The organism is Kitasatospora sp. NPDC059973 (assembly GCF_042737525.1).
In the GTDB taxonomy this organism is placed as follows: Bacteria; Actinomycetota; Actinomycetes; order Streptomycetales; family Streptomycetaceae; genus Kitasatospora.
This window is the reverse complement of sequence record NZ_JBHWUI010000068.1, coordinates 1-42,349: the sequence shown is the minus strand read 5'-3', so window position 1 is coordinate 42,349 and position 42,349 is coordinate 1. Positions and strand designations below refer to the sequence as shown.

Sequence of the window (42,349 nt, the reverse complement as noted above, 5' to 3'; positions counted from 1 at the left end):
GAGGAATCCGCGCGCGCCTGCCCGGGAGCACCCTCTACGATCGTCGGATCCGCCGGCCGGTACGCCATGGGTCCGGGGGCCGCCGGACCGTGGTCGAGGCAGAACGGGGGTGCCTTGGTGAGGTGGCGACGACGCACGAGGACCGGCCCGGGCCCCGAGCCCGTGGCGACGGCCGAGGCCGTCCCGCTCCCCGAGGAGCGTCCCGCGGCGGTGGCGGCACATCAGTGGAGCCATCGCTGGGGGCCCTGGGCCGAGCAGTGGGAGGACTGGCTGCGCCGCTCCCCCGTCGGGGTGGACCTGCTGGTGTGGTGGCGGGACGAGGGGGGCGACCTGCTCGCCCTCGTCGGGCCGCAGCGCTACCTCCAGCGGCTGGCCGAGCTGCTGTCCCGCGCCTCACCGCGGGACGTGGCGGCCTTGGGGATCGGGTGCACCCGCCGCATCGACCGGCCGTGCCGCGATCCGGGGACGTGCGGCCAGGACCGGGCCGGCGACGACCCGACCGCCGCACCCCGGCACCGCACGGGTCCGGTTCCGGGCGCCTGCAGCGGGTTCAAGGACTGCTGGAGCGCGTACGGGATCGGCGTCGAGTTCACCGCCGACGACCGGCACCGCGCCGTGCACCTCCAGGACCCCTCGGACCACTCCAGGACGGACGTCTGGGTGGACGGCGTCCGGGTGGCGGACGGGATCACGCTGGACAGCTCGGGCTACTGGGTGGACGGACGGTACTACGTGGTGCAGGCCGAGGGCCCGCAGGACCACCCCGAGCAGAGCCACACGATGGGGCACCTCTGCTGCACCGTCCTGTCGCTGGTCGTCCACGACGCCGAGCTGGCCACCACGCGGATCCTCGTGCCCGGGGCCACCGAGGCGTGGACCGATCCCGAACTGGGCCGGGACGGCGACGCCTTGTACGTCTACCCGAGCCGCGGGGCCCGTGCGGCCGGGCGAGCGGACCGCGTCCTGCCCGTCGAGCCGCTGCCGCCCTCGCCGTCGCGCTGACCGTGGCGGAGGGGGCCGGCCGGACCGCGGGTGCCCGTCACAGCATGACGAGCAGCTTGGTGCCCGTCACCAACTTGCGGTTCACCGAGGTCGACTGGACGAACACGGTGTACGACGGGTTGTCACCCGGCTTCACCGTGGCCTCCGCCGACGGCAGGCCCAGGAGCCGGCGGGCCGCCGGACCGGAGAACACCCTGCCCGTCATCCGGCCGGTGGCCGGGTCCTTCTCGGCCACCGCGAGCTGCTTCGAGCCCTGGATCTTCTCCCGCTTGGACAACTCGTAGTAGGCGCAGCCGGTCTTGTAGGGGTGCCCGGCGCCGGTGACGAAGTCGCGGATCGGCATCGCCTCGTCGACCGGGACCAGGATGTACTCGCCGGCGTCCAGGGCATCGAGATTGGCCGTCACGTCGGCGGTGCTCAAGTCCTGGCCCATCGCGAACAGGTTCCTGGTGCCGCGCACACCCTGCTCGCGGCCCCGCAGGAAGCTCGTGGCGGCCGACTTGACCGTGCCGATCGCCTCCTCGACGCCCTTGCTGGAGTCCGCGTCCCAGATCGCGATGTTGCCCGCGGGGAAGCCGTACTCCTGAGCGGTGCGCTTGGCCAGCGAGTTCGGGACCAGGATCGCCGACGTCCAGTGGTCGGGGAGGTCGTCCATGGCCTTCTGGATGCGGCTCAGCCACGTGCTCAGCACCGTGCTGCCCCGGCCGCCGTTCATCTGGGTGTGCATCCGGCCGTTCTGCGAGAACCCGGAGGCGTTCTCCTCACCGTCGGTGACGACGACCTGGAGGAAGGAGTGCTCCCCGTACCCCTCCCAGATGTTCTTCAGGTCGTCGACGGACTTCACGGCCGCCTCGATCAGCGCCGTCGCACCGCCGTTGACCTTGTAGAGACCGCGCAGCGACGGCAGGTGCTTGACGTCCATGTCCCACACCAGGTTCTCCACCTCGTGGTCGAACGCGTAGAGGCTGATGCGGGTCTCGTGACCGAGCCGGTCGGACTCCTCCTGAAGGCCCTTCACGAATTCGTCCACCACGCGAACAAGCTGCGCCGCGTGCTGGCGCATCGAGCCGGAATTGTCGACCACCAGGGAAACGTGGTTGACCTTGTGCTTGATCCTGTTCGCAGACATTCTTCTACCCCTTGTCCCAACGCGCTCGCGACGCCTTCCGGCGCCCCCTCCAACGTTGGTTCCACCCTACGGTGAGGCACTGACAATCCGCCCTGACCTGGGGTTTCACCGCCCACTGACGCCCCGTCGGATTCGCCTGCCCGAGGACGGGAAACCGGAATGCGGCGGCGGGCCTGGGTCGGACGAATCAGCGCTCGCCGCCCGGCGTTCACCCGAATTCGGAATACCGCACCCGCCACCGTCCGGCGCGGATCTCCTCGCCGTCGACCTCGCCCCGCCCCCGAACGCGGACCGCGACCCGGTCCAGCGGTCACCCGCCCGAATCCGGACGTGCAGAACGCCCGCCGGGACCAGGCCCGCCGGACGCTGCTGGAGGGGCGCCGGGCCCTCAGACGAGGGCGACGACCAGGAGGAGGAACGCGGTCACGATGACGGCCACCCGCAGGTAGTGGAGGCGGTCCCAGCGGCCGAGCTGCTCCCGCCAGTCCGCCGGGGCGTTCTCCGGTGTCCACTGCGCCGCCCGGGAGTTGATCGGCACGAGCAGGGCGACCGACATCACCACACTGAGGACGAGCAGCCCGGCGGCCGTGGCGACCAGCCCCGCCCCGGCGTCCCCCCAGGTCACGGCGGACCACGCCACGCCGAGCACCACCGACCCGATGTACCAGAACGGCATCACCCGCCCCAGCAGCCGGGCCCCCTCGCTGCGGGCGGCGAGTCCGCCGTTGTGCGGCAGCCCGTCGACGATCGGGTTGACGAAGACCGCCACCGCGAACTCCACACCCACCAGCAGGCCGACGACCACGACCGTGACGACGGCCAGTGCGTTCTGCATGTTCCCTCCCCAAGTTCGGACCTGGCGCCTTCTAGCGCTGCTAGGTCATGGGGCAATGCTAGAGGTACCGACGCTCGAATGTCTAGCGCCGCTAGCACCGGGGCGGCACGGGCCCGGGTACGAGCTCCGGCAGCGGCGCCCGTACCCGGGCGGGCACGGGGGCCTCGTAGGCGCGGCGGATCGTCCCGGCCGCCTTCTCCCCGGTACGTCGCCCCGACGTCCCCGGGGCTCCCGGTCCGGCGCGGGTGGCGCCGGACCGCTGCCACGACGTCCTCAGCCGCCCGCCGGACCGCCCCCGGCCGCCGCGACCACGTACCAGTGGGCCGGGAGCGCGACCCGGGAGCCGTCCGGGTGGTGTTCGCTCATCGCGAGGTCCGTCCCGCCCTCGTCGAGGATCTCCAACCCGGCGCCGCGCAGCAGCCCGGGGATCTCCCCCGGCGTGACCTCGGCCGGGCGCAGGTCGTGCTTGCGGACCTGGCGGAGCTTCTCCGGCGGGCCACCCGGCCGTTCGGCGACCTGCTGGAGCACCGTCTTCGCGGCGGCGGTCGGCTCGACCACGAAGCCCCGGCCGCGCCGGCCGAGCAGCAGGGCGACGGCGGCCGCGACCGGTGGCCGGTCCGCCGGTTCGCTCTGGTGGAGCACCGCCCGCAGGTAGACGTTGGCGTCGCCGAGCCGGTCACCGAGGCGCCGCACCCCCACCAGGTCGGTGAGGTCGAGCTGCTCGAACTCGGCCACCGCGTCGCGGTCCGCCCGACGGGCGTGTACCACGGCCGAGGCGGACAGGTCGACGCCCACCGCCCGGGGGAACCGGCCGGCCAGATAGCGGGTCTGGGTGCCGTTGCCGCACCCGAGGTCGACGATCGGCAGCGTGCGGTCGGCGTGACTCGCGAACAGGGCGGTGTGCGGGGCCGCCGTCAGCGCCGGATCCGCGTCCCAGAACGGCTCGCCCGGCTCACCCGTGCTCTCCGCCCAGAACCCCTCCCACGCGCGTACGTAGCGCTCCGAATCACTCATCAGCTGGTCTCTCCCTGGGTCGTGGCAGCGGTGACAGCCTCCATACCGGCCCCTGCGGCGGCGGAAACCGGCCGACCGAAACCTTCACCCCCCGTTCGACCCCGTACCGGCGAAACCACCCGATCGGTGACTCCCGGCCGGGCGAAGGCGCCGGACGAAGACGGCGGCCGACGGGGCCGCCGCGTGCGGGACGTCCGTGCTCACCGCCGCGGAACCGAACACCGACCGCCCCGCTGTCGTCCACGGGCGTGGACGACAGCGGGGCGGAAGCCGGACCCCGGGGCGGATCAGCCGACGTCGATGCCGGTGACCGCCGGGGTGCCCATGCCCACCGCGTCCGTCTCGTACCCGGCGGCCGCGAAGGCCCGCCTGGTGAGGTCCAGGGCCGCCTCACCGGCGGCCGTGCGGTCGGCCGCCTCGACCTCCAGGCGCAGCACGAACGTCCCCTCCGGCTCGTCCAGGGTCAGCACATCGAGGTCGGGGACCTCCTCCGTACCGACCTCCTCGGGATCGGCGCCGCGCACGACGGCCAGCAGGGTACGGCGAGCGGAGTCGTCGACCGGTCGCTGGACTGTTCCGGGAATGGTGATCACATAGCTGCCCATGCCCTACGTGTCACCCGAGCCCGGCGTCGCAAACCTCGGCGGGGCCGTGCGCCCCCCGGATGTCCCCTACCCGACGTTTCCTCCCAGCTCAGAGGCATGATCATCCACCCAGGTCGGCAGTCGTCAGGACTCCCGGCGGTTCCGACCAGGCGGCTACGCAGGCCGTCGTGCCCCGGGCTCCGGGCGCGCGTCGGGCAGCCGGGTGCGGAACGTGGTGGTGTCCGGCGTGTCGAGGACGGTGAGGGTGCCGCCGTGGACGGTGGCGATGTCGCGTGCGATGGACAGGCCGAGGCCGGAGCCGCCGTCGTCGCGGCTGCGGGCGTCGTCGAGGCGGGTGAACCGCTCGAAGATCCGCTCCCGGTCGGCGGGGTCGATCCGGGGGCCGTCGTTGCTCACGTCCAGAACGGCGTACCCGGTGGCGCTGTCCTCGAACAGGCGCACGGTGACGCGGTGTCGGGCGTGGCGCCGGGCGTTGTCGAGGAGGTTGGTCAGCAGGCGTCCGAGCCACAGGGCGTTGCCCGTGACGGTGATCTCGTCCGGGGCGTCGAGGAGGACCGGGTGGGGCTCGGGTCCGTAGGCCCGCGCGGTGGTGCGGACGAGTTCGGTGAGGCGGACCGGCTCGTCGGGGTGGTGGTGGCCGCCGGCGTCGAGACGGGCCAGGAGCAGGAGGTCGGTGGCGAGCGACTGGAGCCGTTCGGTGTCCTGGAGCGCGCCGGCCACCAGGTCGGCGCGCACCTCGGCGTCGGGGTGGGTGAGCGCCACCTCCAGCTGGGTCCGCAGCACGGCGAGGGGGCTGCGGAGCTCGTGGGAGGCGTCGGCGATGAAGCGGCGCTGTCGGGTGCCGGCCGCCTCCAGGCGTTCGAGCATGGCGTTCATGGTGTCGGCGAGGCGGGCGATCTCGTCGTCACTGCGCGGGTCGGGAACGCGCCGGTCGAGGTCGCGGTCGCCGATGGCGGCCACCTCGGCGCGGATCGCCTCGACCGGCCGCAGGGCGCGGCCGGTCGCACGCCAGGTGAGGGCGCCGACGGTGAGCAGCAGGACGGTGCTCAGGGCGGCGAGGGCGCCCGTGGTGAGGTCTTCGGCGGCGTCCGCGGTGCGCAGGGAGGCCCCGACATGGACGGTGGCGGGCCCGGTGGGGGTGGCGGCGGTGACCGTGGTGACGCGCTGGTGGTGCTCGTCGCCCAGGGCGCCGAGGTTGAAGGTGTCATGGCCCTCCCGGTGGCCGGCGGGGGTGAGGGGCGGGTGGCCGGCCAGGTTCTGGCTGGCGGCGACCACCGTGCCGTTCGCGTCGACGACCTGGATGAAGTCGGTGCCGTGGTCGAGCGGCAGGGGGTTGCCGAGGTGCCCGTCGGTGGCGAGCCGGGCGACGGCCTGGGCCTGTTCGCGGGCGCCGGTCTCCACGGTGCGTTCCAGGTTGACGCGCAGCAGGAGGATGACCGCGGCCGAGGCGACGGCGAGGACGACGGCGACGCTGAGGCAGGCGGCGGCGGTGGTCCGGGTGCGGACCGAGCGCGGGGCCAGGCGGTCCAGGAGGGCCACCGTGCGGGGGTGGCCGAGGAGCCTGCCGAGGGCGGTGCGTGCCCGGCGGTAGGCGGCGGGCCGGCGGGGTGCGGGGCCGGTGGTCGGGTCAGCCACCGTCGGCCGCCAGGCGGTAGCCGGTGCCGCGGACCGTCTGCACCGAGGCCCTGCCGTAGGGGGTGTCGATCTTGCGGCGCAGCGCGCTGACGTGCACCTCGACGGTGTTGGGGTCGCTGTCGAGGGCGCTGTCCCAGACGGCGTCGAGGATCTCGCGCTTGGAGACGGCCTCGCCGGCCCGGCGGGCGAGGTGGTCCAGGACGGCGAACTCGCGGGGTGTGAGCGCGATGGCGGTGCCGGCCCGGGTGCAGGTGCGGGCGGCGGAGTCGACCACGAGGTCGCCCAGGACGGTGCGCCGGGGTGCGCGGCTGCCGATCCGGCGGGCGAGGGCCTTGAGGCGGGCGACGAGGACGACGAAGGAGAACGGCTTGGACAGGTAGTCGTCGGCTCCGGTGTCCAGGGCTTCGGCCTCGTCCCACTCGCCGTCCTTGGCGGTCAGCATCAGGATGCCGGCGTCGCTGCCGGCGGCCCGCAGCCGCGCGCACACCCGGTACCCGTTGAGACCGGGCAGCATGATGTCGAGCACGATCACGTCGTAGGCCTGGTCCATGGCCTTGGCCAGGCCCGAGAGGCCGTCGTGGGTGATGTCGACGGTGAACCCCTCGGCGGTCAGCCCGTGCTGCAGCGCCAGGGCCAGTCGGCGCTCGTCCTCCACCACCAGTACTCGCATGCCCCCAGGGTGGCAGGTCCGCCGGCCGGGCGGCTGAAGGAGCCTTCAGGTCTTCAGCTGTCCTTCAGCAACGCCCGGTCATGCTGGCCGTACCGTCCGGGCGCAGGTCCCGGGCCTTGTCACAGGATCGGGGTGGGCGCAGTGAGCGAGCCCAGAGGCGGGACGCGGTCGCCGCAGGAGCCGGGCGGCGGGAGCGTCGGTGGGGCGCGGGGCCGGTGGCCGTGGCCGGGTGGCCGTCGGGCACGGTGGGCCGTGGCGGGTGCGGCGGCCGTCGTGGTGGTCGGCGGCGGGGCGGCCGCGGTGGCGGTCCACCACGACGGCGAACGACGCGACGGGCACTCGGCGACGGCCGCGCAGGGCGGCGGGCGCCACCACGGTCCCGAGGGCCGGGACGGTGTGCGCAAGGACCACCGCGGTGCGCAGGGCGCACCGGCGCCGCTGCCGTCACTGGACGCGGCCGACGCGGTGGTCAAGGCCACCTCCGGGGTCGCGGGCGGCAAGGCCGAGTCGCTGACCGCGGTCACCGAGCAGGGCGGCGGCCGGGGCTGGCAGGCCGTGGTCCTCGGCCCGGACGGTGTCCGGCACCTGGTGACCGTCGACGGGGCCACCGGCACGGTCACCGGCAACGCGGTCCTGGGCGGCTGATCCACCCGGTCGGCACGGCCGGGCCGCGCGCGGAGACACCGGAACCGCGCTCCGGCCGCGGCCGCCCCGAACGGCTCGAACAGCTCCCTCTGGAAAGGCGCAACCCCGTGATGCTCTCCTCATCCGCCCTGCTGGCCGTCAATCCGCTGGACGCGAGTTCCCTTCTCGGCGCGTTCGGCGCCCTGGGCATCGCCGTGGTCCTCTTCGCGGAGACCGGTCTGCTGATCGGCTTCTTCCTGCCGGGTGACTCCCTGCTGTTCACCGCGGGCCTGCTGTGCACCACCGGCTCGCACAGCGGACCGCACCTCGACCTGGCCCAGGTCCTGAGCGCGTCCGCCGTCGGGGCCCTCGCGGGTGCCCAGGTCGGCTACGTCATCGGGCGGCGCGGTGGCAGCGCGCTGCTCGCCCGCTCCCGCAACAGACGGCTGCACGAGGGAGCCCTGCGGGCCGAGGAACTCCTCACCCGCTACGGCCACGGCAGGGCCGTGGTCCTCGCCCGGTTCGTCCCCGTGGTCCGCACCGTGCTCAACCCGTTGGCCGGAGCCCTGGGGGTCGACGTCCGCACCTTCACGATCTGGCAGACCGTGGGTGGCCTCGTCTGGACCCTCGGTCTCGTCCTGGCGGGCTACGCGCTCGGCTCGTCGGTGCCCGATGTCGACCACTACCTCCTGCCGATCGTCGGCGTCGTCATCGCGGTCTCCCTGCTGCCCCTCGTGCTCGAAGTCCTCCGCTCGCGCCGCCGCCGGGAAGCCCGATGACGGCCGCCGCCACCGCGCTCGCCCTCGACGGCCGCCCGATCGACGCCGGCCTGTACCTGCGCGCCGACCACTGGGCCCAGCACCTTCCCGCTCCCGCCCGGGAGGTGATCACCGCGTTCTCCGCCTACGGGCTGGGACTCCTGGCCGTCCTGATGCTCTGGGCCTGGTGGCGCGCCCGCGCCGACGACGGCGCCGCCATGGCCCGGGCTCTCGGCGCGCCGCTGGTGGTCACCGCCGTGTTCGCCGCCGACACCGTCCTCAAAAGCCTGCTGCACGAGCCACGGCCGTGCCAGGTCCTCGACGCCGGCACCACGCTGGAGGCGTGCCCCGGCACCGGGGACTGGTCGCTGCCGAGCAACCACACCGTCATCGTGTTCGCCGGCGCCGCCGTACTGTGGCAGGTCAGCCGCCGCATCGGCGCGCTCGCGCTGCTCCTGGCCGTCGCGATGGGCGCCTCCCGGGTGCTGGTCGGCGTCCACTACCCGCACGATGTCGCGCTGGGCGCGCTGGTGGGCGTCTGCGCCGGATACGGGCTCGGCCTCCTGGCCGGGCGGGGCGGGGGCGTGGTGGACCGGGCCCGGTCGGGCGGCGCGCACCGATGGCTCGCCGCGTGACCGGCCGCCGACGGCCCGCCGTCCTCGCCGGGAGCTGGGCGGCGTTCGCCGTGCTGGCGGCCGTACTCGCCGCGCACGACTGGGCACCCTTCCCGTTCGAACGGACCGCCGTCGACTGGAGCGTCGCGCACCGCCCGCCCGTCGCCGAGACGGTGGCCCTCGCCGTCACCTCGCTCGGCACGGGCGTCGCGCCCTACCTCCTGGTGCTGGCCGCGGGCCTCGTCACCCTGCGCGCCTCCCCCGCCCCACGGTCCCGCCGTGCGACCGCCGGGACCGTGCTCGCCCCCGTGCTCTGCCTGGCCGCGGGCCAGTTGCTGCGCCAGGGCCTGATGCACGCCTTCGGCCGCCCCCGGCCGCCGCGAACCGACTGGGCGTTCACCGCCTCCGGATTCGCCTTCCCGTCCGGACACGCCTTCACCTCCGCGCTCTGCGCGGGCCTGCTCGCCCTCGCCGTCGCCCGCGCCCACCCCCGGGCGGCCCGGGCCGCCGTCGTGACCGCGGCCCTGTTCGCGGGCTCGATCGGCCTCAGCCGTATCTACCTCGGGGTGCACTGGCCCCTGGACGTCCTCGGCGCCTGGTTCCTCGCCGCCGGCTGCCTGGCCGCCGCCTCGATCGTCCCGCGTCCCCCGACGCGACCGAGGGCTCCCGTGCCCGAAGTCCCGTAGGGGCCAGCCCAGCCTGCGCACGGCTCGACGGGAAACCCGGCCGTGCCGCGGTCGCACAGCCCAGCCGCACCGCTCGGACGGTGGCCGCCCCCGGCCCGGCCGGGTCGCCCGGTCCGGGCTCCTGATCCACCGAGGTCCCGCGCTTCCCCCGGAGCGCGGGGCCTCGGTCGCACCCGCGGGGAGCCGGTTTCCGGTTCCCCGCCTCGGTCGGCCACGGACGCGCACCTGGTCCGGCCCGGCCGACCGACGGCCGTTCGGGCCCCGGAGGCCGAACGGGGATCCAACGACGCGGACGCTCCGGGAACGGCGGTGGCCCGACCCCGGGAGGTCGGGCCACCGCCGTACTGTGCTGCTGGACGGCAGGTCAGTGCTGCCAGACCCGCACGTAGTCGACCTGCATGTCGGCCGGGGTCGCCGACGGACCGCCGCCGGACCAGACGGCGTTGTTCAGGATCAGGTACTGCGGCGACGAGCTGATGCCGGTGGTGATCTGTCCGACCTGCTTGCCGTCGTAGAAGTAGGTCACCGAACCCGGCTTCCACTCGGCGCCGTAGGTGTGCCAGCCGCTGTAGTTGCCCGTAGCGCAGCCGCCGGGGCCGCCGGACGGCGAGTGGTAGTGGTAGCAGGCCTGGCCGCCCAGGCCCTCCATGACGTCCATCTCGCCGTCGGCCGGCCAGTTGTGACCGTCCGTCCAGAACGCCGGCCAGTTGGCGATCTGCGAGCCGGCGGCGGGCAGGTAGATCCGTGCCTCGAAGGCGCCGTAGGTGAACTCCGCCTTGCCGTTGGAGGAGAGCATGCCGGAGCGGTACGGGTAGGTCTTGCCGTTGACCACGGTCGGCTGCTGGGCGATGTTCAGGTGCAGCGAGCCGCCGCTGACGGTGGACTGCGACGGGGCGTAGGCCGCCAGCTCGATGTCGGGGTTGACCGGCTGCGTGGTGCAGGTCTGGCAGCCGAACCAGTTGGGCGTCCACGTGGCGCTGTCGACGGTGCTGCCGTTGAACTCGTCCGCGAACACCGGGCGCCAGCTGCCCGCGATGCCCAGCGGACCGCCGGTGGGGGTCGGGGTGGGGGTCGGCGTCGGCGTCGGGGTCGGCGTGGGGGTCGGCGTGGGGGTCGGCGTGGGGGTGGGCGTCGGCGTCGGCGTCGGCGTCGGCGTCGGCGTCACGGTGCCGCCGCTCGACGTGAAGCTGTGGACCGGCGTCAGGTTGTGCCAGCCGTCCGAGGCCTGGTAGGCGACGAAATAGGTGTACGAGCCGCTGGGGAAGGTCCGGCTCTTCGGCGTGACGGTGGTCTGCCGGGTGCCCAGCGTGGTGGCGACTGCCCCGGGGAAGTCGTAGTTGGCGCCGCTCGCCGAGCGCACCGCGATGGTCAGGCTCTGCAGTTTGAGCCGCTTGTTCGCGTGCACCTTGGCGGTGGCGGTGACGGGCGAGTCCGGCGCGGGCGAGGTCGGCGTGATGCCGAGCGAGTCGACGGTGACCGGGCTGGTGGCCGCCTCGGACTGCACCGCCCAGGTCGCGGTGCCGGCGGTCACGGCCGCGGCCGCGAGTCCGGCGACGGTCAGCCGCTTCCACGCCGTCGGCGCGCCGCGGCGGTGTCGGGCGTTGTTTCGCAGGGTTCTCATGCTGTGGCAGTACCTTTCCTGCCCCCCTGGAGAGCCGCGGGCCCCGTCCGCGGCAGGAGCGGAGGAGAGCCCGTCGAGGGTGGAGCTTGTGCGAACGGACGCGTCCTTCGCAAGCCGCGGACCACCGGCCCACCCCGTCCAGGCACCTGGGGCGTCGGCCTGCCCACGGGCGAACCAGCAGGTCAGAGCGGGCATGAGGGCCGCCTTCGGGAACACCTGTGAGGTGCGGCACAGGTGACCGGGGCCACACGGGGCGTCCGCCCGGCCGGACCGCGCCGTCCGCTCGGCGGACCCCGTCCGGCCCGCCCGGCCGACCCGGTCACGCGGTCGGCCCGGCGGGCGACGGGCATGGGCGCCAGCAACGGCCGACGGGCGCCCGTGGTCAGGACTTGCGCCAGAGCGCCCAGCCCTGCGCCCGGTTCTCCTTCGCGACGTACCACTCGGCGGGGTGCTCCGGCCAGTACCCGTCGGTGGCCTTGCCCTCCGGGGCCGCCGGGGTGACCAGGACGGTCGCCTCCGCGGGGACCGGCTGCCAGCGCGGGTCGCGGTACCAGACCCGGCCCCGGTAGACCTCGAAGGCCTGGGCGTTGCGCAGGCCCCCGTCGAGGTCCCAGGCGAGGACCACGTTGTCCGTGGGCTTGAGCCCGGAGGCCTTGGTGAAGCCGGTCGCCAGCGGCTTGCGGTAGTTCGCGTGCGGGTAGCTGACCTGTTCGGTGATGGTGGCGGTGGCGAAGCCGGCGAACAGCGCGAGCGAGAGTCCGATCGCCCAGAGCACCCGGCGCCCGCCCGCGGCCAGGAACAGGACCACCGCGCCCAGGACGACGAAGGCGGCGACGGACGAGCGCATGACGTTCAGCCGCATCCAGTCGGTGGCCAGGAAGGTGACGTCCGGCAGGGCCCAGCCGATGAACAGCTTGGTGGTCAGCGCCGAGCCCGCGGACCAGACGACCAGCTTGCCGAGGAGCACCGTGAGGCCGACCGTGGCGGCCGCCGTGACGGCGAGCCGGCGGCGGCCGAGCCTGGAGAGGACGGCGGCGCCGACGACGAACGCCGCCGGGACCAGGAACGAGAGGTAGCGGGCGTAGACCCAGTCGTCGACCCGCCCGTCGTCCGGCAGAGCGGCGGCGGAGGCGAGCGCGGTGCCGACCAGTAGGGCCGCCAGCACGCCGCCGGCGATCCGGTCCGGGCGCGGGAAGCGGCCACTGAAGAGCGCGAACAGGCAGACCACGACCGCCAGGCCGCCGATGCCCCAGGTGGAGACGATGAAGTACCAGAGCTGCCCGGCCACCCGGGTCAGCGTCATCCCGGTCTTGTCGGGGTCGGTGAGGCCCTTCCAGAGGTATCCGCCGACGTCGCTCGGCTCGACGGTGAACTGGCGGTCGAGCCACCAGGACAGCGCCTTGACCCCCACCACGCCGACGCCCAGGGAGCCGAGGCCGACCAGCGTGGTGCGCCACGGGGCCCAGCGCAGCGCCAGGACGCCGACGAGGACCACCCCGGTGAGCGCCACCACCACGCCGCCGCGGTCGTGCACGGCCATCGAGTACGCGGCGGCCGCGGCGGTGCCGGCCGCGTACCAGGAGCGGTGCTTGACCGGGCCCTCGCTCAGCCAGCCGTGCAGGCAGAGCAGCCAGGCCAGGATCAGCACCGGCAGCACGGTGTCCGACATGACGAACTCGGAGTAGAAGATCACCGGCGGCAGCAGCGCGGTGGCCCCGGCGAAGACGTACGCCAGCAGCCGGCGCAGGCCCAGCCGGCGCAGCGCCAGGTAGGCCAGCGGGAAGACCAGCGCGTTCAGCAGCGCGTTGATCCCCATGATCAGGTGATAGGCGGTGACCGGGTCGTCGGCGATCCGGAACGCCGAGGAGATCAGCAGCGGGTAGCCGCCCGGGATCACCACACCGACCGGCATCTCGGTGGTCGGCCGGCCCGCCAGCACGCGGGCGAGGACCAGGTAGGAGTCCTCGTCAGGGTGCACCGAGGGGTAGCTCAGGTGCCGGACGAGCACCAGGCGGAAGAGGACCTCGACCGCGTATCCGGCCAGCAGGACCACCGGCCAGAACCAGCGCCGGCCGCGGGCCACCTCGAACCGCAGCGCCACCAGGCCCAACAGGCCTGACAGGCCGTCGGCGGGACGGGCGGGCCCGGCGGTCTCCGTGGCACCGGCCCGGCCCTCGTCGGGGACGGCGGGCCGCGGCAGGGTCTGCGGCTGCGTGGAGCGTTGTGTCATGCAGCTACATATATAGGCTACCGACATATAATGTCCAGAAGAGCAACCCGCCGCGACGGCGGACCCCGGAGCACCGCACGCCGACGGGGCGTTCGGGTGCGCACCGACGGTCCGGGCGCTCCGGCACGGGTCGGCGGAGCACCCGAGGACACCAGGAAGAACGAAACGGAGCCGTACTCCGGTTCAGCTCCGGCCCTTCGCAAGGCGGCGGCGAGACGCCCCACCTGGGTGGCCCCCGCCACCGTCGGGGCCCGGGCGCCCGGACCCCGGCGACGGGCAGCCCCCCGTCAGCCCTTGGTGGCCGCGTAGGCGGTCTCGGTGGCGAAACCCCAACCCGGGGCGGCGTCCCACGGGATGTCCAGCTCGTCGTCGGTGGCGTAGACGTAGCCGGCGCCGCGGGTGAAGGCCGTGTCCAGGGTGGCGCGCATGGCGGTCGCGTCCGGGGTGTCGTACACCAGGTGCCAGAACGCCGTGCCGCTGGGATCGAGGGTCGCGCCGGAGTAGTAGCCGGCGGCGGCGTTGAAGACGTTGCCGCCCAGCCAGCCGTCGGCGTAGTCGGCACCGCTGCCCTCGAAGGTCACGAAGACGTCGGCCGTACGGTGGCCGGGCTCCAGGTAGCAGTCCGCGACCGCGGTGCCGGGGTTGTCCACCACCAGGTCCCGGGCCTGCGGCGCCACCGCGTAGACGGTCTCCTGGACGTAGGCGCGCAGCTCCGCGTAGTAGTCCCGGTCGGCGTTGCCGGCTCCGCAGTCCCGCTGCGACTGGTCGAAGAAGATGCCGTCGACGTGCAGCCGGTGGTCGGCGGTCCTGACGTAGTTGTCCACGGTGGCCCGGACCACGGCCTGCGGCAGCGTGCCGTGGGCCGTGTCGACGTAGCCCAGGACCCGGGTGCGGCCGCCGTGCGCGGTGGGGGCGGCGCGCAGGCTGTCGGCGCGCGCCTGCCAGGTGGCGTCGAACGGGGCGTAGCCGTTGTAGGGGTTGAGGATGACGATCGACGGCGCCGGGTGGGTGGTCGGCAGACCGGCGAGCATGGGGTCGCCGGGCAGGACGTAGGCCGGGACGGCGACCTCCAGACCCCGCGGTCTGTCGGCGGCCACCGGACCGGCCCCCTCGGGTGACACCGTCGCGGCGGGCGCGACGGCGGCGGTGGTGGTGGCGGTCAGTGCCGCGACGGCGAGCAGGGCGGGCAGGGTCTTGGTGAACGAACGCATCGCGCCTCTTTGATCGGTGAGCCGGGAGTCGGAGTGACGGCGGTCGAGGGGTGACACCCCCGCCGCACCCGGGTGCGGCCGGCTCCGTGCCCCGCGCCCCTCCGCCCGACCCGGCCGGGCCGAGCGCCCCCATTCCTACCGGGCCGATCCCACTCGGGCGGCCAACTTCGAAAGAACACAGGGAAGTTAGTGGACGCCTCCGGAGCTCCTCCGAAGGCCGGCGCCGGCCAGGCGGCGCGCCGCCGTTCCCCGGCTCCCCCGCGACGCCGAGTCGATCATGGTTGAATGCGCTGCGTCGCGGCACTCGGGGGGCTTGTGCCGCGCGCCCGCGCACTCCTCTCGGCGGTGTGACGCGGGTCACTTCGGCCCCGTGTCACGAACGGGAGGGCAGCTCGCGTCTGGTGGTTGTCCGCACGGCGGGAACGACCGACACGAAGGCGACGACGACGATGACGAACACGACAGCAACACGGCAGCACGAGGTCCTGGTCCTGGGCGCCGGCTACGCCGGACTCTCCGCGGCGATCCAGCTCGCGGCCCGCACCCGCAAGCGCGCGGATCTGCGGGTGACGCTGGTCAACCCCGACGAGCACTTCACCGAGCGGCTCCGGCTGCACATGACCGCCACCGGCCAGCAGACGGCCGCGATGAGCATCCCGGAGCTGCTGGACGGCACCGGTGCGACCTTCGTCCGCGGCTGGGTCACCGCCGTGGACGCCGGGGCCAAGACCGTCCGGATCGACGACGACCGGGTCCTGCGCTACGACACCCTGGTCTACGGCCTGGGCAGCGTCGCCGACACCGACGCCGTCCCCGGCGTGGACGACCACGCCCACACCCTCGACAGCCCGCAGGACGCAGCGCTCCTCGCCGACCGGCTGGCCCGGCTCGGCTGCGGGACCGTCGTGGTCGGCGGCAGCGGCCTCACCGGAGTGGAGGCCGCGGCGGAGATCGCCGAGCGGTACCCGCAGCTCCGGGTGGAGCTGCTGGGCCGTCAGGAGCCGGGCGCGACCATGCACCCGAAGGCCAAGGCCCACCTGGACGCGGCGCTCGCCCGGCTCGGTGTGCGGGCGCGCGCCGGCGTCGAGGTGGCCAAGGTCCTGCCGGACGCCGTCGAACTCGCGGACGGCACCGTCCTGCCCGCGGACGCGGTGCTGTGGACCAGCGGCACCCGCGTCTCCCCGCTGGCCGCCGCCGCCGGCCTGACCGTCGACGAGCGCGGCCGTGTGGTCACCGACCCGGCCCTGCGCTCGGTCTCCCACCCGGACGTCTACGCCGTGGGCGACGCGGCGGCGGTCCGCCAGGGCTACGGCGTGATGCACGGGACCTGCCAGAGCGGCATGCCCACCGGCGTGCACGCGGCCCTCTCGATCCTGCGGGTCCTGGCCGGCAAGGAGCCCAAGCCCTTCCGCTTCGGCTACTACCACACACCCGTCAGCCTGGGCCGGCACGACGCCGTCGTCCAGTTCACCCACCCCGACGACACCCCGCGCCGGCTCGTGCTGACCGGCAAGCGGGCCGCGAAGTACAAGGAGACGGTCAGCGCCGCGCCGTGGCCGACCTTCGCCCGCATGAAGAAGATGCCCGCCTCGGGCGCGTTCTGGCCGCACGGCGGCCGCTACACCAGGATCCGGAGCGCCAAGTGACCCAGCCCCGACAGGACGACGCCGACCAGCTCGTCTTCCAGCAGTACCGCACCCTGCTCTTCTCCGTCGCCTACCGCCTCCTCGGCACCGCCGCCGATGCCGAGGACGTGGTCCAGGACGCCTGGCTCAAGTGGTCGGCGGCCGACCGCTCCCAGGTCGCCGACCCCAAGGCCTACCTGGCCCGGATCGTCTCCAACCTGGCGATGGAGCGGCTCCGGTCGACCCGCCACCAGCGCGAGACCTACGTCGGCCCGTGGCTCCCCGAACCGATCCTCACCCTCCCGGACACCGCCGAGGACATCGCCGCGGCCGACTCGGTCTCGATGGCCCTGCTGGTCGTCCTGGAGACGCTGAGCCCGCTGGAGCGCGCCGTGTTCGTCCTGAAGGAGGTCTTCGCCTTCAGCTACGCGGAAATCGCCGAGGCGGTCGAGCGCTCGGAGCCGGCCGTGCGCCAGGCGGGGCACCGCGCCCGCGAGCACGTCCAGGCCCGCCGGCCCCGCTTCACGGCGGACGCCGCCCGCCGACGCGACGTCACCGAGCGGTTCTTCGCGGCGACGTCGGGCGGCGACATCAACACCCTCATGGAGCTGCTCTCCCCGGACGTGACGCTGTGGACCGACGGCGGCGGCAAGGTCCGCCAGGCCCTCAAGCCGGTCGTCGGCCTGGAGACGGTGGCCCGCTGGTTCGCCGCGCTCGGCAGCGTGACCTACCAGGGCATCGAGCCCGGGCAGATGCGGGCGGAGCTCACCTCGATCAACGGCGGCCCGGGCCTGGTCTTCCGCGGCCCGGACCGCGTGGTCGCCACGCTGACCTTCGAGTTCGACCCCGAAGGGCGCATCTCGACGATCCACAACGTGGCCAACCCGGACAAGCTCCGCGCCGTCGGCGACGGCACCCGCCACGACCTGCGCTGAGCCGCCGTGGGTCGCCGGCGCTCTCCGGGCCCCGCGTGCCCGGTCTGCGACCCCGCTGTCACGGGGGCGGTACCGGGCGGGTGCGCGAGCGGCCGCCGGGCCGGTGCCCACGTCGTGGACGCCGCCCCTGACGGCCGACGAGGCCGCGGACTACCAGCCGCCGGAGGTGGTGTGGAAGCCGCGGGAGGTGGTGGCCGTGTCGGCGGTGCGGGTCGACGGGAGGTCGGAGCCGGAGGTGCTGATCCGGGCGCCGCCCCGGCCCGGGGCCTCCTGGCGGCCGGCCGACTCGGTACCGGCCCACCGGGGCGCTGGGGCGGACGCGGGGGCCGCCGGTGGGCGCGGGTCCTCCCGGTCGATCCGCAGGACGAGGCTGCGGCCGCCGGGGTAGCCGCTCCGGTCGCGGTCGGTGCACCGAACCACCTGGCTGTGGGTGCCGCCACGCTCCTCCCAGCGGCCCACGACGGCGCGGATGCTGGGCCCCCAGGCGCCGTCGTGCTCGTGCTCGACGGAGAGCTCCCAGTCCGCGGCATCGATCAGCTCGCTGGCACCGACGACGCCCGGCACCACGACGGTGCCGCCGCCCCGGACGGTCGCCACGGCCCGTTGCGGCCGGTCGGCCTGCACGCCGGTCACCGTGATCCGGTGGGCGCCTCGGTACTTCGGCATCTGTCACTCCCGCGGGCTGGTTCGACTGTTCCGTACTCCTCCTCCCTTGAACGGCCGGCGACCGGGCCAGGGTTCGCCGCCGGGCCGATGCCGGGCCGGTTCCCGGCGCGGGGCACGGGTGAGGAGCAGGGGTGAGGAGCAGGGAGCGGGCCGGGGAGAGGAGGCGCGGCCGGGCGGAAGTGGGCTGCGCCGCAGCGGAGTTCCGTCGCCGCTGGTCGCCCCGACCGCGGCGACGCGCGTTCGCCGGGCGCCCACCGCACCGCGATCCGGCCGGTCGGTGGGGGCAGGCCGGGCCCGCCCCCACCGGAGGCCGGGGTCAGTAGACCAGGATGTCCCAGTGGTTGCCCTCGTTGCAGTAGAGGTTGCCCGACGCGGCCTTCCACTGCGGGTAGCCGTCACCCCGGTAGCCGATGTAGGTGAAGGAGTTCTGGACGTAGGCGTCGATGCAGGAGTTGCGGGAGATGTCGACCTTGTAGCCGTTGTAGTGGCTGTACGTTCCGGAGGCGTGGCCCACCTCGGTGCCGCCCGTGATGTTGATGGCGCAGCCGCTGGACTGCTTCAGGGTGATGATCGTGCTCACCGTGCCGGAGTTGATCTGCTCGAACGACGTGCAGGTGGAGTTGGACCGGGTGGTACAGCCGCCACTGGAACTCCACGTGATACCGGCGCTCCTGAACTGACCGGCGGCGGTCGACTGCGAGACCTTGGTGCCACTGGCGCCGGCCGTGGGCGCCGTGACGGCGAGCCCGGCCAGGGCCAGGGCGATGACGGTGGCTGCGGTGCGGGGCTTCATCTGCGTCTCCCGGTGAGGGCGCTGAACCTCGGACCGGGCCAGGATGGCCCCGGCGCCCTCTATGCGAGTAGACCCCGTGCTGTGAATTTCCCGTGACGGCGGCGTGACCGGGTCGCCCCGAGCGCCGCCGCCGTACCCGCCGGCGTCCCCCACCTCACCGCCCCGCCCGGATCACGCCTGGGCGAGCAGCGGGTCGTAGGCCGTGGAGCGCTGACGGCCCGCCATGAAGGCGAGGAAGTCCTTGATGAACGCGGCCCGCGTGTACGTCCCGTTCGAGTCGAGCAGTTCGCGGTGGAAGCCGGTGCGGAAGAGCGCGCGGTACTCGTCCGCGTCGATGCTCTGGTTGCCGTCGGCATCGGTCACGTCGAACAGCACCTCGGCGACCCGGATCAGGGCGGGGCCGGCGAGGGAGGGGACCGCCTCCGCGTACTCCTGTCGGCTGACCCGGCCGTCGCCGTCCGTGTCGAGCGCCGACTGGAGCTCACGCCACCAGGCGGCATAGGCGTCGTAGAGCCTGGTCTCCTCCGGCTCGTCCAGGTCGAGGCGGCCGGACAGCTCCCGTGCCATGGCCGCCAGGTCGGGCCAGTCCAGGTAGCCGTTCCCGGTCTGGTCCAGCACGGTGTCGAAGAACTCCTCCGCGCCGCGCCGCCCGGCACCCGCCCGTGCCGACCGCCCCGACGGCCTCCCGGCACCGGGCCGCTCGGGCTCGTCCGGGAGCGGGGTGACCAGTCGCAGCAGGGCACCGAACCGCTTCATCCCGTCGCCCACGGCGGCCAGCGCCCTGGCCCGGGGGTCGTCGCTGTCGGGTGACAGCGAGATCAGGTCGAGGAGGTTGTCGGCGGTGACCCAGCCGTCCGGCAACAGGCGCGCCGAACCGAGGGCCAGGTAGGCGGCCTGGCTCAGGGCCTGGGCGCCGGGGACCTCGGTCAGTCCGGCCCGCCTGCGGAACGTCTCCGGCAGGGAGGCCACCGTGACCACCCCGATCGCCGGCCCGGCGAGGGCCCGGCCGGCCGCCCAGAGCGTCGGCACGCCCTCCAGCAGGGGAGGCGCCGGAAGGTGGTCGAAGAGGTGGTACAGGATGGTGCGCAGCGCCTCGGTGTTCTCCAGCTCCTCCTCGACCACCCGGTCGTAGTACGGCCAGAAGTCCCGCAGGGAGGCGGGGAGTTGGCCGGAGGAGTCGCCCAGCAGCGTCTGGAAGGCCACGAACTGCGCGTACAGCTCCTCCATCGCGGCCTGGTCGAGCGGCCGCCCGCTCCAGCGGAACATGGTGACGGCGCTCTCGAACATCGTGGCGACCACCCACGCGCGGGCCGCCGGGTCCATCGCGTCGTAGGGCCGGTTCGCCGCGTCGGTGCCGCTCATCCGCGCGTGCATCCGGTTGAGCCGGGCCACCTCCCGGTCCCGGGCCGCCTCGTCCGCACCGGTCACGCGCTGCAGGCTGCGCAGGGTGTTGGTCATCCGGCGCCAGGGGTGGGTGAGGAAGGTCGAGCTGTCGACCAGGGCCGCACCGATCTGCGGGTAGGCGGCTTCCAGCACCGTCGCCCGGATCATGGCCGCGGCCCAGCACGGGTCGTCGAAGAGGCGGTGGAACCGCGTGCCCGGGCCGAACAGCGGTCCGGGCCGCGCGGCGGACCCGGGTGTGGGGGTGGCTCCGGCTCCGGCGGTCGACTCGGGTGTGGGGGTGGCTCCGCCTCCGGGGGCGGGGTGCTCGCCGTCCGGGTGGTCGTCGGTCGTCCGGGTCACGATCCGGCCTCTCCATTCGTGTCGGCCGCCACCCCGCCGAAGCGGCGGTGGCGTCGCTGATAGGTGTTCAGGCACTCCAGGAAGTGCGTCGCCCGGAAGTCGGGCCAGAGCACCGGCGGGAAGATCCACTCGGCGTAGGCGACCTGCCAGAGCATGAAGTTCGAGATGCGCTGCTCCCCGGAGGTCCGGATGACCAGGTCCACGTCGGGGGTGTCAGGGAACGGCAGGTGGGCCGCGAAGCCCTCCTCGTCGAGGGTCTCGGCCGCCGCACCGCTGCGGATCAGCGAGCGCGCGGCCTCGACGATGTCCCGGCGCCCGCCGTGGTCGAACGCCACGGTCAGGGTCATGCCCCGGTTGCGGCTGGTCAGCGTCGTCAGGTCCGCGAAGTCGCGGGCCAGTGCGGCCGGGATCCGAGGATCCGCGCCGCCGAGGAAGCGGCAGCGGATCCCGCGCGCGTGCAACAGCGGAGCGTGCTTGCGCACGACCCGGCGCACCAGGTGCAGGAGGTAGTCGACCTCCTCGCCGGGGCGGCTCCAGTTCTCGGTGGAGAACGCGTACAGGCTGAGCCACCGGACGCCGGACGCCCGGGCCGCCTCGATGACGTCGATCACCGTCGCCTCGGCCGCGCGGTGACCGGAGGTGCGGGGCAGATCGCGCCGCGCCGCCCAGCGGCCGTTCCCGTCCATCACACAGGCGACATGACGTGGCACCGGGGCCGAGCGCTCCCCTGCGGCCGGCCGGGGCACGGCCGCTCCCCCGGGCGGCGCGAGACCTCCGAAGACCTGCTCCACCACCACTGCCGCCCCTCCGCTCGCCACCGGCCCGCGATCTCCGCGAGGCCGTCATGAGCGTGCCGGGGCCCGGGCCGTACTGTCCGGCGATCGGGCGATCTTCACCCGATCCGGTGACGGCGGGGCCCGCCGCCACCACGCCCTACCGGTAGCCGAAGGACGGTCCGGACCTCAGAGGTCCGGACCGGACTCCAGTTGCCGGATCGGTCGCCCGCCGCCCGGCAGCGCACGCCGGGCGGCCCTGGACGGACCGGCCTACGCCGGACTGCGAGGTGATGACCGGACGGGCCGTCATTTCGCCTGGATCGAGGCCCACGGCGCCCCGGTGGGCGAACCGGCGGAGCCGGCGTACTTCCAGCCGGTGACGACGGTCGCACCGGTGAGCCCGGGCGGCGCGGACCGCGAAGCGGGGCGGTGGAGGACGACGGCGCGCGCCGGCGCCCGGGCCGGGCCGTCGACAGCCCGCGCGGCCGTCACCCCGTCAGGATCCCGGCCAGTCGGGCCGATTCCGCCCGGACGCGCGCCGGCGCCCCCGCGGCGCTCAGGGCGTCGAGGGCCGGGAGCGCCTCACGGATGCCCTCGGCCACCGCGCACTCGGCGGCGAGGACCAGCGCGTCGGCCAGTCCTCGCCGGCCGGGCTCGGTGGCGAGCTCGGTGATCACGGCCGTGAGCACGGCCCAGGTCGTCCGGCCCGCACCGGCGCGCGCGGCTTCGGCCAGGACGGGCAGGACCCGGTTCGGCTTGGCCGCGGACAGCCTCCAGAGTGCCGCGATCCATCCGCCCAGCACCTCCGGCCGGAGCCGGCCCTGGGCGCCCGCCGCCAGCAGGAAGTCCAGCGCGGCGGTGCGGTTCTCCGCCCGGGAGGCGGTCAGCCCGTAGGCCAGCAGGAGGTGGCTCACCGGTCCGAACTCGCCCGGCATCTCCGCGAGCCGGGGCAGCAGGGGGTTCGGCTCCCGGGGACCGGGCGCGTCCACCCGGAACACCGCGGCCGGGACGCCGTGCGCCGCGACGGTCTCCGGGTGCCATGGCGCCACCCAGGCGAACTGGACGAGGTCGGTGGCCGGCGTCGACGGCAGGTCCACGAACCGGGCGTACTCGGTGGGGTCGGGGACGGCGTGGAGGAGACCGGTGATGCCTTCGGGTGCCGGCGCGGCCTCGGGGGCACACGGTGCGATGCGCACGACCGGAGCAGGGGCCCGGCCGACGCCGTCGAGCCGCTCGGGCATGTTCGCGGTCTGGGTGTGGAACCGGCGGGGTGCGGGCGGCGCGACGTCCGGCGGCAGCTCCCAGCCGAGCCCGGCGGCCGCGGCGCGGACGGCCGGCAGCGCGGGCGGGGCCACCCGCAGCAACGCCTGGGCCAGGTCGGCGGGTGAGGGGCGGGCACCGGCGGTCCGGTAGGCGGCGAGCCGGTCGAGCAGCACGGCCGGGTCGATCGTGCCGTCGCCGGCCGTGGGCGTGGCGAGCAGCAGCGGCACCGGCGCCTCCACGGCCGAACACGCCGCCTCGTGCACGCGCACCGCGGTGACCACGCCGAGGGTGCGCATGAAGGCGGGCATGCCCAGCAGCACGGCCAGGCTCGCCCGGGGCGCCTGCGCCTGGCCGGTCAGAGCGTCGAGCAGGACACCGAGCGCTCCGTCGACCTGACGGATGAACGGGAACCGGTCCGGGTTCGCGGCGCGCCGTGCGGCGAGCGGGGCCAGCGCGGCCCGGAGCGCGGCGGCGTCACGGTGGTGCTCCGCCACCAGGGCGGCGAGCACCAGCTCGAACTCACCCGGGTCGGGCACCCGGTCGGCCATCAGGGCGCTCAGCCGCTCGGCCGTGTCGAGCGGCCCCGCGGGTGCGGCCGGCAGTTCGGCACACGCCACGCGTACCGTCGCGACCCGCGCGTCCGCCTGGGGCTCCGCGGGCGGGGCGGGGATCTCCAGCAGGCGGTGGGCGTCGGGCCGCAGGGCTGGTCCGAGATCGGCGGCCGCGGCGCGCACGGCCTCGGCGACGGCGGGTGCGGCGTGCGACAGGTGGCGGGCGACGAGGCGCAGGGCCTGCTCCTGGACCGCGGGGAGCGGATGGGTGAAAGCCACGGCGACGGCGGGCAGCAGGCCGTCGGCCCCGGCCGGGTCGCGGCGCAGCGCGGCGTCGACCCGGCCCAGCTGGACGGTGGCGAGGCCCTTCTCCGGGCGGGCCAGGACGGCGGCCGTGAGTTCGACGAACAGCTCGGCCGGCAGCCGCTCCGCCACGAGGACCAGCGCCGCCTGGGCGGCCTTGGCGGCGCCCGGCGCGCCGTCGGCGGCCAGCCGGACGTGGTCCCCGGCCCGGGCGAGGATCTCGTCGGCGTCGAGGGCCAGCACCGCGTACAGCCGCAGAAAACCGCGCAGGTTGCCGGGTCGGTCGCCGCGCAGCAGTCGGCCCAGGCAGAGGTCGGTCAGTTCGGCGCGGTCGAGCAGCCCCTCGGCCGCCACGGCGGCGAGCGACTCGGCCCAGCCGCAGGTCGACGGCGCCTCGATGAACTCGGCCCCGGCGTCCGGGACTTCGAACACCCGGCGGGTCAACTCGGCGAGCCGGGGCTGCGCCCGCAGCCAGGAGAGCAGCGAGTGGTGGTGCGGCACCGGTTCGCGCAGGCCCTGGTCGGCGAGCCATTCGCCGATCTCCCGGTGGGGGGATCTCATCCGGCTGCCCTCGCGGAGCCACCCGATCACGTAGCCGTCGGTGGTGGGGGGTTCGGCGCCGGACCAGAGGGCGAGGCCGTGGGTGATCAGCCACCGGGCGGCGTCGCCCCGCGCGGGCAGCCATGCGGCGAGCCGGCCCGCGAGTTCGCGGTGGAAGGCCGCATCGCGGTGCGGCGCGAGCAGGGTCAGCAGGACGGTGTGGTGGTCGGGGCTGCTGGAGCCGCCGCCAGGCCGCGGCCAGGTGACGTCGAGGAGGCGGCGGGAGGTGAGCCACTCCAGGGCCTCGGCCGGGGTGGCGGCGGCGAGGATCCCGGCCAACTGCAGTGCGGCGAGCTGGTCGTACGCGGGGGAGTACCGGCCCCGGTCGCCCGACGAGAGTTCGCGCACCAGTTCGGTGCGGAGCTTGCGCAACGGGGTCCGCAGATGGCGCAGCTCAGCGGCGGGCACCGGCCGGAGCCGGTCGATCACCCCCTGCGGGATCCGCGCGGCGATGAGCGCGCGCGTCTCCTCCCAGCTGATCGTCTCGCTCGTGCGGTCGGTCACGACGTCCCCCATCCGGTCCGGCTGATGATCGTCAACCTAACCCGGCACACCGACAACGCCGCAGGTGCGGCGGCCACCGGGCCCCGGCGGCCACCCCCTCGGCGAGCAGCACCCGCGCCCCGGCGCACCGTTCGCCCGGACGGCTGCGGGGCACCGCCGGGTGACACGGCCCGTCCCGGCCACTCCGACGACCGGGCTCGTCCGACCGGCGTGGGCACGACTCGGTCCACCACCGCCCGTTCCGTGCCGGAAGGGGGTGTGCCGGTCGGGCCCGTCGATCCGCCCGCACCGGGCCTGTCAGTGTCCCGGAGTAGGTTGCGACGCATGAGCCCAGTGAACTCCGAGGCCGCCCGTCAGCCGGCCGGCACCCGTCCCCGTTGTCCCTCCGTCGGCCCGGGGCGCGGCGCCGACGGGCACCGGCGCGACGCCCGTGCCACCGTCGAGGTCCTTCCGTTGTGGGCCGCCCCCTGGTCCCTCACCGCGCGGGCCCCGGCGGCGGGGTGACGCTCCCTCGCCCGCGGCGCGGCCGTTCAGCTGTGGTTGACGATGACGAAGATGCCCCAGGCGATCGCGGCGAGCACGGTGGCGAAGCAGAGTACGGCCACTGCGTAGCCGACCGGTCCGACGGCGGCCGGGGGGCCGGTCACGGCAGACCGCCCGGCGGGGCGGGCCGACGGGTTGAGGGCGCGCAGGCCGAGGGCGAACAGGGCCGGCAGGCCGGCTCCGGCGACGAGGCCCACCACGACGATCCCCCACAGTGCGTCGAGGTTGATCCAGGAGTTCACGAGGCCACCTCGCCGGCGTCCGGGGCCGGGACCAGCGAACCGGTCCAGGCTTCGTTGACGTTCTCCGGCGTCACCGCCACGGCCGGCCGGCGGGAGGCCGCGAAGAAGGCGATCGAGGCCAGGACCAGCACGATGAAGATCACTACGACGCCGATGGTCCCGCCGATCCCGTGGGCGGCCCAGTAGGTCGCGGCGCCGACCGTCGCGGAGGCCGGCAGGGTGAGCAGCCAGGCCACCGCCATGCGGCGGGCGGTGTTCCAGCGCACCACGGCACCCTTGCGGCCGACCCCGGCGCCCAGGATCGACCCGGTGGCCACGTGGGTGGTGGACAGCGAGTAGCCGAAGTCGGTGGAGGAGAGGATCACCGCCGCCGAGGCCGACTCGGCGGCCATGCCCTGCGGCGACTCGATCTCGATGAGTCCCTTGCCCAGCATCCGGATGACCCGCCAGCCGCCGAGGTAGGTGCCCAGGGCGATCGCCATCGCGCAGGAGGTGATCACCCAGGTCGGGGAGGTGGCGCCGGCCTGGAGGGTGCCGTTGGCGATCAGGGCCAGGGTGATGACGCCCATGGTCTTCTGCGCGTCGTTGGTGCCGTGGGCGAGCGAGACCATCGAGGCCGAACCGATCTGGCCGATCCGGAAGCCGTGGTCGCGCGGGCCGTGGGAGACGTCGCGGGTGAGCCGGTAGACGAGGTGGGTGCCGACCACCGCGACCGTCCCGGCGATGAACGGCGACAGGGTGGCGGGCACGATCACCTTGGAGACCAGCCCCTGCCACTTGACGGCCGAGACCCCGGCCGCCGCCATCGTCGCCCCGACCACGCCGCCGATGAGCGCGTGCGAGGAACTGGAGGGGATGCCGAGGTACCAGGTGGTCAGGTTCCACAGGATGCTGCCGGCCAGTCCCGCGAAGACCACCACCAGGGTCACGTCGGCGCTGTCGACCAGACCGCTCGCGATGGTCGCCGCGACGGCGGTCGACAGGAACGCGCCGACCAGGTTCAGCGCCGCCGAGAGGGCGACCGCCGCGCGTGGACGTAAGGCGCCGGTGACGATCGAGGTCGCCATGGCGTTGCCGGTGTCGTGGAATCCGTTGGTGAAGTCGAAACCCAGCGCGGTGGTGACCACCAGGGCCAGGACCGCGTCGTTGCCCGTCACGGTGCCGAACCTAGCTTCCGGCCCGGGCGGACCGGCCGTGGACGAACCCGGCGCGCCGGGGTTTCGACCGGACGGGGCCCGGCGGCACGCCGTCGCCGGACCCCCGGACCCCCGGGCGCAACGCACGGCCGGGCCGGCGTCGTCCCCTCGGGTGATCATCACACGGGGCTGTCGGTTGCTGCGGGACGGGCCCGTTCCTCCGGCGGTCCTGCCCGTCGGTGCGGACACGGCTTCGCCGTGGCCCCGCTGCCCTCCCCGAGGAGCGCGCCGACGGCCACCCGCCGGGGCAGCGCCTCGCTACGGCGTTGCCCGCGGGCGGCCGGCCCGTGGCGCCAGGGGCGGTACCGAGGCACGGCCGTCCCGGCCGGCGCGGCTCAGGCCGGGCGCACCGCGCCCATGTACGGCATCACGCTGATCGGGAGGACCTCGACGTTCTTCCCCTTGCGCGGAGCGTGGATCATCTTGCCGTCGCCGATGTAGAGGCCCACGTGGTGGATGTCGTCATAGAAGAAGACGAGGTCACCGGGCTGGAGGTCGCCCCGGGCGACGTGCGGGCCGGACTTCCACTGGTCCTGGGATATCCGGGGGAGCTTGACGCCGGCCGCGCGGTAGGCGGCGCCGGTGAGGCCGGAGCAGTCGAAGGAGTTCGGTCCCGTGGAGCTCCACTCGTAGGGCTTGCCGAGCTGGGCGGTGGCGAACCTGACGACGTCGGCGGCCCGGCCGCCCGCGCTCGCCGGAGCGGGTCCGGCGGCGGCTCCGGCAGGGGCTTCGGCGGGGGTTCCGGCAGGGGCTCCGGCGGGGGCGGCTCCCGCCGGGGTGGCTCCGGCGGCCGGGCGCGTCGCGGGTGCCGTGGCGGCGCCCTGCGCGGGCCGCTCGGCAGCGCGCGCGGCGCGGTCGGCCGCAGCGGCCTGCTGGGCGGCGGCCTTGGCCTTCTCGGCGCTCTCCTGGGCGTTGATCCTGGCCCGGTCCTCGGCGCTGAGCTTGTTGAGCAGGGCCTCGGCCTCGGCGAGCTTGGCCTGGATCTGCTTCTTCTCCTCGCCCAGCGACGCTCCCGCGGCGTCGAGTCGGGCGAGCATCGCGGTGGCCTCGGCGCGGTCCTGGTCGAGCTTGCGCTGCGCGTCGCGGGCCTGCTTCAGCAACGCGGCCTGGCTGTCGGCGACCTGGTTCTGCACGGCCGCCCGCTCCAGGTAGCCGGCCGGGTCGGAGTCGAGCATCAGCTGGACGCCCGGGCCGATGCCGTTGCTGCGGTACTGCTCACCGGCCACCGCGCCGAGCGAGGTGCGCAGTTCGTTGAGCGAGTCCTGGCCGCGGGCGACCTTGTCCTGGATGCGGTTGGCGTCGGCCTGGAGCGACTGCCGCTTCTCCTGGAACCCGTTGTAACGCTCGATGGCCTGCTCGGCCTCCCCGTTGAGCCTGTCCACCTGCTCCTTGACGGAGGCGAGGGTGGGCGCCGGCTCGGCGTGCGCCGTCCCGGCGGCGAGCACCGCGCCGCCGGCCACGGCCGTGGTGAGGACAGCGAGACGGGCCCGGCTCGGACGGCTGGGTTTGCGGTGATTTCCCATGGCGGCGGGCTCCTTCGGGGGACGGAACGTCGGGAACGGTGCTCCACGGCCGTTCCCTCTACACCACGGGGAACGAGGGGTTGCGCCACTTCGGTTCGACGGATGCCGTCGTTCTGGTCCGTCGGCCTGGGCTGCCCGACCGTCCACGGAGCCACGGCCGGCCACCGTCCGGAGGACCGGAGCGTCGCCGACCGTCGTCCAGAGCGACCGTTGTCCAGAGCGACCGTCGGGCGCGGCCCGTTCGGGCCGCCGTCGCCGTGAGGGTCGACCGCCGCCGTGAGGGTCAACCCCCGCCGTGAAGGTCGGCCGGCTCCGCGGAGGTCAGCCGAGCCAGACGATGTCGATGACGTGCAGGCGCCCGGCCAGGCGGTTCACCAGGTAGACGAGGCTGAGCTGGCCGACGGAGGCGCAGCGGACGTCTTCGCCTTCGAGGTCGGTGGCGTCCCACTGCGGCCACCCCCAGGGGGTGCGGGAGGCGATGTCGAGCAGGTCGCGGACCGTCCGCTGGGCGTGTGGGGGGAGGTCGACGAAGGTCTTGACCGCCTGCGGGGACAGTCGGGCCGGCCAGACGCGGTCGCTCACCGGTCCGTCCCGGTGAGTTCGGCGAGGTCGATCCCGTCCTCGTCGTCCGGGCCGGTGGCGACGAACGCGTCGACCACCGGTGCGCTGTCCAGACGGACCCGCCAGGTCCGGACCACGTGGTGCAGCGGGGAGAGGTCGTAGGTCTGCCGCGAGTCGTCGAGCGCCTTGGCCCAGTCCCGTTCGAACGCCGGCAGCCACCTGGCTGCCCGCTCGGGCGGCTCGGCGTGGATACGGGCGAGCAGTCGGGCGGCGGCACGCGGCGCCGGAGCCGCCGGCGCGGCGGGAAGGTGGTCGGGCTGGGCGCTCAAAGGGTCCTCCACTTCGCTGCCGGTCACGGTACGGCAATCGGTGCGGCCGGCGGCGGGACCTCAGCCGGATCTCCCCCGACGTTGGCCGATTCGAGTGCGCCGACCGCCGACGATCGGGCCGGCCGCACCGGTGGGTCGGCGGCCATCGGGCAGGCGCTCGCGCACGTCAGGGAGGGCTGCGGGCAGGGCTCGGTCAGAACCCGCTGCCGTTCGGCGAGTTGGCTGCCCGTCACATCCGACAGGCCTTCGGTTCTGCCCCGGATACGGGGGCAGAACCCGGCGGACCGCTCACCGCGCCACCCAGGCCCTGGGGCCGGAGCGTCTGTTACCAGGGCACTGTTCCGCCGTCGTCGAAGAATCCGCCGGTCGGTCCGTCGTCGGGCAGGGTCGCGAGGTGGATCGCGATCGCCGCGCCCTGCTGGGGCGTGCGGACGCCCCGGAAGCCGTTGAGGTCGGTGGCGGTGAAGCCGGGACAGCCCGAGTTGATCAGGATGCCGGTGTCGCTCAGTTCCCTGGCGTACTGGACGGTGACGGCGTTGAGGAAGGTCTTGGACGCCAGGTACGCGGCGGGGACCGGGCCCATGTCGATGCCGGGTGTGGTCTGCAGGGTGAGCGAGCCGACGCTGCTGGACATGTTCACGATCCGCGGCGATGCCGAGCGGCGCAGCATGGGCAGCATCGCGTTGGTGACGCGGATGACCCCGATCACGTTGGTCTCCACGACGACGCGCACGGTCGCGGGATCGACCGTGCTGGGCGTCTGCGGCATGACGCCGGTGATCGCCGCGTTGTTGACCAGGACGTCGAGCCCTCCGGCACGGTCGGCGATCAGCTCGGCCGCGGCGGCCACGCTCGCGTCGTCCGCCACGTCGAGCGGAACGCCGAACGCGTCGGCCCCGACTGCGCGCAGCTTCTCCACCGCGGTGTCGCGGCGCTGTCGGTCCCGCGCGCCCACGCCGATCCGCCAGCCCAGGGCGCCCAGGCCCGCCGCGATCTCGAATCCGATTCCCTTGTTCGCACCGGTCACCAGCGCGATCGTCTGTTCTCTCATGCCGTCAAGCGTGGTGCGGACCCGGGTGGGACGTCCAAGACCGACTGGGTGGGCGGCGATACCCCACGGATATCGCTCGTGGTGAGCCCCGGATACGATGCCGCGGTGGAGACGCGGGAGCTACGGTACTTCGTCGCCGTCGCCGAGGAGTTGCACTTCGGGCGGGCGGCGCAGCGGCTCGCCATGGCGCAGCCGCCGCTGTCGCGGGCGATCCAGCAGCTGGAGCGGCGGCTCGGAGTGGTCCTGCTGCACCGCACCGCCCGCGCGGTCGCCTTGACCGAGGCCGGGTCGGTACTCCTGCGGGAGGCCCGGACCGCTCTCGACGCGGTCGAGGCCGCCGAGCGCCGCACCCGCCGCGCAGCTGCCGACCTGCCCGGTGTGGTGCTGGCCACGAAAGCCGGTGCGTCCAGTGAACTGTTGTCGAAGCTGCTGGCCGCCTACGCCGCCGAGCCCGGCGCGGTGGCCGTCGAGGTGATGCTGTGCGGGCCCGGCGAGCAGGAAGGGCTGCTGCGCGACGGGCGTGCCGACGTCGCCCTGCTCCAGCGGCCCTTCGACACGACGGCCGGGCTGGACACCGAGGTCCTGCACAGCGAACAGCAGGTCGTGGTCCTGCCCGCGGGGCACCCGTTGGCCGGCCGCCCCCACCTGTCGATGGCCGAGGTCACCACCCTGACGGACCTGCCCCTGCCACGCTGGCCCCGACGGGGCGGGGGCTATCGGGACGGACCCGGCCCACAGGTGCGCGACCACACCCAGCTGTTCCAGCTGATCGCGCTCGGACGGGCCTGCGCGGTCGTGCCCGAGTCCCTCCGCGCCCACCTGCGCGACGATCACGCGACGGTGCCGGTGCCGGACGCACCGGCGGTCACGACCGTCATCGCCTGGCCACCGCACAGCAGATCCAGAGCCGTCGCCGACCTCGTCCGCACCGCGACACGCCTCTAGCCGACGGCACGCACGGGTGACCGGAGGATCGGTGCCCCCCCGCGGTGCCGAGGACGGCTCCGCCACCCCCGCGGGTCGGGGGACTCCTCTCCCGGAGCTACCGGGCTCCCGCCCCGCGCGGACGGGCCGCACGGGCGGTTCGTCGCGCGGGGCGGGCGCCGGGAGCCTCGACAGGCCCGACGGCGCACCGCGCCGGGCCGGGCATCTCCCGGCCCGTCCGGGCTCCCCGGCCGGCGTCTCGGCCGCCCCCGGGTACGGCTCAACGGCCGATCAGGCCGGGGCAGGACCGGAACCGGCCCCCCGGTACGGGAACAACCCACTCCTCGCCTCGCCGGCCGACAGTTTCCGAACCTGCGCGCGATTCCCGCTCCGCCCCGGGAACGGGCACGTCAACCCGCCCCCGCCCGCCGGCCGTGGCGGCCGACGGAGCCGTTACGGCACCACGCACCCCGGCGGACCCACCGGACCCGGCCCGAGGTCGGACCGTTCGGCGAGCCGTCGACCGGCCCCATGGGGGTTCACGGCCGGAAGATACGTGGTCGTCCCCCATGAACCGGATGTCCCCGCGCCGCCAGGATCAGCGATGCGCTCGGAGGCCGACCGGCTCCGGCAGGGCTCCACGGACGAAGGAAGAACGATGGCAGAGGGGCAGACGGCGGGTCAGGGCTCGGCGGATCCGTACGCCACGTTCTACCCCGACCTGATCGGGGCGGTGCTGCGCCGTCAGGGCGCGCGGGGCTGGACCGTCACTCCCGGGGACTTCTGGTGCCACGTCCGGCCGGACGACGCCGGCCCCGGCCGCCGGCAGGGCTGGAAGCTGCACGTGTCCGCCACCCCGCTCTCCGCCCCGACGGTGCTGACCCGGGCCGCCGAAGTGCTCGTCGCCGCCCGGGCCCCGTTCAAGTGCGCCGGTACACCCGGCCGGCTGACGGAACTCGTCTCCGCCCGCTACGACCGGGGCGGCGGCGGGAAGTTCATCACCGTCTACCCGGACGACGACGACCACTTCCGCCGGCTCGCCGAGGAACTGCACCGGGCCACCGCGCACCTGCCGGGGCCGGGCATCCTCTCCGACCGCCGGTACCGGCCGGACAGCCCGGTCCACTACCGCTACGGGGCCTTCCGTGGCTCCCCCCGGCTCACCAACGACGGTTCGGTCGAACCCATGCTGCAGGCGCCGGACGGGACCTTCGTCCGCGACCGGCGCATGGCCGGGTTCACCCCGCCCGCCTGGGCCGCCTCGCCGCTCCCGCTCCCCGACACTCCCCCGGCCGCCCCCGGGACGAGCGTGCTGCTGAACAACCGCTACGTCGTGCACAAGGCGATCCGGCACGCCTACAAGGGCGGCGTCTTCCTCGCCACCGACCGGCGGACCGGCCGGGAGGTCGTCGTCAAGGAGGCCCGCCGGCACGTCGGGGCCGTCCTCGAAGGCACCGACGCCGGCGACCTGCTCGACCACGAGGCCGCCATGCACGCCCTGCTCGCACCGCTCGGCCGATGTCCGCGGGTCGTGGAGGTCTTCGGCCAGGGCGGCAACCGGTACCTCGTGGAGGAGCTCGTCGCCGGGCGCACCCTGCGCGCCTGGGTGTCCGAGCGGCTGCGCCCCGACCGGGCCCCGGTGCTCGACCTGGCCGGGCAGCTGCTGGACGTCGTCGCGGCCGTCCACGAACTCGGCCTGGTCCTGCGGGACTTCAATCCCAACAACCTGATGGTCACCCCGGACGGCGAGGTCCGCCTGATCGACCTGGAGTCCCTCGCCCGCCCCGGGGACCACGTCCTGCGCCTGCACACCCCGGGCTTCGGCGCGCCCGAGGTCGTCGACGGCGCACCGAGCGGACCCGCCCCCGCGCCGGAGTCCGACCTCTACAGCCTCGGCGCCGTGCTGTTCCACCTGCTGACCGGTACCGACCCGGCGCTCGCCCCGGACCGCGGGGCGGCCCGCGGCCGGGACGAACGGACCGCCGCCCTGCTCGCCACCGCGCTCGCCGACCGCCCGGACCTCACCGACCTCCGCCCGCTCGTCCTCGGGCTCATGGCCGAGGACCGGAACGACCGGTGGAGCCTGGCGAAGGCCCGCGCGGCGCTCGCCGCGCTGCCCGCCGCCACCGCGGCCGCCCCGGGGAGCGGCGCCGTCCTGGACGACCGGACCGCGCGACGGCTGCTCGCCGACGGGCTGACCCATCTGATGGACACCATGACCCCGCAGGACCCGGTACGGCTCTGGCCCGCCGGCCCCTCCGGCGAGGGGACCGACCCGCTGAACGTGCAGCACGGTGCGGCCGGCGTCCTGTCCGTCCTCACCGCGGCCGCCGCCCACCGCGCCGACCCGCGGCTGCGGGCCACCGTCTCCGAGGCGGCGCAGTGGATCGCCGCCCGGGCCGGGACCGGCGGACAGCTGCTGCCCGGACTGCACTTCGGCCGCTCCGGCACCGCCTGGGCACTGCTGGACGCGGGCCGGCTGCTCGGCGACGACGGGCTCGCCGCACACGCCGCCCAGCTGGCCCGCGCCGTCCCGCTGCGGTGGCCCAACCCCGACGTCTGCCACGGCGTGGCCGGCGCCGGCCTGACCCAGCTCCACTTCTGGCGGACCACCGGCGACGAGGAGTTCCGCCGACGCGCGGTGACCGCCGCCGAACACCTGCTGACCACCGCCGCGCAGGGCCGCTCCGGTGTGGTGTGGCCCGTCCCGGCCGACTTCGACTCCGAACTCGCGGGCATCACCCACCTCGGCTTCGCCCACGGCGTCGCCGGCGTCGCGACCTTCCTGCTCCTCGCCGGACTCGCCGCCGAACGGGAGGACTTCGTCCACGCCGCCCGGGTCGCCGCCGAGACGCTGCTCGCCACCGCACGGGTCCGCGACGGCGCCGCCGCCTGGCCGGTCGAGGACCGCGGCGCCGACGCCCCCGCCCACGCGCCCCACTGGTGCAGCGGCGCCTCCGGCATCGGCACCTTCCTGATCCGGCTCTGGCAGGCCACCGGGGACCCGCGCTACCGCGAGACGGCCGAACAGGCCGCGGCCGAGGTGTACCGCTGGCGGTGGCAGAGCTCACCGGCCGCCTGCCACGGCCTCGCGGGCAACGCCGAGTTCCTCCTCGACCTCGCCGACGCCCTCGACGAGCCCCTCCACCGGCGCCGCGCCGAGGAACTCCTCGCCTGCGCCCACGCACGCCACGTCGTCCACGACGGGCTGCTCCTGATCCCCGACGACACCCTGACCAGGGTGGGCGTCGGTTACAACACCGGACTCGGCGGGCCCCTCGGCCTGCTGGTACGGCTCCACCACGGCGGACCGCGCCTCTGGCTCCCCGCCCCCGACCCGGCCGAAGGGAGGTGACCACCATGACCGAGGACGTCAACGCCCTGCAGCTGCTCGACAGCGAGGAGCAGGCCACCACCGGCTACATCTGCTTCCCGTTCAGCATCTTCCAGTGCGGCAACTGGAGCATCAACGACATGTGACAACTCCCCCTCCACAGAAGGAGAACACCATGACCGAGGACGTCAACGCCCTGCAGCTGCTCGACAGCGAGGAGCAGACCGGCAGCGGCTACATCTGTTTCCCGTTCAGCATCTTCCAGTGCGGCAACTGGAGCATGGGCGACAACTGAGCCTGACCACGGGGTGAAGCAGCACGACACCCCCGGCGACACCCCACCCCCGGTGCGGGTGACCGAGCCCCCTCGGTCACCCGCACCGGCCCCGTTCCGGGCCCCGGACCTCCGGCGCACACCCGCCCGCACGGCGCTGCCTCCGGGGCTCCTCCACGAGATCGGGTGCGAGGCCGGTGCGGTGGGGGCGGACATCGGTACCCTGCCGTCATGTCCCGCCATGACGTCCGCCGCCGCGCCCGTGGAGCCGTCACGGACTGTGCCGGGCCCCGGCCGCGCGGCGAGGTCAGCGGGAAGCCGAGTCTCGCGCCGCCGCGGCTGACCGCGCGACGTACGTCCTGACGGGGGTGTTCCAGATGCTGCGCCGCTGGTGGTTCCTCGACCTGCTCCGGTCCGAGGAGCGGCGGTCCCGGCCGCCCGGCCGCCGGGAGTCGAAGGAGGCCGGCGAGGTCGTCCTGCGCGAGTGGCAGGTGCTGCGCGACCGGCTGTCCGCCATCGCCGCCGAGCGGGTCGCCGCGGCCGGGGACCTCTTCCGGGCGGCCGAGCTGAGCCCGCCGCCCGAGGAGACCGTGACGCGCCGCGACTACCTGTGGGCGCTGGAGGCGTACGACGCCGCCGGGCGGCTGCTCGACGAGGCGCTCGCCCGGCCGGACGAGACCGACCTGCCCGATCTGACCGCCGTCGTGGTCCTCGTCGACCAGGCGGTCGAGCGGCTGGCCGCCGCGCACACCGCCCACGCGGGCGGGCGGCGCCGGCCGCCGGTGGTCCGCTGCTTCTACAACCCGCTGCACGGCCCGGCCGTCCCGCCCGCTCAGGGCGGCAAGGGCGGCAAGGGCGGGAAGGCGTCGCGCAAGGCCCGGCACCGGCCGACCGTCGGCGCCCGGGAGGCCGCCGCGGACCGGCGCCCGGCCTGCGCGTCCTGCCGCAACGCCATCCTGGCCGGGCAGAGCCCGGACGTGCTGCCCGCACTGCTGCCGGCACCGGCCCGGCGCCGGGGCACCGGTCCGGTGCTGGTGCCGTACTACACGATCCCGCAGCAGTGGTCGCCGTGGTCGGCCACCGGCTGCGGGGCGTACGACGAGGGGACGCCCGCGCTGGTCCTGCGCGGCGGCCACCGGCGGCCCCGCACCTGAACAGCGCGCACCAGAGCCACCGCGCACCAATGCACCGCGTACCGATGCACCGCGCGCCAGAGCGCGCCGCGCCAGGGCACCCGTCCCGGTCGACCGAAAATGATCGCGCCCGACGCGCACACGTCAACTAAGGTCGACGGGAGACCACCGTGCCGCAACCGTCCCGACGCTCCCGTGACACCGTCCCGTGGGGCCGGAGTGACAGCTGGGAGGCGGTGAAATGACTGCTCGATCAGGCAGCTCACGGCGTCCGTTTGTTGGCGAATCCTCGCCACTGGCGGGACATGCACGAACATAACCGGACAAACACTTCGACCGGTGGAACCATGCGTTCCGGGAGCCCCTGAGCCTGCAAAACCCCTCGTGGCCTGGGACTCGGACCGAGGAAGCCATGGTCAAAGAGGGCTGCCACCCAAAGGACTGAACCCTTCTTTACCTAACCTTTGACAAAGCGTCAGTCGACAGCCCTCCGCCCGGTCAGCAAGATGTGCAACCGAGCCGCCTGACAGTGGCGGCCGACCTTTCCGACCATCCGTCCGACATCAAAGACGCTCCACGGCAGTCCGCGCACGGTCCTCCGTCCTCACGGACCCCGGAGTCCTGTTCCGTCGGTGGGCGCGGGTCCGCACGAGGGAGAGAACCGCCTTGGGCCGCTACATGCTCCGCAAGTTGGCCAACTATTTGATACTCGTCATACTTGCGGCTTCTCTCTCGTACTTCGTCGCGGGGCTCAGCCTGCACCCGCAGGCGAACTACGAGGGCCGCAACCCCCCGTTGGCCAAGGCGACCATCAGCAAGACGCTCGACGACGTCAACATGAACCCCGACACCCCGATCGTCAGCCGCTTCGGCACCTGGGCGAACGGTGTGATCCACGGGGACCTGGGCAAGTCGATCGACGGCTCGCCGGTCAACAGCGAGGTGGGCCGCCGGATCGGCGTCTCCACCCGGCTGCTGCTACTGGCGACCCTGGTCGGCTCGGTCGGCGGCGTCGCGCTCGGCACCATCGGCGCGATCAAGCAGTACAAGTTCTTCGACCGGTTCACGACCCTGGCCTCGTTCTTCGTCCTCGCAATGCCCGTCTTCGTGCTCGGCCTCTTCCTGAAGCTGCTGACGATCAAGTTCCTGGGCGCCGGCACCATCCACTTCACCGGTGAGACGGACGCCGAGTTCGCCGGCCGCTGGGACTTCGCCGCCCTGGGCAACCGGGCCGAGCACATGCTGCTCCCCGGCCTGACGCTGATCCTCATCCAGATCGCCCTGTACAGCCGCTACCAGCGCAGCACCATGCTCGACGTCCTCGGCAGCGACTTCCTGCGCACCGCCCGGGCCAAGGGCCTGCGCCGGCGCACCGCCCTGGTCAAGCACGGCCTGCGCACGGCGATCCTCCCGGTGGTGCCGCTGCTGGTGTTCAACATCGTGCTGCTGTTCGTCGGTGCGACCTTCACCGAGAAGACCTTCGGCTGGCACGGCATGGGCGAGCTGCTGATCAACTCCATCACCCGCAACGACGTCAACACCACGTCGGCGGTGGCCCTGTTCACCGCCGGCCTGGTGCTGATCGCCGGTCTGCTGTCCGACCTGCTCTACGCGGCGCTCGATCCCCGGGTCCGGGTGCGCTGACGCACCCCGCCCCGCCGAGCACCCCAACACCCGTAGAGGAGAGAGAACATGAGCGCCGACCAACCCGCCCCCTCGAACACCTCCGCCGCCGGCGGCGAGGCGGTCTCCGCCCTGGCCGCCGCCACGGCCGGTGTCCCGCAGACCCCGGCCGCCAGCGCCCCGAAGTCCCCCGCCGCCGCCCGCAAGCGGACCGGCCGGGGCCGGCTCACCGCCCGCCGCTTCGCCCGCAACAGGCTCGCCCTCGTCGGCCTGGGCATCCTGGTCGTGCTGTTCGTGGCCGCGTACGCCGGGCCGTCGTTCAGCAAGTACGACTACCGCTTCCACGACTACCTGGCCTTCAACGCGCCGCCCGGCGGGAACCACTGGTGGGGGACCAACCAGGGCGGCCAGGACCTCTTCGCGCTGACCATGCGCGGACTGCAGAAGTCGCTGGTGATCGGCCTGCTGGTGGGCGGCATCAGCACCGTGGTCGCGGGCTTCGTCGGCGCCTTCGCCGGCTACTACGGCCGCTGGATCGACAAGGGCCTGACCTGGTTCGTCGACCTGCTGCTGGTCCTGCCGAGCTTCCTGATCATCGCCGTGCTGTCGCCGATCTTCCGCAACTTCAGCTGGCTGATCTTCGTGGTCCTGCTCGCGGCGTTCAGCTGGATGATCACCGCACGGGTGGTCCGCAGCATGACGCTGACGCTGAAGGACCGGGAGTTCGTGAAGGCCGCCAAGTACATGGGCGTCCCCGGCCCGGTCATCATCATCCGGCACATCCTGCCGAACATGGCCTCGCTGCTGATCATCGACACGGTGATCCAGGTCGGTGCCGCGGTCATCGGCGAGAGCGGCCTGTCGTTCTTCGGCTTCGGCGTGCAGGCACCGGACGTCTCGCTCGGCACGATCATCGCCGACAACACCACCAACGCGCCGACCTTCCAGTGGCTGTTCTACTTCCCGGCCACCTGCCTGGTGCTGATCGGCATCGCGGTCGCGTTCGTCGGCGACGGTCTGCGCGACGCCTTCGACCCGACCTCCGGCGGGGCGAAGTCGAAGGGGCGCCGCCGCAGGGCCCTCGCCGAGCGCAACGCCGCCCGCCGGGGCGCCACGCTCCCCGGCGGCACCCGGGACGTCGTGAGTTCGTCATGACGGACGCGCTCCAGCCCCCGCAGCCCGACACCAGCACCCCCGGTACCAAGGAAGGACTCCGACCGGTGACCGACACCCGGCTGGACAAGCCGCAGCCCGTACTCGAAGTGACGGACCTTCAGGTCTCCTTCCCCAGCGAGGCCGGCGAGGTCCGCGCCGTCCGCGGCGTCTCCTACGCCGTCCGCCCGGGCGAGGTGCTCGGCATCGTGGGCGAGTCCGGCTCCGGCAAGTCCGTCTCCTCGATGGCCGTGCTCGGGCTGCTGCCCGAAGCCGCGGAGGTCTCCGGTTCGGTCCGGCTCGGCGGCCGTGAGCTGCTCGGCCTGTCCGACAACGAGCTCTCGAAGATCCGCGGCAAGGACATCGGCATGGTCTTCCAGGACCCGCTGTCCGCGCTCACCCCGGTCTACTCGGTCGGCACCCAGATCGTCGAGGCGCTGCGGATCCACCAGGACATGACCAAGGAGCAGGCCCGCACCCGGGCCGTCGAACTCCTGGACGTGGTGGGCATTCCGGACCCGAAGCGCCGGGTGGACAACTTCCCGCACGAGTTCTCCGGCGGCATGCGCCAGCGCGCGATGATCGCCATGGCGATCGCCAACGACCCCAAGGTGATCATCGCCGACGAGCCCACCACCGCCCTCGACGTGACCATCCAGGCACAGGTCCTGGAGGTCCTGAAGAAGGCCCAGGACGTCACCGGCGCGGCGATCGTGATGATCACCCACGACCTCGGCGTGATCGCCGGCTTCGCCGACCGCGTCCAGGTGATGTACGCGGGCCGGGCCGTCGAGTCCGGCGGTGTCGACGAGGTGTACTACCGCCCGCGGATGCCGTACACCATCGGCCTGCTGGGCTCGATCCCCCGGCTGGACAACACCGGGCGCCGGGCCCTGACCCCGATCGAGGGCACCCCGCCGTCGATGGTCGAGCTGCCCGAGGGCTGCCCGTTCGCGGCCCGCTGCCCGATCGCCGTCGAGCGCTGCCGCGAGGTGGAGCCGGCGCTGTCGGTCAAGGAGGGCAACACCCACCCGACCGCCTGCCACCGCAGCCACGAACTGGCCGGCGCGCTGGACCCCGCCACCATCTACCCCGTGCCCGAACTCCCGGCCGCCGTCACGCTGGAGAGCGTGCCGCGCGAGCAGCGCCCCAAGGTGCTGGAGATCGACGGGCTGACCAAGCACTTCCAGCTCACCCAGGGCGCCGTGATCAAGCGCAAGGTGGGCGTGGTCAAGGCGGTGGACGGCATCACGCTGGACATCCGCGAGGGCGAGACGCTCGGCCTGGTCGGCGAGTCCGGCTGCGGCAAGACCACCACCCTGCTGGAGATCCTGGACCTGCCCAGCGGCCAGGCCGGCACCGTCACCGTGTTCGGCAAGGACGTCCGCGGCCTCGGCCGGGCCGACCGCAAGGCGCTGCGCCGGGACATGCAGATCGTGTTCCAGGACCCGATGGCGGCCCTGGACGCCCGGATGCCGATCGGTGACATCCTGGCCGAGCCGCTGCGCACGCACCGCTGGGACAAGGAGCGGATCGCCGCCCGCGTCCCCGAGCTGCTGGAGATGGTCGGCCTCAACCCCGACCACGCCGACCGCTACCCGCAGGAGTTCTCCGGCGGCCAGCGCCAGCGCATCTCGATCGCCCGCGCGCTCGCCCTGGAGCCCCGCCTCGTCATCCTGGACGAGCCGGTCTCCGCCCTCGACGTCTCGATCCAGGCGGGCGTGCTCAACCTGCTGGACGAGCTCAAGGTGAAGCTCGGTCTGAGCTACCTGTTCGTCGCGCACGACCTCTCGGTGGTCCGGCACATCGCCGACCGGATCGCCGTGATGTACCTGGGCCGGATCGTCGAGCTGGGCGACTCCCGGTCCATCTTCGACGCGCCCTCCCACCCGTACACGCAGGCGCTGCTCTCCGCCGTCCCGCTCCCGGACCCGCGCCGGGAACGCGAGCGGACCCGGATCCTGCTCAGCGGCGACCTGCCCAGCCCGGCCAACGTGCCGACCGGGTGCCGGTTCCGCAACCGCTGCCCGAAGCACCCGGCGCTGAGCGAGGCCGAGCAGCAGCGCTGCCGCGACGAGGACCCCGGCAACAGCAGGCTCTCCGACGACCACGTCGCCGCCTGCCACTTCGCCGCCGCCCTCGAAGTGATCTGACCCCACGATCCGACCCCCACGAAAGGGGGCCGGGCCCGGCGGAACAACCCGGTCCGGCCCCACCCGCAAGTCCGCAGTGCCAACCCTCCAGCACCTTCCGCTCCGGCGGCCCGCTGGGTCCATCCACCCTTCCGCACACTCCCTGGGGAATCCCTTGAAGCACACCCGGATCCCGGTCGCGCTGGTCGCCACCGTCGCCACCGCCTCGCTCTGCCTCAGCGCCTGCTCCAGCAGCTCCTCCGGAGGGGACGCCGCTCCCGCCAAGTCCGAGGCCCCGAAGATGACCCAGCGGGCCATGAACGAGAAGGACCGTGCCGACCTGAAGCAGGGCGGCACGCTCAACTGGGCGATCGACCAGCTCTCCAGCCAGTGGAGCCCGCTGGAGGCGGACGGCAACGAGGTCTCCACGACCGACGTCATGAAGGCGCTCATGCCGACCTTCTGGCACTCGGACGCCGGTGGCACCCAGACCCCGAACAAGGACTACCTGCTCGACGCCAAGTCCGAGACCAAGGACGGCAAGCAGGTCGTCACCTGGACCCTCAACCCGAAGGCCAAGTGGAACGACGGCACGCCGATCACCTGGCAGGACCTGGAAGCCAACTGGAAGGCCCAGAACGGCACCAACCCGGAGTTCAAGGCCACCTCGACGACCGGCTTCGACCAGGTCGAGAGCGTCGTCAAGGGTGCCGACGACTACCAGGCGATCATGACCTTCAAGTCGCCGTTCTCCGAGTGGCAGGCGCTGTTCAACAACGCCGCCAACGCGCCGCTGTTCCCGGCCAAGTACGTCGCCACCCCGGACGTCTTCAACACCGCGTACGTGGACAAGATCCCGACCTCGGCGGGCCCGTTCAAGCTCGACAAGATCGACCAGACCGCCAAGACCGTCACCGTCGTCGCCGACCCCGCCTGGTGGGGCCAGAAGCCGCTGCTCGACAAGATCGTCTACAAGGCCATGGACACCAACACCATGCCGCAGGCGTTCCAGAACGGCGAGATCGACTTCTACGACAACGGCCCGGACGCGTCCGGCTTCAAGCAGATCCAGTCCACCGCCGGCGGCGAGGTCCGCGAGGCCGGCGGCCCGAACTTCCGCCACTTCATGCTCAACGGCAAGAGCCCGATGCTGACCGACCCCAAGGTCCGCCAGGCGCTCTTCAAGGCCATCGACCGCGAGACCATCGCCAAGTCGGACCTCACCGGCCTGGGCTGGCCGGCCGCCGCGATGAACAACCACTTCCTGGTGCCGAACCAGAACGGCTACAAGGACAACTCGGACGGCCTGAGCAAGTTCGACCCCGAGGCCGCCAAGAAGATGCTCGACGAGGCGGGCTGGAAGATGGACGGCGACGTCCGCAAGAAGGACGGCAAGGAGCTCAACCTCAAGTTCGTCATCCCGGCCGGCGTCACCATCGCCACCAACGAGGGCTCGATGCTCACCCAGATGCTGCAGCAGGTCGGCGTCAAGGTGAACATCTTCACCGCCCCGTCGAACGAGTTCTTCGACAAGTACATCTACAAGTACGACTTCGACATGACGGCGTTCTCGCTGATCGGCACGCCGTTCCCGGCCAGCTCCGCGACCGCGAACTTCAAGACCGACGGCGGCGCCAACTACAGCCAGGTCGGCAGCCCCGAGCTGGACCAGGCGATGGCCGACGCCGCCGCCGCCCAGACCCCCGAGACCGAGTTCGCGGCCATCAACAAGGCCGACGCCGAGGCCTGGAAGGTCGCCGCCCTGGTCACCCTGTACCAGCGCCCCGCCATCTTCGGTGTGAAGAAGTCGGTCGCCAACCTCGGTGCCCCGGGCCTCTCGGACTACCTGTACGAGAACATCGGCTTCACCAAGTAACACGATCCCGGGGCGGGGGGGGGGGGGGGACCCGCCCCCCCCCCCCCCCCCCACCCCCCCGGG

Annotated in this window: 37 protein-coding genes; 16 read left to right on the top strand and 21 right to left on the bottom strand. The window is 73.8% G+C overall.

All coding sequences use genetic code 11. From position 1 onward, the window contains the following. The first annotated feature begins 210 nt into the window (after positions 1-210). Complete coding sequence (locus ACFWA9_RS19970) at positions 211-1,002, top strand: hypothetical protein (RefSeq protein WP_380388586.1); 792 nt, start codon at positions 211-213, stop codon at positions 1,000-1,002. Between the two features lie 37 nt (positions 1,003-1,039). Here the strand turns inward: ACFWA9_RS19970 and ACFWA9_RS19965 are convergent, their stop codons facing one another. The 6 genes from ACFWA9_RS19965 to ACFWA9_RS19940 all read right to left on the bottom strand — a co-directional run bounded on the left by ACFWA9_RS19965 (position 1,040) and on the right by ACFWA9_RS19940 (position 6,890). Then, a complete protein-coding gene (locus ACFWA9_RS19965; RefSeq protein ID WP_380388584.1) occupies positions 1,040-2,131 on the bottom strand; it encodes a VWA domain-containing protein in 1,092 nt (363 codons plus the stop codon). Positions 2,132-2,519: 388 nt separating this feature from the next. Then, positions 2,520-2,966 (bottom strand): DUF1772 domain-containing protein, encoded by a 447-nt coding sequence (locus tag ACFWA9_RS19960; protein WP_352291496.1) that lies wholly within the window; start codon positions 2,964-2,966, stop codon positions 2,520-2,522. A 273-nt stretch (positions 2,967-3,239) separates the two neighbouring features. Continuing rightward, the gene (locus ACFWA9_RS19955; protein ID WP_380388582.1) at positions 3,240-3,980 is read right to left on the bottom strand and encodes a class I SAM-dependent methyltransferase; all 741 of its coding nucleotides are present in this window, start codon (positions 3,978-3,980) and stop codon (positions 3,240-3,242) included. A gap of 287 nt (positions 3,981-4,267) precedes the next feature. Continuing rightward, entirely contained in the window at positions 4,268-4,585 is a 318-nt protein-coding gene (locus ACFWA9_RS19950; RefSeq protein WP_352291494.1) for a hypothetical protein, read from the bottom strand. Positions 4,586-4,738: 153 nt separating this feature from the next. Further along, complete coding sequence (locus ACFWA9_RS19945; RefSeq protein WP_380388580.1) at positions 4,739-6,220, bottom strand: ATP-binding protein; 1,482 nt, start codon at positions 6,218-6,220, stop codon at positions 4,739-4,741. Next, positions 6,213-6,890, bottom strand: coding sequence for a response regulator transcription factor (locus tag ACFWA9_RS19940; RefSeq protein WP_380388578.1), 678 nt, complete (start codon positions 6,888-6,890; stop codon positions 6,213-6,215). The genes ACFWA9_RS19945 and ACFWA9_RS19940 overlap by 8 nt, the downstream gene beginning before the upstream one ends. 252 nt (positions 6,891-7,142) lie before the next feature. Here ACFWA9_RS19940 and ACFWA9_RS19935 point away from each other — a divergent pair, with 252 nt between their 5' ends. From ACFWA9_RS19935 to ACFWA9_RS19920, 4 genes are all read left to right on the top strand, one after another. Continuing rightward, positions 7,143-7,535 carry a hypothetical protein gene (locus ACFWA9_RS19935; protein ID WP_380388576.1) on the top strand — a complete coding sequence of 131 codons (393 nt, stop codon included), beginning with the start codon at positions 7,143-7,145 and terminating at the stop codon, positions 7,533-7,535. A gap of 110 nt (positions 7,536-7,645) precedes the next feature. Then, a complete protein-coding gene (locus ACFWA9_RS19930) occupies positions 7,646-8,293 on the top strand; it encodes a DedA family protein (protein WP_380388589.1) in 648 nt (215 codons plus the stop codon). Further along, complete coding sequence (locus ACFWA9_RS19925) at positions 8,290-8,907, top strand: phosphatase PAP2 family protein (protein ID WP_380388574.1); 618 nt, start codon at positions 8,290-8,292, stop codon at positions 8,905-8,907. The genes ACFWA9_RS19930 and ACFWA9_RS19925 overlap by 4 nt, the downstream gene beginning before the upstream one ends. Next, on the top strand, positions 8,904-9,572 hold the full coding sequence (locus tag ACFWA9_RS19920) for a phosphatase PAP2 family protein (protein ID WP_352291490.1): 669 nt from the start codon (positions 8,904-8,906) through the stop codon (positions 9,570-9,572). Before ACFWA9_RS19925 ends, ACFWA9_RS19920 begins: the two co-directional genes overlap by 4 nt. A 364-nt stretch (positions 9,573-9,936) precedes the next feature. On the opposite strand, the gene ACFWA9_RS19915 is transcribed toward ACFWA9_RS19920, so the two are convergent. The 3 genes from ACFWA9_RS19915 to ACFWA9_RS19905 all read right to left on the bottom strand — a co-directional run bounded on the left by ACFWA9_RS19915 (position 9,937) and on the right by ACFWA9_RS19905 (position 14,634). Further along, positions 9,937-11,193: a family 16 glycosylhydrolase gene (locus ACFWA9_RS19915; protein ID WP_380388571.1), complete on the bottom strand. Its 1,257-nt coding sequence runs from the start codon at positions 11,191-11,193 to the stop codon at positions 9,937-9,939. A 382-nt stretch (positions 11,194-11,575) separates the two neighbouring features. Then, entirely contained in the window at positions 11,576-13,423 is a 1,848-nt protein-coding gene (locus ACFWA9_RS19910; protein ID WP_380388569.1) for a phospholipid carrier-dependent glycosyltransferase, read from the bottom strand. A gap of 287 nt (positions 13,424-13,710) precedes the next feature. After that, on the bottom strand, positions 13,711-14,634 hold the full coding sequence (locus tag ACFWA9_RS19905) for a spherulation-specific family 4 protein (RefSeq protein WP_380388567.1): 924 nt from the start codon (positions 14,632-14,634) through the stop codon (positions 13,711-13,713). A 449-nt stretch (positions 14,635-15,083) separates the two neighbouring features. Between ACFWA9_RS19905 and ACFWA9_RS19900 the strand changes: the two genes are divergently transcribed. Next, positions 15,084-16,280, top strand: a complete 1,197-nt coding sequence (locus tag ACFWA9_RS19900; protein WP_380388566.1) for an NAD(P)/FAD-dependent oxidoreductase — start codon at positions 15,084-15,086, stop codon at positions 16,278-16,280. Further along, positions 16,277-17,194, top strand: coding sequence for an RNA polymerase sigma-70 factor (locus ACFWA9_RS19895; RefSeq protein WP_380388564.1), 918 nt, complete (start codon positions 16,277-16,279; stop codon positions 17,192-17,194). The genes ACFWA9_RS19900 and ACFWA9_RS19895 overlap by 4 nt, the downstream gene beginning before the upstream one ends. 150 nt (positions 17,195-17,344) lie before the next feature. Here ACFWA9_RS19895 and ACFWA9_RS19890 read toward each other — a convergent pair whose 3' ends face one another. From ACFWA9_RS19890 to ACFWA9_RS19835, 12 genes are all read right to left on the bottom strand, one after another. Continuing rightward, positions 17,345-17,860: a hypothetical protein gene (locus tag ACFWA9_RS19890; RefSeq protein WP_380388562.1), complete on the bottom strand. Its 516-nt coding sequence runs from the start codon at positions 17,858-17,860 to the stop codon at positions 17,345-17,347. 316 nt (positions 17,861-18,176) lie between these two features. Beyond that, complete coding sequence (locus ACFWA9_RS19885; RefSeq protein WP_380388560.1) at positions 18,177-18,653, bottom strand: hypothetical protein; 477 nt, start codon at positions 18,651-18,653, stop codon at positions 18,177-18,179. A gap of 171 nt (positions 18,654-18,824) precedes the next feature. After that, a complete protein-coding gene (locus ACFWA9_RS19880) occupies positions 18,825-20,264 on the bottom strand; it encodes an oxygenase MpaB family protein (protein WP_380388588.1) in 1,440 nt (479 codons plus the stop codon). Between the two features lie 128 nt (positions 20,265-20,392). Beyond that, positions 20,393-21,106 carry a polyprenyl diphosphate synthase gene (gene uppS, locus ACFWA9_RS19875; RefSeq protein ID WP_380388558.1) on the bottom strand — a complete coding sequence of 238 codons (714 nt, stop codon included), beginning with the start codon at positions 21,104-21,106 and terminating at the stop codon, positions 20,393-20,395. A 372-nt stretch (positions 21,107-21,478) separates the two neighbouring features. After that, positions 21,479-21,664, bottom strand: coding sequence for a hypothetical protein (locus ACFWA9_RS19870; RefSeq protein WP_380388556.1), 186 nt, complete (start codon positions 21,662-21,664; stop codon positions 21,479-21,481). After that, entirely contained in the window at positions 21,661-24,393 is a 2,733-nt protein-coding gene (locus tag ACFWA9_RS19865; RefSeq protein WP_380388554.1) for a hypothetical protein, read from the bottom strand. The genes ACFWA9_RS19870 and ACFWA9_RS19865 overlap by 4 nt, the downstream gene beginning before the upstream one ends. Before the next feature lie 530 nt (positions 24,394-24,923). Continuing rightward, on the bottom strand, positions 24,924-25,178 hold the full coding sequence (locus tag ACFWA9_RS19860) for a hypothetical protein (RefSeq protein ID WP_329491630.1): 255 nt from the start codon (positions 25,176-25,178) through the stop codon (positions 24,924-24,926). Continuing rightward, on the bottom strand, positions 25,175-26,335 hold the full coding sequence (locus ACFWA9_RS19855) for an anion permease (RefSeq protein WP_380388553.1): 1,161 nt from the start codon (positions 26,333-26,335) through the stop codon (positions 25,175-25,177). The genes ACFWA9_RS19860 and ACFWA9_RS19855 overlap by 4 nt, the downstream gene beginning before the upstream one ends. Positions 26,336-26,709: 374 nt before the next feature. Next, complete coding sequence (locus ACFWA9_RS19850) at positions 26,710-27,897, bottom strand: NlpC/P60 family protein (protein ID WP_380388551.1); 1,188 nt, start codon at positions 27,895-27,897, stop codon at positions 26,710-26,712. Between the two features lie 321 nt (positions 27,898-28,218). Beyond that, the gene (locus ACFWA9_RS19845) at positions 28,219-28,479 is read right to left on the bottom strand and encodes a hypothetical protein (protein ID WP_352297056.1); all 261 of its coding nucleotides are present in this window, start codon (positions 28,477-28,479) and stop codon (positions 28,219-28,221) included. After that, positions 28,476-28,787 carry a DUF6247 family protein gene (locus ACFWA9_RS19840; protein WP_352297059.1) on the bottom strand — a complete coding sequence of 104 codons (312 nt, stop codon included), beginning with the start codon at positions 28,785-28,787 and terminating at the stop codon, positions 28,476-28,478. The genes ACFWA9_RS19845 and ACFWA9_RS19840 overlap by 4 nt, the downstream gene beginning before the upstream one ends. 325 nt (positions 28,788-29,112) lie before the next feature. Continuing rightward, positions 29,113-29,838, bottom strand: coding sequence for an SDR family NAD(P)-dependent oxidoreductase (locus ACFWA9_RS19835; protein ID WP_380388549.1), 726 nt, complete (start codon positions 29,836-29,838; stop codon positions 29,113-29,115). 105 nt (positions 29,839-29,943) lie between these two features. On the opposite strand from ACFWA9_RS19835, the gene ACFWA9_RS19830 reads away from it, so the two are divergent. The 9 genes from ACFWA9_RS19830 to ACFWA9_RS19790 all read left to right on the top strand — a co-directional run bounded on the left by ACFWA9_RS19830 (position 29,944) and on the right by ACFWA9_RS19790 (position 42,286). Next, entirely contained in the window at positions 29,944-30,783 is an 840-nt protein-coding gene (locus ACFWA9_RS19830; protein WP_380388547.1) for a LysR family transcriptional regulator, read from the top strand. Between the two features lie 637 nt (positions 30,784-31,420). Beyond that, positions 31,421-34,117 carry a class IV lanthionine synthetase LanL gene (gene lanL / locus ACFWA9_RS19825; RefSeq protein ID WP_380388545.1) on the top strand — a complete coding sequence of 899 codons (2,697 nt, stop codon included), beginning with the start codon at positions 31,421-31,423 and terminating at the stop codon, positions 34,115-34,117. A gap of 5 nt (positions 34,118-34,122) precedes the next feature. Continuing rightward, complete coding sequence (locus ACFWA9_RS19820) at positions 34,123-34,242, top strand: ALQxL family class IV lanthipeptide (protein ID WP_352297070.1); 120 nt, start codon at positions 34,123-34,125, stop codon at positions 34,240-34,242. A gap of 29 nt (positions 34,243-34,271) precedes the next feature. Continuing rightward, entirely contained in the window at positions 34,272-34,391 is a 120-nt protein-coding gene (locus tag ACFWA9_RS19815) for an ALQxL family class IV lanthipeptide (RefSeq protein WP_352297073.1), read from the top strand. Positions 34,392-34,738: 347 nt separating this feature from the next. Then, positions 34,739-35,524, top strand: a complete 786-nt coding sequence (locus ACFWA9_RS19810; RefSeq protein WP_352297075.1) for a hypothetical protein — start codon at positions 34,739-34,741, stop codon at positions 35,522-35,524. A gap of 669 nt (positions 35,525-36,193) precedes the next feature. Further along, positions 36,194-37,147: an ABC transporter permease gene (locus ACFWA9_RS19805; protein ID WP_352297078.1), complete on the top strand. Its 954-nt coding sequence runs from the start codon at positions 36,194-36,196 to the stop codon at positions 37,145-37,147. A 48-nt stretch (positions 37,148-37,195) separates the two neighbouring features. After that, positions 37,196-38,281, top strand: coding sequence for an ABC transporter permease (locus tag ACFWA9_RS19800; RefSeq protein WP_380388542.1), 1,086 nt, complete (start codon positions 37,196-37,198; stop codon positions 38,279-38,281). Continuing rightward, positions 38,278-40,431 (top strand): ABC transporter ATP-binding protein, encoded by a 2,154-nt coding sequence (locus tag ACFWA9_RS19795; protein WP_352297084.1) that lies wholly within the window; start codon positions 38,278-38,280, stop codon positions 40,429-40,431. The genes ACFWA9_RS19800 and ACFWA9_RS19795 overlap by 4 nt, the downstream gene beginning before the upstream one ends. Before the next feature lie 154 nt (positions 40,432-40,585). Then, a complete protein-coding gene (locus tag ACFWA9_RS19790) occupies positions 40,586-42,286 on the top strand; it encodes an ABC transporter family substrate-binding protein (RefSeq protein WP_352297086.1) in 1,701 nt (566 codons plus the stop codon). The last annotated feature ends 63 nt before the right edge of the window (positions 42,287-42,349 follow it).

Bases quoted from the DNA above. Each gene is read 5' to 3' on its own strand.
- ACFWA9_RS19965 (WP_380388584.1), bottom strand. From the start codon at position 2,131: ATGTCTGCGAACAGGATCAAGCACAAGGTCAACCACGTTTCCCTGGTG.
- ACFWA9_RS19960 (WP_352291496.1), bottom strand. From the start codon at position 2,966: ATGCAGAACGCACTGGCCGTCGTCACGGTCGTGGTCGTCGGCCTGCTG.
- ACFWA9_RS19955 (WP_380388582.1), bottom strand. From the start codon at position 3,980: ATGAGTGATTCGGAGCGCTACGTACGCGCGTGGGAGGGGTTCTGGGCG.
- ACFWA9_RS19950 (WP_352291494.1), bottom strand. From the start codon at position 4,585: ATGGGCAGCTATGTGATCACCATTCCCGGAACAGTCCAGCGACCGGTC.
- ACFWA9_RS19940 (WP_380388578.1), bottom strand. From the start codon at position 6,890: ATGCGAGTACTGGTGGTGGAGGACGAGCGCCGACTGGCCCTGGCGCTG.
- ACFWA9_RS19930 (WP_380388589.1), top strand. From the start codon at position 7,646: ATGCTCTCCTCATCCGCCCTGCTGGCCGTCAATCCGCTGGACGCGAGT.
- ACFWA9_RS19925 (WP_380388574.1), top strand. From the start codon at position 8,290: ATGACGGCCGCCGCCACCGCGCTCGCCCTCGACGGCCGCCCGATCGAC.
- ACFWA9_RS19915 (WP_380388571.1), bottom strand. From the start codon at position 11,193: ATGAGAACCCTGCGAAACAACGCCCGACACCGCCGCGGCGCGCCGACG.
- ACFWA9_RS19910 (WP_380388569.1), bottom strand. From the start codon at position 13,423: ATGACACAACGCTCCACGCAGCCGCAGACCCTGCCGCGGCCCGCCGTC.
- ACFWA9_RS19905 (WP_380388567.1), bottom strand. From the start codon at position 14,634: ATGCGTTCGTTCACCAAGACCCTGCCCGCCCTGCTCGCCGTCGCGGCA.
- ACFWA9_RS19900 (WP_380388566.1), top strand. From the start codon at position 15,084: ATGACGAACACGACAGCAACACGGCAGCACGAGGTCCTGGTCCTGGGC.
- ACFWA9_RS19890 (WP_380388562.1), bottom strand. From the start codon at position 17,860: ATGCCGAAGTACCGAGGCGCCCACCGGATCACGGTGACCGGCGTGCAG.
- ACFWA9_RS19885 (WP_380388560.1), bottom strand. From the start codon at position 18,653: ATGAAGCCCCGCACCGCAGCCACCGTCATCGCCCTGGCCCTGGCCGGG.
- ACFWA9_RS19850 (WP_380388551.1), bottom strand. From the start codon at position 27,897: ATGGGAAATCACCGCAAACCCAGCCGTCCGAGCCGGGCCCGTCTCGCT.
- ACFWA9_RS19835 (WP_380388549.1), bottom strand. From the start codon at position 29,838: ATGAGAGAACAGACGATCGCGCTGGTGACCGGTGCGAACAAGGGAATC.
- lanL (WP_380388545.1), top strand. From the start codon at position 31,421: ATGGCAGAGGGGCAGACGGCGGGTCAGGGCTCGGCGGATCCGTACGCC.
- ACFWA9_RS19820 (WP_352297070.1), top strand. From the start codon at position 34,123: ATGACCGAGGACGTCAACGCCCTGCAGCTGCTCGACAGCGAGGAGCAG.
- ACFWA9_RS19815 (WP_352297073.1), top strand. From the start codon at position 34,272: ATGACCGAGGACGTCAACGCCCTGCAGCTGCTCGACAGCGAGGAGCAG.
- ACFWA9_RS19800 (WP_380388542.1), top strand. From the start codon at position 37,196: ATGAGCGCCGACCAACCCGCCCCCTCGAACACCTCCGCCGCCGGCGGC.
- ACFWA9_RS19795 (WP_352297084.1), top strand. From the start codon at position 38,278: ATGACGGACGCGCTCCAGCCCCCGCAGCCCGACACCAGCACCCCCGGT.